At 44.5% G+C, this 57,671-nt stretch carries 56 protein-coding genes and 1 pseudogene (2 of these 57 running past the window's edge); 17 read left to right on the top strand and 40 right to left on the bottom strand.

The genetic code is table 11. From position 1 onward, the window contains the following. The 5 genes from C1T21_RS05600 to C1T21_RS05580 all read right to left on the bottom strand — a co-directional run. Positions 1-178, bottom strand: partial view of a histidine phosphatase family protein gene (locus C1T21_RS05600; RefSeq protein ID WP_258012373.1) — the start only. 221 nt of this gene lie to the left of the window's left edge; 178 of the gene's 399 nt are visible here — the first part of the coding sequence; the start codon lies at positions 176-178; its stop codon lies off the left edge, out of view. A gap of 7 nt (positions 179-185) precedes the next feature. Then, complete coding sequence (locus C1T21_RS28415) at positions 186-398, bottom strand: histidine phosphatase family protein (RefSeq protein WP_103047546.1); 213 nt, start codon at positions 396-398, stop codon at positions 186-188. Further along, positions 395-1,639: a gluzincin family metallopeptidase gene (locus tag C1T21_RS05590; RefSeq protein WP_025721058.1), complete on the bottom strand. Its 1,245-nt coding sequence runs from the start codon at positions 1,637-1,639 to the stop codon at positions 395-397. The genes C1T21_RS28415 and C1T21_RS05590 overlap by 4 nt, the downstream gene beginning before the upstream one ends. A 219-nt stretch (positions 1,640-1,858) precedes the next feature. After that, a complete protein-coding gene (locus tag C1T21_RS05585; protein ID WP_103047545.1) occupies positions 1,859-2,554 on the bottom strand; it encodes a pseudouridine synthase in 696 nt (231 codons plus the stop codon). Positions 2,555-2,669: 115 nt separating this feature from the next. Continuing rightward, positions 2,670-2,867 carry a DUF3934 family protein gene (locus tag C1T21_RS05580; protein WP_103047544.1) on the bottom strand — a complete coding sequence of 66 codons (198 nt, stop codon included), beginning with the start codon at positions 2,865-2,867 and terminating at the stop codon, positions 2,670-2,672. 210 nt (positions 2,868-3,077) lie between these two features. On the opposite strand from C1T21_RS05580, the gene C1T21_RS05575 reads away from it, so the two are divergent. Beyond that, positions 3,078-3,512 carry a VOC family protein gene (locus C1T21_RS05575; RefSeq protein ID WP_103047543.1) on the top strand — a complete coding sequence of 145 codons (435 nt, stop codon included), beginning with the start codon at positions 3,078-3,080 and terminating at the stop codon, positions 3,510-3,512. Between the two features lie 64 nt (positions 3,513-3,576). Here C1T21_RS05575 and C1T21_RS05570 read toward each other — a convergent pair whose 3' ends face one another. The 4 genes from C1T21_RS05570 to C1T21_RS05555 form a co-directional block, all read right to left on the bottom strand. Continuing rightward, positions 3,577-4,584, bottom strand: coding sequence for a FecCD family ABC transporter permease (locus C1T21_RS05570; protein ID WP_103047542.1), 1,008 nt, complete (start codon positions 4,582-4,584; stop codon positions 3,577-3,579). Beyond that, on the bottom strand, positions 4,581-5,606 hold the full coding sequence (locus C1T21_RS05565; RefSeq protein WP_103047541.1) for a FecCD family ABC transporter permease: 1,026 nt from the start codon (positions 5,604-5,606) through the stop codon (positions 4,581-4,583). The genes C1T21_RS05570 and C1T21_RS05565 overlap by 4 nt, the downstream gene beginning before the upstream one ends. A 33-nt stretch (positions 5,607-5,639) precedes the next feature. Next, positions 5,640-6,623: an ABC transporter substrate-binding protein gene (locus tag C1T21_RS05560; protein WP_103047540.1), complete on the bottom strand. Its 984-nt coding sequence runs from the start codon at positions 6,621-6,623 to the stop codon at positions 5,640-5,642. Positions 6,624-6,755: 132 nt separating this feature from the next. Next, positions 6,756-7,205 carry an Imm63 family immunity protein gene (locus C1T21_RS05555; RefSeq protein WP_103047539.1) on the bottom strand — a complete coding sequence of 150 codons (450 nt, stop codon included), beginning with the start codon at positions 7,203-7,205 and terminating at the stop codon, positions 6,756-6,758. Positions 7,206-7,384: 179 nt separating this feature from the next. Here C1T21_RS05555 and C1T21_RS05550 point away from each other — a divergent pair, with 179 nt between their 5' ends. Then, the gene (locus tag C1T21_RS05550; RefSeq protein ID WP_258012369.1) at positions 7,385-7,882 is read left to right on the top strand and encodes a hypothetical protein; all 498 of its coding nucleotides are present in this window, start codon (positions 7,385-7,387) and stop codon (positions 7,880-7,882) included. Here the strand turns inward: C1T21_RS05550 and C1T21_RS05545 are convergent. From C1T21_RS05545 to C1T21_RS05495, 11 genes are all read right to left on the bottom strand, one after another. Then, complete coding sequence (locus C1T21_RS05545; protein WP_103047538.1) at positions 7,867-8,787, bottom strand: aminoglycoside phosphotransferase family protein; 921 nt, start codon at positions 8,785-8,787, stop codon at positions 7,867-7,869. The genes C1T21_RS05550 and C1T21_RS05545 overlap by 16 nt on opposite strands. Before the next feature lie 190 nt (positions 8,788-8,977). Continuing rightward, positions 8,978-10,999, bottom strand: a complete 2,022-nt coding sequence (locus C1T21_RS05540; RefSeq protein ID WP_103047537.1) for an NAD(P)/FAD-dependent oxidoreductase — start codon at positions 10,997-10,999, stop codon at positions 8,978-8,980. Positions 11,000-11,280: 281 nt separating this feature from the next. Next, positions 11,281-11,811, bottom strand: coding sequence for a hypothetical protein (locus tag C1T21_RS05535; protein ID WP_103047536.1), 531 nt, complete (start codon positions 11,809-11,811; stop codon positions 11,281-11,283). Between the two features lie 141 nt (positions 11,812-11,952). Next, positions 11,953-12,828, bottom strand: coding sequence for an N-carbamoylputrescine amidase (gene aguB, locus C1T21_RS05530; protein WP_025721082.1), 876 nt, complete (start codon positions 12,826-12,828; stop codon positions 11,953-11,955). A gap of 29 nt (positions 12,829-12,857) precedes the next feature. Then, positions 12,858-13,889 (bottom strand): agmatine deiminase family protein, encoded by a 1,032-nt coding sequence (locus tag C1T21_RS05525; protein WP_103047535.1) that lies wholly within the window; start codon positions 13,887-13,889, stop codon positions 12,858-12,860. A 118-nt stretch (positions 13,890-14,007) separates the two neighbouring features. Next, positions 14,008-14,559, bottom strand: a complete 552-nt coding sequence (yfcE, locus tag C1T21_RS05520; protein WP_103047534.1) for a phosphodiesterase — start codon at positions 14,557-14,559, stop codon at positions 14,008-14,010. A 154-nt stretch (positions 14,560-14,713) separates the two neighbouring features. After that, positions 14,714-15,301 (bottom strand): sugar O-acetyltransferase, encoded by a 588-nt coding sequence (locus C1T21_RS05515; protein WP_103047533.1) that lies wholly within the window; start codon positions 15,299-15,301, stop codon positions 14,714-14,716. A 99-nt stretch (positions 15,302-15,400) separates the two neighbouring features. Continuing rightward, positions 15,401-15,781, bottom strand: a complete 381-nt coding sequence (locus tag C1T21_RS05510) for a VOC family protein (RefSeq protein ID WP_103047532.1) — start codon at positions 15,779-15,781, stop codon at positions 15,401-15,403. Between the two features lie 306 nt (positions 15,782-16,087). Beyond that, complete coding sequence (locus C1T21_RS05505) at positions 16,088-17,503, bottom strand: glycoside hydrolase family 1 protein (protein WP_103047575.1); 1,416 nt, start codon at positions 17,501-17,503, stop codon at positions 16,088-16,090. A gap of 209 nt (positions 17,504-17,712) precedes the next feature. Next, the gene (locus tag C1T21_RS05500) at positions 17,713-18,321 is read right to left on the bottom strand and encodes a DUF1349 domain-containing protein (protein ID WP_103047531.1); all 609 of its coding nucleotides are present in this window, start codon (positions 18,319-18,321) and stop codon (positions 17,713-17,715) included. Positions 18,322-18,356: 35 nt separating this feature from the next. Continuing rightward, entirely contained in the window at positions 18,357-19,265 is a 909-nt protein-coding gene (locus tag C1T21_RS05495; RefSeq protein WP_103047530.1) for an ROK family protein, read from the bottom strand. Positions 19,266-19,578: 313 nt separating this feature from the next. On the opposite strand from C1T21_RS05495, the gene C1T21_RS05490 reads away from it, so the two are divergent. The 3 genes from C1T21_RS05490 (at position 19,579) to C1T21_RS05480 (ending at position 21,697) form a co-directional block, all read left to right on the top strand. Then, positions 19,579-19,923 (top strand): ribosomal protein L7/L12, encoded by a 345-nt coding sequence (locus tag C1T21_RS05490; protein WP_103047529.1) that lies wholly within the window; start codon positions 19,579-19,581, stop codon positions 19,921-19,923. 16 nt (positions 19,924-19,939) lie between these two features. Continuing rightward, positions 19,940-20,419, top strand: coding sequence for a Cys-tRNA(Pro) deacylase (gene ybaK, locus C1T21_RS05485; protein ID WP_103047528.1), 480 nt, complete (start codon positions 19,940-19,942; stop codon positions 20,417-20,419). 87 nt (positions 20,420-20,506) lie between these two features. Then, complete coding sequence (locus C1T21_RS05480; RefSeq protein ID WP_180984558.1) at positions 20,507-21,697, top strand: oxalate decarboxylase family bicupin; 1,191 nt, start codon at positions 20,507-20,509, stop codon at positions 21,695-21,697. Positions 21,698-21,886: 189 nt separating this feature from the next. Here C1T21_RS05480 and C1T21_RS05475 read toward each other — a convergent pair whose 3' ends face one another. Further along, on the bottom strand, positions 21,887-22,606 hold the full coding sequence (locus C1T21_RS05475; protein ID WP_013310214.1) for a YebC/PmpR family DNA-binding transcriptional regulator: 720 nt from the start codon (positions 22,604-22,606) through the stop codon (positions 21,887-21,889). Positions 22,607-22,842: 236 nt separating this feature from the next. On the opposite strand from C1T21_RS05475, the gene C1T21_RS05470 reads away from it, so the two are divergent. Beyond that, positions 22,843-23,589, top strand: coding sequence for a spermidine synthase (locus tag C1T21_RS05470; protein WP_103047526.1), 747 nt, complete (start codon positions 22,843-22,845; stop codon positions 23,587-23,589). On the opposite strand, the gene C1T21_RS05465 is transcribed toward C1T21_RS05470, so the two are convergent. From C1T21_RS05465 to C1T21_RS05450, 4 genes and pseudogenes are all read right to left on the bottom strand, one after another. Further along, positions 23,586-25,325 (bottom strand): proline--tRNA ligase, encoded by a 1,740-nt coding sequence (locus C1T21_RS05465; RefSeq protein WP_103047525.1) that lies wholly within the window; start codon positions 25,323-25,325, stop codon positions 23,586-23,588. The two genes, C1T21_RS05470 and C1T21_RS05465, sit on opposite strands and share 4 nt — an antisense overlap. A 326-nt stretch (positions 25,326-25,651) precedes the next feature. After that, positions 25,652-25,801, bottom strand: a pseudogene (locus C1T21_RS28290) (P-loop NTPase family protein); the annotation flags it as partial. Positions 25,802-25,977: 176 nt separating this feature from the next. Then, positions 25,978-27,021 carry a carbohydrate kinase family protein gene (locus tag C1T21_RS05455; protein WP_103047524.1) on the bottom strand — a complete coding sequence of 348 codons (1,044 nt, stop codon included), beginning with the start codon at positions 27,019-27,021 and terminating at the stop codon, positions 25,978-25,980. Between the two features lie 258 nt (positions 27,022-27,279). Then, positions 27,280-28,569 carry a glycoside hydrolase family 27 protein gene (locus tag C1T21_RS05450; protein WP_103047574.1) on the bottom strand — a complete coding sequence of 430 codons (1,290 nt, stop codon included), beginning with the start codon at positions 28,567-28,569 and terminating at the stop codon, positions 27,280-27,282. A 210-nt stretch (positions 28,570-28,779) separates the two neighbouring features. Between C1T21_RS05450 and trhO the strand changes: the two genes are divergently transcribed. After that, positions 28,780-29,673, top strand: a complete 894-nt coding sequence (gene trhO / locus C1T21_RS05445; RefSeq protein WP_103047523.1) for an oxygen-dependent tRNA uridine(34) hydroxylase TrhO — start codon at positions 28,780-28,782, stop codon at positions 29,671-29,673. A gap of 208 nt (positions 29,674-29,881) precedes the next feature. Next, positions 29,882-30,808 carry an AEC family transporter gene (locus C1T21_RS05440; RefSeq protein WP_103047522.1) on the top strand — a complete coding sequence of 309 codons (927 nt, stop codon included), beginning with the start codon at positions 29,882-29,884 and terminating at the stop codon, positions 30,806-30,808. Positions 30,809-30,825: 17 nt separating this feature from the next. On the opposite strand, the gene C1T21_RS05435 is transcribed toward C1T21_RS05440, so the two are convergent. Continuing rightward, positions 30,826-31,605, bottom strand: a complete 780-nt coding sequence (locus tag C1T21_RS05435) for an ABC transporter ATP-binding protein (RefSeq protein WP_103047521.1) — start codon at positions 31,603-31,605, stop codon at positions 30,826-30,828. A gap of 194 nt (positions 31,606-31,799) precedes the next feature. Beyond that, positions 31,800-32,348, bottom strand: a complete 549-nt coding sequence (locus tag C1T21_RS05430; protein WP_025721115.1) for a CGNR zinc finger domain-containing protein — start codon at positions 32,346-32,348, stop codon at positions 31,800-31,802. Between the two features lie 138 nt (positions 32,349-32,486). On the opposite strand from C1T21_RS05430, the gene C1T21_RS05425 reads away from it, so the two are divergent. After that, complete coding sequence (locus C1T21_RS05425; protein ID WP_103047520.1) at positions 32,487-32,969, top strand: DinB family protein; 483 nt, start codon at positions 32,487-32,489, stop codon at positions 32,967-32,969. 86 nt (positions 32,970-33,055) lie between these two features. On the opposite strand, the gene C1T21_RS05420 is transcribed toward C1T21_RS05425, so the two are convergent. After that, the gene (locus C1T21_RS05420) at positions 33,056-33,925 is read right to left on the bottom strand and encodes a YheC/YheD family protein (protein ID WP_103047519.1); all 870 of its coding nucleotides are present in this window, start codon (positions 33,923-33,925) and stop codon (positions 33,056-33,058) included. A gap of 208 nt (positions 33,926-34,133) precedes the next feature. On the opposite strand from C1T21_RS05420, the gene C1T21_RS05415 reads away from it, so the two are divergent. After that, on the top strand, positions 34,134-34,970 hold the full coding sequence (locus C1T21_RS05415; protein WP_103047518.1) for a DUF6492 family protein: 837 nt from the start codon (positions 34,134-34,136) through the stop codon (positions 34,968-34,970). Between the two features lie 61 nt (positions 34,971-35,031). Further along, on the top strand, positions 35,032-36,375 hold the full coding sequence (locus C1T21_RS05410; RefSeq protein WP_103047517.1) for a sugar phosphate nucleotidyltransferase: 1,344 nt from the start codon (positions 35,032-35,034) through the stop codon (positions 36,373-36,375). A 104-nt stretch (positions 36,376-36,479) separates the two neighbouring features. On the opposite strand, the gene C1T21_RS05405 is transcribed toward C1T21_RS05410, so the two are convergent. After that, positions 36,480-37,223 carry a succinylglutamate desuccinylase/aspartoacylase family protein gene (locus C1T21_RS05405; protein ID WP_103047516.1) on the bottom strand — a complete coding sequence of 248 codons (744 nt, stop codon included), beginning with the start codon at positions 37,221-37,223 and terminating at the stop codon, positions 36,480-36,482. 5 nt (positions 37,224-37,228) lie between these two features. Then, positions 37,229-38,263, bottom strand: coding sequence for a glycosyltransferase family 4 protein (locus tag C1T21_RS05400; RefSeq protein WP_103047515.1), 1,035 nt, complete (start codon positions 38,261-38,263; stop codon positions 37,229-37,231). A gap of 353 nt (positions 38,264-38,616) precedes the next feature. On the opposite strand from C1T21_RS05400, the gene C1T21_RS05395 reads away from it, so the two are divergent. After that, the gene (locus C1T21_RS05395; protein WP_103047514.1) at positions 38,617-39,090 is read left to right on the top strand and encodes a C40 family peptidase; all 474 of its coding nucleotides are present in this window, start codon (positions 38,617-38,619) and stop codon (positions 39,088-39,090) included. A gap of 82 nt (positions 39,091-39,172) precedes the next feature. Here C1T21_RS05395 and C1T21_RS05390 read toward each other — a convergent pair whose 3' ends face one another. Together C1T21_RS05390 and C1T21_RS05385 are read right to left on the bottom strand one after the other, a co-directional pair. After that, positions 39,173-40,549: a sensor histidine kinase gene (locus C1T21_RS05390; protein ID WP_103047513.1), complete on the bottom strand. Its 1,377-nt coding sequence runs from the start codon at positions 40,547-40,549 to the stop codon at positions 39,173-39,175. After that, complete coding sequence (locus C1T21_RS05385; RefSeq protein WP_103047512.1) at positions 40,549-41,259, bottom strand: response regulator transcription factor; 711 nt, start codon at positions 41,257-41,259, stop codon at positions 40,549-40,551. Before C1T21_RS05385 ends, C1T21_RS05390 begins: the two co-directional genes overlap by 1 nt. A gap of 147 nt (positions 41,260-41,406) precedes the next feature. Here C1T21_RS05385 and C1T21_RS05380 point away from each other — a divergent pair, with 147 nt between their 5' ends. Next, entirely contained in the window at positions 41,407-42,057 is a 651-nt protein-coding gene (locus tag C1T21_RS05380) for an undecaprenyl-diphosphatase (protein ID WP_103047511.1), read from the top strand. A gap of 41 nt (positions 42,058-42,098) precedes the next feature. On the opposite strand, the gene C1T21_RS05375 is transcribed toward C1T21_RS05380, so the two are convergent. The 3 genes from C1T21_RS05375 to C1T21_RS05360 form a co-directional block, all read right to left on the bottom strand. Further along, on the bottom strand, positions 42,099-42,773 hold the full coding sequence (locus C1T21_RS05375) for a phosphatase PAP2 family protein (RefSeq protein WP_103047510.1): 675 nt from the start codon (positions 42,771-42,773) through the stop codon (positions 42,099-42,101). A gap of 485 nt (positions 42,774-43,258) precedes the next feature. Next, positions 43,259-44,092, bottom strand: coding sequence for a membrane protein insertase YidC (yidC, locus tag C1T21_RS05365; protein ID WP_103047509.1), 834 nt, complete (start codon positions 44,090-44,092; stop codon positions 43,259-43,261). Continuing rightward, positions 44,058-44,387: a hypothetical protein gene (locus C1T21_RS05360; RefSeq protein WP_223830783.1), complete on the bottom strand. Its 330-nt coding sequence runs from the start codon at positions 44,385-44,387 to the stop codon at positions 44,058-44,060. The genes yidC and C1T21_RS05360 overlap by 35 nt, the downstream gene beginning before the upstream one ends. 221 nt (positions 44,388-44,608) lie before the next feature. Between C1T21_RS05360 and C1T21_RS05355 the strand changes: the two genes are divergently transcribed. Next, positions 44,609-45,964: an outer membrane protein assembly factor BamB family protein gene (locus C1T21_RS05355; RefSeq protein WP_103047508.1), complete on the top strand. Its 1,356-nt coding sequence runs from the start codon at positions 44,609-44,611 to the stop codon at positions 45,962-45,964. 43 nt (positions 45,965-46,007) lie between these two features. Here the strand turns inward: C1T21_RS05355 and nadA are convergent, their stop codons facing one another. Further along, entirely contained in the window at positions 46,008-47,114 is a 1,107-nt protein-coding gene (gene nadA / locus C1T21_RS05350; RefSeq protein ID WP_103047507.1) for a quinolinate synthase NadA, read from the bottom strand. 165 nt (positions 47,115-47,279) lie between these two features. Between nadA and C1T21_RS05345 the strand changes: the two genes are divergently transcribed. Together C1T21_RS05345 and C1T21_RS05340 are read left to right on the top strand one after the other, a co-directional pair. After that, positions 47,280-48,434, top strand: coding sequence for an IscS subfamily cysteine desulfurase (locus C1T21_RS05345; RefSeq protein WP_103047506.1), 1,155 nt, complete (start codon positions 47,280-47,282; stop codon positions 48,432-48,434). Continuing rightward, positions 48,431-48,970, top strand: coding sequence for a transcription repressor NadR (locus C1T21_RS05340; RefSeq protein WP_039274627.1), 540 nt, complete (start codon positions 48,431-48,433; stop codon positions 48,968-48,970). The genes C1T21_RS05345 and C1T21_RS05340 overlap by 4 nt, the downstream gene beginning before the upstream one ends. Before the next feature lie 131 nt (positions 48,971-49,101). Here C1T21_RS05340 and greA read toward each other — a convergent pair whose 3' ends face one another. Further along, positions 49,102-49,581, bottom strand: coding sequence for a transcription elongation factor GreA (gene greA, locus C1T21_RS05335; RefSeq protein WP_013310174.1), 480 nt, complete (start codon positions 49,579-49,581; stop codon positions 49,102-49,104). Positions 49,582-49,947: 366 nt separating this feature from the next. On the opposite strand from greA, the gene C1T21_RS05330 reads away from it, so the two are divergent. Continuing rightward, positions 49,948-50,295 carry a hypothetical protein gene (locus C1T21_RS05330; RefSeq protein ID WP_025721144.1) on the top strand — a complete coding sequence of 116 codons (348 nt, stop codon included), beginning with the start codon at positions 49,948-49,950 and terminating at the stop codon, positions 50,293-50,295. 241 nt (positions 50,296-50,536) lie between these two features. On the opposite strand, the gene C1T21_RS05325 is transcribed toward C1T21_RS05330, so the two are convergent. From C1T21_RS05325 to C1T21_RS05315, 3 genes are all read right to left on the bottom strand, one after another. Further along, positions 50,537-53,572, bottom strand: coding sequence for an endonuclease (locus tag C1T21_RS05325; protein ID WP_103047505.1), 3,036 nt, complete (start codon positions 53,570-53,572; stop codon positions 50,537-50,539). Positions 53,573-53,671: 99 nt separating this feature from the next. Next, positions 53,672-55,573 (bottom strand): serine hydrolase domain-containing protein, encoded by a 1,902-nt coding sequence (locus C1T21_RS05320; protein WP_103047504.1) that lies wholly within the window; start codon positions 55,571-55,573, stop codon positions 53,672-53,674. Between the two features lie 265 nt (positions 55,574-55,838). Beyond that, a protein-coding gene (locus C1T21_RS05315; RefSeq protein ID WP_103047503.1) for a non-ribosomal peptide synthetase crosses the window boundary here: on the bottom strand, positions 55,839-57,671 show its 3' portion. Its footprint extends 9,378 nt past the window's final position; the window shows 1,833 of its 11,211 coding nt (coding positions 9,379-11,211); its start codon lies off the right edge, out of view; the stop codon is at positions 55,839-55,841.

The raw sequence follows: 57,671 nt of genomic DNA, 5'->3' as shown, positions 1-57,671 counted from the left end.
ATGTGACAAAAGTTATGACCCGTTTCTGCAAATCCTGAAAGTTTTCTCCTTGGGCAGGGTGAAACAACTCAGGGTGGTTTGTAAACTGTTCAAACAAAATAGGGTCAGCTTGAGCAACGTCATCTCTGGTGCGCCCGTCCCACCCCGCAATATCCAGTTCGTACAAGTGATCATCCAGTGTAATGTCAACGATTGCCTTTTATAATTGAAGCTGTTCGAGCCGCTCTTTGGCTGGGGCTGGAATAGATCTTTGTAAACGGTATATCCTCTAACCTGTTTTCCAAGGCAGAAGCTTGTTTTAATCCCACATCTGTCAGCGGTGAATCCAATCGTGATTCCATGCGGTTCGCCAAAATACCTTCAGTTTCCCCGTGCCGTGCTATATAAATTTGGGTCATACAGTAACCAACTCGTCCACCACATGAATTTGAAATTGCAGCGGCTCCAGCATAGTTTCAGTTGTTATGCCCCGCCAATCAAAGCAACCACGTATAGTACCTTCATATTTGCCGTTGTAAAGTTGTCGGTCGGCCTCCAGAATGTTTCCTAAAACTTTTCCATAGTGTAATTGATCCTTGGACGTTTTACTCCAAGCCGTTGCCATTAACCTGCCAAATTTATCGCGAGCATCGAGCAAGGCATCTTTAAACTCCTCTTCTTTCCCTAGATATTTGTCAGCGAATTGCTGCTGTACTTCAGGTATTTGTTCGGAACCAACATTGAATGAAAGATCACCAAGCTCCTGGGAAATTAGGTCGCGTTCAATTAAATTACGCTGGAAAATTTCAACCAGAATATCAAATGCTCCACCTGTAAAAGGTTCTGATAACGCGTGTTCTTCTCTGCTAATACCACGCATTTTTTTATCATTAAATGCTAAACGAATTTCTCGCCCATTTCTCAACTCCCCTACGCGAGCTAACTCGTTTCTAGAGAACAAATTACCTTTGGTACTGTTCAAAAGATGATCAACAACAGAATTAAAATGTAAGCAGGAAACGATGGATACTAGATCGCCAAATGCTTCATGGTGCCCGTCGTATTCATCGGTACGATTAGAACGAGAGGGAATTCCAATAATTGAGTTCTTTATGGTATGGCCAAGTTCATGAGCAAGGACATCAAAATTTTCACAATACGGATTCTCTGGTCCTCCAGTTGGAGATCCGAATTCAAGGAAACCAGCAGGACTTGACCAAGCATTCTGAAATTCTACCAAAGGGATGAGCAGCAGCTTGGGAATATCGGAAGTCCAAGGCCAAGGAATTTTCCGTCCAAAGTAATCTTCCCATATTTCTAGTACCCGACGAACTGTTGCATACATTGTTGCAGCGGAAAAGGCCCGCTCACCGGGGCGCAGATGATCGAAGTGACCTTGAGAATTAGGTTGAACAGCCGGATTATGCGGTCCCACATACCGATAACGAAATGGAGGAGACTCTTCAGATCCAAACTCCTTTTTGTTCAGAGCGTCAACCACATATAATCGATCGTCTTCAGGGCCTGCTTCGATTGTTCCAGCCGGTATGTTAATGTAAACAACTTCAGGTTCTTCGAATCCAGATACAGTTTTGTCTTGAGCGTAAATCAAAAATTTTGTTCCATTTTCTCTGGCCTGTGCATCTAACATTTGTGACATAACTTCATTCTCCTCTATTTTTGTTTAACTACCTTATAGAGTCTGTTCATAAGTGGGTAAATAATTCTGTGTATATTTATGTAATTTTTGCAAAGTTATTATTGTTAATAGCTTGCAAAATGATAGTTTACAGTTACTTATTTCGCAGTTAACCTGGACATGCGTGCTAGAAAAAAACACACAGCGCGATTGATCCGCCATGTGCTCCTTTTGTTATACTCAGTATTTCAATTCGGAAATAAGTAGCTCCAGTTCCTCCCTCTCCAGATGTCTCCATTGCCCACGTTCCAGATGATCCAAGGTAATATTCATAATTCGAACACGTTCCAACTTTAGCACCCTGTACCCCAAGGCCTTGCACATTCTGCGAATTTGCAAGTTCAGACCCTGCGTCAAAATAATGCGGAACTCGTATTCGCTCGTACGATCAACTTTGCACGGTTTGGTAATGACGTTCAATATTTCAACGCCACGAGACATGGCCTGCGTAAACTCGTTTGTAACAGGTTTGTCTACAGTCACTATATATTCCTTCTCATGGCCATTCTCGGAACGCATCATTTGATTGACAATGCTTCCATCGTTGGTTAATAGAATGAGTCCCTCTGACGCTTTATCCAGCCTGCCAATGGCAAAAATACGTGAAGGATAATTGACATAACTAATAATATTGCCAGCCACTTGCTCAGCTGCCGTACAAACAATGCCTATAGGCTTATTTAGAGCCAAATATACAGGTTCAATGGAATTAAGCGGAATAGCTTCTCCATCAATCAGCACGATATCCTGTGGCTCTACTTCCGCGCCCGCTTCACAAACATTTCCATTAATCGTAATTCGTCCTGCTGCAATCAACCTATTGGTTTCCCGACGTGAGTAAAATCCTGTCTCACTTATGTACTTGTTAATTCTCACGATTCACCTGCTTCTGATTATAATATGCGAGTATAAGTAAAATAATTAAAAAAACACCTGATTGTTCTTGCTTAATCAGATGTTCGCCGTTTACGACAACTTATACTTTCCCGGCTTATTTGCTGCTGTTGCCGCCGCTTTTATTCCTTGTTGGTTTGGCAGCGCCGCCTTTTGTGCCACCTGCCGCTTTGCTTCCCGGAGCGCTTGTAGAAGCGCTTTTTGTCCTTACTGGCTTCGCAGTTTTGTTCCAGCGTGTCCAGCCCTTACTACCTGTACCTCTGCCGGTCCCGCCGCCCTTGCTTTTTCCACCCATATGATCACTCCATTACTAGTCGTTCAGATTTAACTAAGCTATCATACCATTACTTTGATCATAATGCCCATTTGTTTTAAAAATTGAACATGTTAAGCCGCAAATACTTTCGCAAAACGGATCTTGCTGTATTTTTGTTTGTATGCAGGTAAATAATGAAATAAGGTCGTATAGTATGGAAAAATAATGATTCTTGAAGGAGTGAAACACATGTCTGTTGATGTTTATCTTAACTATAATGGAAACTGTCGTGAAGCAGCGGAGTTTTACGCAGATACTTTTGGGACTGAGAAACCACAAATCATGACGTTTGGTGAAGCACCGCCCAATCCCGATTATCCTCTACCAGAAGAAGCCAAAAATTTGGTCATGCATACGCGGCTTCAAATTGATGGTAGTAATGTCATGTTTTCAGACGTTTTTCCTGGTATGCCTTTCGTAGCCGGAAACAACATCAGCCTCGCCATCGTCAATAAGGACGAAGAGAAAATTCGATCGTACTTTCATAAGTTAAAAGAAGGAGGAACCGTAAGCATGGAACTTCAAGAAACATTCTGGAGTAAATGTTACGGTAGCCTTAAAGATAAATTCGGAATTGAGTGGCAATTGAGCTATGACATTGAAGAATCGCCCAAAGAACAATAAAAAAACGTTAACCCAGCCATATTTTGCATGGATATGGGTTAGCGTCTCTTCATTTATCGTGCATTTAACTGGCTTTTGACAGCAAGTAAAGGAAATAAGGGGTGACCAGTATGGTGATAATAATTCCGGTTGGAATATCTGCCCCAAAACTGATCGTCCGAGTAATTGTGTCAGCAATCAAAATGACGAGTGCACCAACTAATGCCGTCGTAGGTAGCAATAGCTTATGATTGGGCCCTACTAGCTTGCGCGCTAGATGTGGGCTGACCATGCCTACAAAAAAGAAATTTCCGCCAAGTGCCACGCTACCAGAAGCAAGCGCAACGGCAGCAATCGTCAAGCCGATAAACTCCCTTTTAATTGCTACGCCGAGCCCCGCTGCTGTCTGATTTCCCAAATTCAACGTATTGAGTGTGTTCGACCTGTAAAAAACGTAAACGCAGATGATAAGTACCCACGGGAGCAGCACCATAATATAGCTCCAGTCGTCCCCCCACAGGTCTCCAGCCTGCCATCTCAAAGCAAAGTCATACTGTTGCTTATCTAGCCGGAGTGTCAACATCAGAGATAATGCGCTGTAGCCACTGCCCATAGCGACACCGGTTAAAATTAAGCCTGTAGGCGAGATGTCTCTTCCCCGCCTGAAAGCAAACATAAAAATCAAAAATGCTGCCGTAAGGCCGCCTGCAAAAGCCAGCCCAGGAAGAAGAATAGGCGATAGCAATCCTTCACTAGCGAACAACGTAATATACATAAGTACAAATAACCCTGAGCCTGAGCTGAGGCCGAGTGTTCCCGGACTGGCCATGTCGTTTTTGAGCAAGCTCTGCATAATACAGCCTGATATCCCCATGCCAATACCTACCAATATAGAAAGCACAATACGTGGCAGTCGAAAGTCAAACACGATCAGGTTCTGTTTGCTCGTTCCTTCGCCAATGATGACCTTGAAAACTTCGAGTGGAGAAAGGTTCATTTTCCCAACATTCATACTGAGTACAGCCACTAGCAGCGTCAGCACTACTAACAGTAAAATAATGCTAATCCCCCTAGTATTACGGGACAGTTTCAACTAAACTCCCTCCTCTGCTTGCGCACAAGGTAGAGAAAATAGGGTACGCCCACCAAGGCAAAAATAATGCCAAGGGGTGTTTCGTGAGGACGATTGATCAGTCGTCCGAGTAAATCTGCCGCCAACAGAAAGACTGCTCCATACAAAGCTGAGGCCGGGATAATATACCGATAATCCGTTCCGACCAGATGGCGCATAATGTGTGGCACGATCAAACCCACGAAGCCAACAGGACCGACGACAATAACCGATAAACCTGTTAGAATTAATACAATTAAGGTTGAAAACAGCTTAATCCGGTTCGCACGAATACCCAAGCCTGATGCCACATCCTCCCCGAAGCTCAAAATCGTAATTGAGGGAGAAAGCACGATGGCACAGATCAAACCCACTACAAAAAGTGGAGCAATGAAAGCTAATTCACCCCACTTGGCGCTGGCTGTACCACCAGCAGACCAATAATCAAGGGCTTGGCCAATCTCATACTTAATAGCGATAAACGTACTAAACGCACCAAAAAGCATAGAGATGGACATTCCTGCCAGCACCAGTCGCTGAGGCATCATGCCTCGCTTGCCTATAGATGCGATGTAATACGTAATGCCTGTAGTAATTGCTGCACCTAGGCAAGAATACAGCATGGTTTCCCCGTAGGTGCGACCAGGCAAAAAGGCCATACATAACGCAATAGCAAATGTCGAGCCTGAACTTATACCAATGAGTCCCGAATCCGCTAGTGGATTACGAGTGGTTCCCTGCATAATCGCCCCACACACAGCCAAGCTGCACCCCACAATGATATCTGCCACAGTGCGCGGAAAACGCAAGGTGTGAATAATTTGATGTTCCGTAATATTGGGATCAAACTGAAATATAGCCCCCCATGCCAGCTTCAAGCTCATTTCCGCAGCACCAAAGGTAATAGATGCTGCGGTAACCACCAAGAGCAGGAACACGCCCACGATCATGTAGCTTACAAAATGGAATATTCCTTTTTTATTTGATTCTTTATGAGTTGACATCGATTACACCCTTAGTTGGTCAATTATGCATCGTTACTTCGTCTGTTCTAGCAATTTGCTAGTAATATAATCTAGCTGTCCCGTCATACTAGCAACGTCCGAATAATAGAACAGTCCTGCATATTTCGCTGGAATTTCGATGATATGTCCGTTTTTAACGGCTGGAATACTGCTCCAGATTTTTGTCTTCGCATATTCGGATTCCTTTCCTTCCTGCTTAAACCAAAGGACATAATCTCCAAAGTATTCAGCAGCCACCTCGTAGGATAAAGAACCCCGACTCTCTCCGGAATTTTTAACCAATGTATTGAGCTTTTCGGGTTTGTGAAGTCCCAGATAATTGTAAAGCAACGTTCCTCCACGTGAGCCTGTTTCATAATATATTCCGTAAGAACCACTGCCCCAGTCTTCGAAAATGCTAAACGTTTTGTCCTTGAATACGTCGGAATTCATTTTTTCTTTGGCCTGACTCAGCTTGCTTTCAAACAGTGAAATCACTTTATCTGCTTCTGCTTCATGTCCTGTGGCCTGACCAAGGAATTTCAAACGTTCTATAGAAGTCATTTTATCCTCAGGTATCACAAGAACAGGCGCAATTTTAGACAGCTTATCATAATCCTTTGTATCATATGTAATGATGAGATCAGGGTCATACTTCATAATTTCCTCAGTTTCCCACTTTTCAATATTGGGGATGTCGTTAAACTTATCGTAAAAAGGCATCGTTTCTTGCTTCCAGCCCATTACTGCCGCTGGTTTAATCCCTAGTGTAAATATATCGCCAACATACCAGTTCACGACTACCCGTTGAGGATTAGTGGGCACCTTCACGTCTCCTTTTACCGTAGAGACTGTACGCGTATCAGAATCACTACTTACCTCTTCCTTCGTGGAGGACGCGGGTTTAGCAGATGAATCAGAGGAACTGCCAGCATTCCCACAACCTGAAATAACGAAAATCATTACGAATAGCACACATAAAATCATGTGGAATTTCTTGTTCATCATACGATGCATGTTGTAAATCTCCTTTGAAATATAGTAAGTGCAAAATATACTTAAAATTAGTGATACTGATAATCATTATCACTAATATAAAATTGTAAATTTTACCTCACTGATTGTCAACTGTTTCTTTAATTTTTTGTTTTACTTTAATGGGTTCTCCAGTGCTCCTCTTCTATTCGCTTCATGCCATTCCTGATAGATTCCTCCAATTTCATAAAATGCTTTGTTCATTGCAGTTGTCAGCTCCTTCATGATCTCATTAGTATATTTTAAATGAGTATTTATGTTGTCCACTTTATATTTGCGAAGTAGATTCAGATGAGTAATGATGTGAATTGTATCTTCGATGATCCAATAAATCACATCCTCTACATCTTTCGTAAGCTTGTTCAGCATCTGTATGCCTCTTTCATACATCTGGAGCGTATAACCCCGCTTGCCCACTTGCACATACGGGCTCAGATCATCATAAAAATCCGTACGGAAAGGTCGTTTTACATATTGCTCATACTGTTCTTCATATATCGAAGTTTGTTCAAGCAGTTTAATAGTCATATCTATGATTTCCTGTTCGCTGTATATTTTTTTCATCAGATTTTCCCTTCCCTTTCTCTACTAAATAAATTCAAGTCATAGTTATATTAGATCACAAGTGATGCAATAAGAAGGAAAACTCTTTTTTTACCAACCATTAACAATTTTGTTTGTTGCAAACGATAATTAGAATAGAGGGATTTCCCTCAATATATCCAACTGAAGGAGACAGGCGAATGAATAGAGTATGGACGAAAGCATCGGCTATTCTATTGGTAGTGATATCCCTGATGTTCAATGGAACGTACGCGCTCGCAGCTTCAGCAACATCAACGTATATTGTTACGTTTCAACAAGCAACCTTGGTATCCAACGATCACGTAGGCAACGAATGGGCCATTGCTGCCCAGGTGGCAGGCCAATCCATTAGTGAAGGCAACAGCGTAAAGATAAAGGTCAAATCAGGGGGTAACATTAAGCTGTATGCGTATGCCGAGGAACAAGACAAAATTCCTGATGAAGGCGAAGCCACCAAGAATGTAAAGGTCTCCTCTGTTTCTGCCAAAGGTTCTACTGTCAAGTTAAGAGTGACTGTTACTAAAACCGTGGACGTTACTCAGGTCATCAAGCCGTTTGGGAATTTACGTATAAGATTAAGAAACAATAATAGAATGCTAAAAAAAAGACCGTCACTCCCCAGGAGCGGCGGTCTTCGCTTTTACAAGTCGCGGTAACTGGGCACATACCATTTCGGTATATAGGTTTGAAAGTAATTATACGCTTCCAAAACCACTTCAGCTCGTTGAACCATATCGTCTACCTCTTCTTTGCCAAATGGAATGGCCCAGTGGATCGATGAAAGCTGATTGCTTGCAATATACAGAGCCATTAATCTAAAAAATAAATCAGGTACATTGTTATTAAAATAACCGTGGATACGGCCCGAAGCGAATAAAGGACTTAATGCTGCACACCAGGTAATTCTATTGAATTCCTCCCAAGGATCACCATAATCCATTCTATTAAAATCGATGATACCCAGTTCACCGGATGGGGTAACCACCATATTGCCAACATGATAATCCCCATGCTGAAAAGTCTGGGGACGATTTTCTAATAGCTGACGATTTTGCTCAATAAAGCTTATGGCTTGATCTGCTCCCTTTAGGGGAATACCGCATGACTTATAGTTTGTAATATATCTGTTGATTTTGGCATTATAATGTTCAGCCCATGGGACTCGATCTTGCTCCGCATGAATTCCATGCATTTTTTTCAATGTATCTCCTGCTTGAACTCCGAGTCGATACTGTTGTGCTGCGGTTAACGTGGGGATAATCTCTTCAGCATCTTTCCCGTCGATCCAGGTGAATAGGGAATATACAGATTGACCATTATTACAAAGCCCAAATTCAAGCGGCCGGGACATGAACAGATTCTCCACGTGATTCAGCTTTTTTACAGCTTCAAACTCGCGTTTCCTTTTATCATAATGAGTCATATCCGTCATTCTTAACAGCAAGTCCTTACCGCCAGTGGTTTGTATATAATATTTTTTGTCACTGGACCAGCCTCTATGAATTTCTTCCACGTGGCTCCACCTGCTGGCACCCGGTATTTCACTAAAGAGTTGATTCACGCTCATCCCCCCACGTTAAAATAACCTTACTTACTATATATGCTTTCCATAGTTTACCTTTGTAATGACAGAGGAATCAATCTTCTTCCAGGAAAAACTCAAATAAAAAAGGCTGAAAAGACAATCTGTCTCATCAACCTCAATATTCACTGAGTTGCCATCGTGAACACCCATCACTTGTATTGTAAAATCAGTAAGAATAAGAAAATTCATGTTTAAATTCGTCTACCCGTTGAATGGTTTTCAGAATATTGCGACCTTCACGTGTGCCATCAATAATACGACGAGCTTGTTTACTATCCCCGATATTAATAACTTCTACTTGATGTTCTTTACCATATTCGAGCAAGCTGTCCATCAGCGGACTGTATGAACGCATACCCAAGCATACGAATCCAAGATCAAAAGGAATCTCAAACTCCTGTTCTCCATGCTTTACTTTGAAGCGGTCGCTACACACTTCTGTCAAAGCTGTTTCCGTATGGACGTTCACTTCCCGCTCCTCTACCATTTTCATCATGGAAATGCGAGTAATCATATCCAGGTCTTTACCCAGTAGCGGCATCATCTCAATGATGGAAACCTCTTGTGCTCCACGCTCTGCGTAATATTCGACGACATCCAGTCCCACAGCTCCGCCACCAACTACAGCAATACGTTTACCTTCGAAATCCTGGAATTTCTCCATGTTGTGCAAAAGATCAAAGATGGAGAACACTTTTGTGCCCGGTTTGCCCAGTTGCTCATGCAAACCTGCAATGGGCGGAAGAAGTGGTGTGGCTCCCGTCGCATTGACAATAATATCAGGATTCAGGGCACTAATCATCGCCAGATCGGCTCGGGTCCCTGTTACAATGTTCAGATTGGTTAACTGTTTGGTGCGCTGAATCAGATAATCAGGGAAATCATTGATGCGTGTTTTGTCTGGCAAGCGGGCAATATCACGAGCCAAGCCGCCCAACTCTGGTTTCTCCTCGAAGAGGGTTACTTTGCAGCCTACTTCAGCTGCCGTACATGCTGCTTCCATCCCAGCGGTACCCCCACCGATCACAACAACTTGAACGTTGTTTTTTACACGTTGTTTCCGGTATTCAGCTTCCTTGAAGAGATCCGGATTTACCGTACAGCAAATCGGTTTACTTTTGGAGATACGATGATCCGCACAACCAATGTTGCAAGAGATACATTTTCTAAGCAAATGTTCGTAGCCGTTTTGCACTTTAAGCACCCAGTTCGGTTCTGCAATCAAGCCTCTACCCATAGCCAGAAGATCAGCGTCACCTCTCTCCAAAATGTCCTGCGCAACCTGTGGGTTCCGAATATTACCTGAGGTCATCGTGACCTTCCCGAATTTTTCTTTTACTGCTTTGGCCATATATGAGCGCCAACCATCCGGCAAGTTCATCCCGTCAATCTGGAACTGGATAGAATCATTCAGAGCAGCAGAAACGTTCAGAATATCTACCTCATCATTAAGATACTCCAATAACTCGAGTGTATCTTCCAGTGTGTTCCCACCTTCTGTGAACTCTTCCGCGCTAAAACGTAAGCAAATAGGGAAAAATGGGCCCACCACTGAACGAATTTCATCAATGACTAATCTGGCAAAACGGGTACGGTTTTCTGCGCTGCCGCCAAATTCATCCGTACGTTTATTATACATCGGCGAAAGAAACTGACTCAGCAAGTAGGAGTGTCCCGCATGAATTTCAACACAGTCAAATCCTGCTCGTTGCGCTCTTCCCGCTGCTTCTCCATATTTGCGCACAATGGCGTAAATTTCTTCTTTTTGCAAAGGTCTTGGAGTCGCTCCGCCCTTTTTAGAAGGAATATTCGAAGAAGATACAGGCTGAACTCCGTTCAGTCGTCCCGCATAAGCCGAAGCACCCGCATGGTTAATTTGTACAGAAACACAAGCTCCATAAGAGTGCAGGGCTTCTGTTAATCTAAACAGTCCGGGAATAAACTGATCGTTATCCATACGCAACTGGGTTGTTCCGTTTGTACCCATCGGGAAATCCAGACAAACATTTTCTACTGTTATCAAGCCGGTACCACCTTTGGCCCGTTGCACGTAATAGTCAATATGATCCTGAACAAAGCTTCCGTCCATGGCAGCAAAGTTAGTTCCCATCGGGGGCATAACAATCCGATTTTTCAAGGTCATGCGTCGTATGGTTAGAGGTTCAAAGATAGCAGGATAGTGGTTCATTGTTCTTCCTCCTTGCGAGTTTACAAATTTCATGCTCAAGTTTCCATTAAAGCATTCACATATGTGATTTTTTTCACTTTCGGGAATATCGAGATGTTATTGAGTACGATCATTCCTTATGACTTGATTTTATATCATCTAATCCATAAATTCTAATGCTATTTTATGTAGAGAATCATAGTTTCAGTCTATAGATTAACTGGATTTAGACATAAAAAGGAACAATCCTGTGAGGAATGTTCCTTTTGTGTGAAAAAATCATGCTTATATTCCGGACCCACCTACCGATCCGTTCTTTTAAAACCGTTGGGTACACGCTCCATAATCCCTTCCCTAACATATCTGTCCAGCAGCCCACACATTGTGGCATATCCATTTTTTCTGAATAAAGGTACGTAGGCTGTGGCTTTAGGAGAGGTGTTCAGATATTTAAGAAAAAATCCTTCGTCGATCACCTGGGTATCGTAAATACAAGCCTCAATAGATGTATGCCGTTCTGGGTGATGCTCCCCAATATTCATAAACAGACAATGATCACCATGCAAATCAGCTGACCATATTCCATCAATAATCAAGTCTGTTTCTTCCTGTTTCAGCCATTCAAACTGAGTTGGGAACGGATCATACTCAGAAGGTCTGATTTGGTGGGTTTCGGTAGCCATTTGTTCACATAAACGCTGAGCAGATAATGTGTATTCATCCCACAATCCCAGAATAGCCATATCTCTTTCACGCGAGTATTCCCACTCTTGATCTTCTTCTGTCGAAGTTGTGAACTGTGCGAGCGATTGGTCTATACCCTTACGCCTCATTGCTATTTTCCTTCCTCCTATCCATCACTAGAAGTATTCCATTCAGAAACCAAAAATCCCCTGCCCGAAAAGCCGGGTGAGTCCAATGAAAGGAAACACCTCAGCTTGACGTCAAGGGAGACTTGTCTATTCGTATACAGATTAGACTTTTAAATCACCATCATAGGTGGCAATCATATTGTACAGTTCAGGACGACGGTCACGGAAAATGCCCCATTCAATCCGTCCTACTTCCAGCTCATCCAGGTCAAATTCAGCAGTAAGCACTTCCTCATCGGTACGACCCGCTTCTGCGATCTTGTTACCTTGATGCCCGGCAATAAAGGATGAACCGTAGAATGTAATACTGGAGTCCTCGTCTGTTTCAGTTCCGATCCGATTGGAAGCAATGACTGGAATCAGATTGGAAGCAGCATGACCCAGCATGCAGGTCTGCCAGTGATCTTTGGAATCAATGGCAGAATCCTGCGGTTCCGAGCCAATAGCTGTCGGATAGAACAAAAGTTCTGCACCCATGAGCGCCATACAGCGGGCCGCCTCAGGATACCATTGATCCCAGCACACGCCTACCCCAATTTTGGCATAACGTGTATTCCATACTTTAAAACCGGTATCGCCCGGATTAAAATAAAATTTTTCCTCATACCCAGGACCGTCCGGAATATGGCTTTTGCGGTATTTACCCAACACTTCACCGTCTGCGTCAATGACAGCAAGACTGTTGTAACGCGCGTAGTTTTTCTTTTCATAAAAACTGATGGGCAGCACAACCTGTAATTCTTTAGCGATCTTCTTAAAATGGTTAACCGCCTTGTTGTGCTCCAGCTCAGTTGCATACGAATAATAATCAGACTTTTCCTTCTGACAGAAATATGGAGTCTCGAACAACTCCTGCAGCAAAATAATTTGTGCGCCCTGCGCAGCCGCTTCACGTACTAGCTTCTCTGCTTTGCTTATATTTTCTTCGATATTGGTAGAGCAGCTCATTTGAGTCGCTGCCACTTTTACTTTTCTCACTTTAGTCCTCCTTTTAGATGTTGTATCGTTCAACGCTTTAAAGCAGGCATCTGCTGGGTCGTACAGTGTACGTTACCGCCTTCACGGATGACCGCCATACCGTCTACAGTCCGAATGATGCGATCTGGAAATACATTTGCCAGCACTTGCTCAGCTGCAAGATCGCTCTTAGCGGCAGTACCGCCAAACACCGGCAAAATAATGCCGCCATTCACAAAGTAGAAGTTAATATAGCTCAGTGTCAATCGGCTATCTTCATAATCCACGCGCGGAGGCTGACCGATCCGAATCACTTCCAGCTTACGGCCTTGGGCATCCGTTGCTTGCTCCAGAATGCGCAGATTTTCCTGCGTGATTTCGTAATTTTCATCCTCAGGATCATCACATACTTGCATAATGACCTTGCCAGGAGCTGCAAAACAAGCAATATTGTCCACATGACCATCTGTTTCGTCGCCACTAAGACCACGTTTTAGCCATATTATTTTCTCGACACCTGTATACTCACATACATACCGTTCAATTTCTTCTCTGCTTAATTCCGGATTTCGGTTGGGATTGAGCAAACACTCTTCGGTTGTAATCAGTGTGCCTTCGCCGTCTACGTGCAGTGAGCCGCCCTCCATCACAAGCGGTGCATCAAACCGTGGAACTCCAAGTTGGTCCAAAATGTGCGGCGCAACCTGGTCATCTAGATCCCATGGAGCGTATTTGCCGCCCCAGGCGTTAAACTTCCAGTTTACACCTGCCAATTGACCATGCTCGTCTGTGAGAAAAGTAGGGCCGTTGTCACGCAGCCACGCATCGCTGTGCTCAATCGGCAGCAGTTCTACCCGTTCCCCAAGTTCAAGCGCCTTAACGCTCTCCAGATCATCCGGATTTACGACCACAGTAACTGGTTCAAATTCCGCCATGGCGCGTACAATTCCGGCATACCCCTTGCATACATCAGCATGCATATTCGGGTAAACCATTGAAGATTTTACAGGCCAAGAAATATACGTGCGTTCATGTGGCGCCCATTCAGGCGGCATCTTATAATGTGAATCCTTAATTTGCATGTATTGAAGCTCTCTTTCTTTTTCATAATGTAGACTCCGCTCCTATCATACAATAATATGATCTTTGTCTCAATCGAAGCGGAAAAGTTTTAATAATTTACAGTTACATTGGAATAAATTACTTCGAAAACGTGATTGCTTTCACCGTATTCCCATCAAAATCCTTCACAGTGAATTGTGCTCCCTCCAGCACACCGTAAGAGGATGGATAGTTTTCTTTTGGCAGCGAGATCGAACCGGGGTTCAGTATAAAGATCCCATTTTCCACATCTGCTACCGGAATATGAGTATGTCCCTGGATGAACACATCTCCCGCTTCCAGTGGTGGTAAATTTCCGATACTAAAGCCATGTCCGTGCGTGACATAGATTCTCCGTCCTTCATGGTGCAACAAAGCATAATCACCCATCATAGGAAACTCCAGTAGCATCTGGTCCACCTCTGCATCGCAATTTCCGCGCACAGAAACCGCAATATGGGACTTGTACTTATTCAGCAGAGCTGCCACTTCTGCCGGATTATACCCTTCTGGTAACGGATTACGTGGTCCGTGGTACATATAATCTCCGAGCAGAACAAGACGATCGGCTTTCTCCTCCCTGTACTTTTCCAGTGCCAATTGCAACCAGTGTAATGAGCCGTGAATATCTGATATAAACATCAATTTCATGATTGTTCTTTCCTTTCTGAATAGGCTAAAAAATATTCCACTTAAGTACATTATTGCATTATTCCCTGAACAAATCTGTGCAAAATTGTTCTTTTGTTTGGTAACACTCTTTTAAGACAATAAACTACAGCTCCGAGTGAGCTGTAGTTTATTATTAGTTCCTTTTGTACTTGGTCTTATCATCTTCGGTGATTTTACGGATTACCTTACATGGGTTTCCAGCAGCGATCACACCAGAAGGGATATCTTTGGTAACAACACTTCCTGCACCGATAATGGAGTTATCGCCTATAGTAACACCAGGCAGAACGCTGACATTACCACCGATCCACACATTATTGCCAACTGTAATAGGAAAAGCAATCTCCAATCCCTCATTACGTTGTTCTACATCAAGAGGATGACCCGCAGTATAAAATCCGCAGTTAGGAGCAATAAACACATGATCACCGAAAACGATTTTTGCCCCATCAAGCATGATCGTATTATGGTTACTATAGAAATTTTCACCTATTTCAATGTTATAGCCATAGTCACACACGAAAGGTTGCTCAATCGAGAATCTATCAGTTGTCTTCCCAAGTAAAGTTTTGATGAGTGTTTCTCGTTCTTCGATATTTCTAGGATGAAGCTGATTATATTCGTGGCAGAGACTTTTGGCGTATAAACGTTCTTCAATCAACTCTTCATCATAATTAGCATTGTATAGAAGTCCTAGTTGTGATTTTTCTTTTTCTGTCATAGCCATCCTCGCTTTGCTTATTTAGATACAGAACTCAGATTTCTTTTAAAGCTTCATTGTAGGATTCCACATGCTCACTCTTCAGAACTGGAAAGCTACTCACATTGAAATTTCCACCAAATTACCTTCTGGATCTTTAATTACGCTTTCATAATAGCCGTCACCTGTCAATCTTGGCTGGCCCACTACTTCATATCCTGCATGCATGAGCTGCTCTGTCTTTTCATTCACCAGTTCTTTACTTCCAACGGAAAATGCCACATGAGCCCAGCCCGTAATATTTATCTGTGGTGAATGATCTACTCCCGTTTTACGCATAACCTCTAACCTTGCTCCATCCTCAAAGGTGATAAAATAGGACTCAAATCCTTTTGTAGCGTTATAATATTTATCGTTAGATTTTCCATCAAAATATTGCTCGTAAAAGCTTTTCATCTTTTCTAAGTCTCTCACCCAGATCGCTACATGTTCAATCTTCATTATTTTCCTCCTTCTGCAGCCCTCATCATTAAAAAATCATTAATTTATACTGGACTCAATTTTTTATTTTAGTTATTATTAATGTTTTAATAAGTATTAATATATCTCAGTACTTCATTTTTGTCCAATCTATTTATCATCAATTATCAATAAATAACGCTTACGAATCATTCATGAAAGCTCTTTCGTCTTCAGCTTGTAATTCGGTTGCTAATACCCCTAAAAAATTAGCGACCGCTTCGTAAAAGAGAAGAAGCGGTCGCTATCTATAAGCCTTTAATACTTAATCACTGGTTTATTTATAAATTAACGTTTCAAACTTTCACCGTTCGTAGCAATAACTTCTTTGTACCAATGGAACGATTTCTTCGGAAATCTTTCAAGTGTACCGCTGCCATCATCATGACGGTCTACGTAAATGTAGCCATAACGTTTTTTAAGCTGAGCGGTCGATGCGCTGACAAGGTCAATACATCCCCAAGACGTATAGCCCAAAACCTCTACTCCGTCCTCAATAGCTTCTCCAACTTGAACCAAATGATCATTCAGGTAGTTGATTCGGTAGTCATCCTCAACCGTTTTTTCGCCTTTTTCATTCGTGATCAGTTCATCAACGGCGCCCAGGCCATTTTCAACGATGAACAATGGTTTTTGGAAGCGATCATAGAACGTATTCAGGACATAACGCAGACCTTGCGGATCAATTTGCCAGCCCCACTCACTTGCCTCGAGATGCGGATTGATGACACCACCAAGGATGTTACCCTCACCTTTGACTTTTTTAGCTTCGTCAGCTGTCTCACAAGTACTCATATAATAGCTGAACGAGATAAAATCAACGGTATGCTTCAAATCTTCGGCATCACCTGGTTCAAAGTGAATAGAAATTCCGTTTTCTTTAAAGAAACGTTTCATGTAACCTGGGTATTGACCTCTTGCGTGAATATCGGCAAATGCCATGTTTCTGTGATCAAATTCCATCGCAGCAATCACATCGTCTGGATTAGGTGTCAGCGGATAAGTAGGCATACTCAGCACCATACAGCCAATTTTGAAATCAGGGTTGATCTGATGACCGATTTTTACCGCTCTTGCACTCGCTACAAGCTCATGGTGAATAGCTTGATAAAGATCTTGCTCACTAAGTTGATCTTTTGGTGTGCTAATTCCTCCACTCATGAATGGTGCTTCAAGAATGGAGTTGATTTCATTGAAAGTCAACCAGTATTTAACTTTATCTTTGTAGCGATTAAATACAGTTGTAGCATAGCGCTCATAAAAATCAACAAGCTTACGGTTTACCCAACCATCGTATTCTCTGGACAAATGTAAAGGTGTTTCATAGTGAGATAATGTAACGAGTGGCTCAATTCCATATTTGTGAAGTTCATCAAACAAATCATCATAAAATTGCAAGCCTTTTTCGTTAGGCTCCAGTTCGTCACCTTTAGGGAAAATACGTGACCATGCGATAGAAGTACGGAATACTTTGAAGCCCATTTCCGCGAAAAGTTTGATATCTTCTTTATAATGATGATAAAAATCAATACCGATCAATTTCATGTTATCTTCTGTTGGTACATCCGTAACGGGCCCCCAACCACCACGAGGAGTTACATCCTGAATGGACCAGCCTTTTCCATCTTCTTGATAAGCGCCTTCGAGCTGATTAGCAGCAACTGCTCCGCCCCACAGGAAATCTTTTGGAAACTGTGTACTCATATTTTCTCCGCCTTTGCTGATGTTTTTCATTAACTAGATAGAAATACGTTACCTCTATGCTAATGTGTTATAAGTACTTCTAAATGAATCTTAAGGTTTGTAACGCGTTTCATGTCAAGTATTATTTTAAAAACTTCTAGAGCTTATAACTGTATTATCTCCAATAAGTAATCCCATATTTATAGCTCTTCTATTATTGAGTAAGATGACTATTCTTTAATTGGCGGATCTACATGAATATCTCTATCTGGTTCAGTGCTTACCCAACGTGTAAAGATAACCTGAAAACCGGCTCGAGTCGGCGCGCAGGCAAAAGGACCCGCCTGTTGTCCGGTTTCATAAGGAAAACGTGCTACACGTACGGTGCGCCAGCTTTGATTTTCGGTTCGGGCTCTAATGATAACTGCATCCTGTAGCTGTGAAGCACGAATCGTGACATTTTTCCCTACCCACTCAGGTACAGGAGCTAATGACCAATCGGAATAGCCATCTGTGACTACGACAGCTAATTGAGGAATTCCGTCATTTAATTCAATCCCAGCTTTAATCCACTTTTGCTGTCCTTGATACAACATAATACCGGCTTGGTCGTAAAGCTCCGTAAATGAGCCTAATTGAAACGTGACTTCGATGGCAGAGCCTTCTTCCCAGTCTGTAAGCAGAGAATGTCCGCTACTGCGTTCAAATCCATACAAAGTTTTTTCCCAGTAGTCGCTTCCTTCTCTGGTTTCAACTTTAAGAAACTGGTCTTCTTCTATGGATGATACAGGGTGATTAGTCCATGTCCCTGTAGTCCATGCAATCGATTTTTGAGTCATTAATCTCATCCTCTCATGCTTTATTGAACGATGTCCTATTTCCTTTTCTCCACCAATTGCAAATTGTACGTCAGACTTTCAAGGGTCACCGAAATCAACCCATACATGTATTCATCATGCGTGTCGTTTTTCACAAAAATCTCGGGCATATGTTCTTTGGGTACATCTTTTAGACAGCCGTTATAAATATCGTCCAACAGAGTCGGCTTGGATAACTCTCCAGTCAAAGCGATAGATACAGGGTCTATAATCGCAATAATGGAAGTTATCGTTTGGATCGCCAGAGGAACAAATCCCTCTGTGCTATTTAACTGTTTAAGCTGTTCCTCTCTTGTTAAATCAAAGGGTAAGAAGGACACCTCCCCCGCAAACTTGGTATTTCCTTTTAACAAATGTCCGTCGACAATAAAACCCGCTCCCGGGAAATTGTCCTTGGGAAACGTAACAATAGCAAAGGTTTTATCCTCATCATAATTCTGCATGTTATAAAATCCGTAGACTGTCAAATGCATATCATTTTCAATGGTTACTTCTAATCCGTATTTATCTTGAAGTCGTGGACCTACAGGGACTCCTATGAGCAGGTCGAGATCACAAACATCGATAATCCCTTGATGAACAACCCCAGGGATGCCAATCCCAATGGCTTTGACGTTTCCATAGTTATTAATCAGCTCTCCAATTTGGGTTTCTATGACCTCATAATCAATATGGGGAACTATGGAAGTATTCTCGATGATGATATCACCAAGCAAATTGGCTACAGCATAAGTAAGAGAATGTATACCGCCTTCCGTTTTCACATTTAAACAGATAATATAAGAATAATCAGCGTTATATTTGTACCGTCTAGCTGGACGTCCGCCGTTCGACTCTTCCAATTCCGTCTCTAATACTTCCCCGGTTTGAAGAAGCTCATTTAGAATATTTCCGCAGGTTGCCACACTAAGACCTGTGATACTGGCTATGGATGACTTGGTTGCATATTCCTTGGATTTCAGTGTGTTTTTAACTAACTCTACATTAATTTGTTTAACCCGAATGGTATTATTGGAGACTGGTTGTATTTGAATACACTCCTTTTCCAGTATTTATTAAAAGGTTTATAATAAGTTGTAATATAACGCTCTGCCTGCAAAAAGTCAATTTGTACGCGTCTTCCTCTTCTATTTGATCATCATGCTATACTATATATAAGAAACAAATTTTTAGTGCGACATCTTTGCGATAAAACTAAGTGAAATTGGGGGGATTCTGTTGTCAGCTATTGAGTATATAGCAATAATCGCGTTGCTCCTCTCCGTCATACTTTTAATTAAGGTCTATAGCCTTCAATCTCGGCTTAATGATTTGAAATCTGATGTGGAGCGTCTAGAGAATCGTTCAGGAATTTTAGGAATACAGGGATCATCGCTGTCAGGAACATTCACTGCCACTCCTATACATAGCCTAGACACAGGAGATTCAAAAGAAATCAATGAAAAGTTGCTCCTACTAATTAGGGAAGGAAAAAAGATTCAAGCCATAAAAGAGTTGAGAACTGCTAAGGATCTTTCCCTTAAGGATGCAAAGGATTATGTCGATCAATTGGAAAAACTCTAAGAAAGGAAGAAATAAGATGAGTGCCAGCAAAACAAACGCCATGCGCATATTGGACGGGCAACACATACAATACAATATTTTGAGTTATGATCATCAAGACGGAAAAATAGACGGGATGAATGTGGCTGAGAAAATCGAGAGAGCCCCGGAAATGGTTTTCAAAACTTTGATTGCACACAGCAAACAAAATCTGTTTGTTTTTGTAATCCCTGTACATAAAGAGCTTGATCTCAAAAAAGCAGCCAAATCCGCGGGAGAGAAAAAAATTGAAATGCTTCCAGTTAAGGATTTGCAAAAGTATACGGGATATATTCGCGGTGGCTGCTCCCCCATAGGAATGAAAAAGCTCTACCCCACTTTTATCGACCAGCCTGCATTGGAACTGGAAGCCATCGTTGTGAGCGGTGGGAAAATTGGGACCCAACTGGAGTTGAGTCCACACGATTTAGCTCAAATCATTCAGGCACAGTTTGCAGATCTGACGCATACAGCATAAAACTCACCACATGATCATAAAATCTTTATGCATATTTCTCTAATTCCTTGCTTCATCAAGCTTCAACCTAGAGAGGAAGATCTAATGATGCATAATGATTGCCCGAAAAATGCAAGAATCCCCCAACCCATCAGAAGTGATGGTGCTGGGGGCATCGACAAGGGTCCACGTGATGTGATGAGGGATCTACAGAATCCCGATATGCTGGTTCCCCCCGTAACGGATAATGGTCTCATTCCAAATATGAGATTTTCTTTTTCTGACGCCCATATGCAGCTTAATCATGGTGGGTGGTCAAGAGAAGTAACGGTAAGAGAATTACCTATTGCCACAACCCTTGCCGGGGTGAATATGAGTTTGACACCAGGAGGTGTACGTGAGCTTCACTGGCATCAGCAGGCGGAATGGTCATATATGCTGTTGGGAAGTGCTCGCATTACGGCAGTTGACCAAAATGGACGTAATTTTATTGATGATGTGGGTCCCGGGGATCTCTGGTATTTCCCTCCTGGCATTCCGCACTCTATACAGGGGCTTGAGGATGGGTGCGAATTTTTGCTGGTTTTTGATGATGGCAGTTTCTCCGATCTGAACACCCTATCCATCTCGGATTGGTTCGCACATACTCCCAAAGACGTACTTTCTGCAAATTTTGGTGTACCAGAAGCTGATTTTGCAGCAATTCCTCAAGACCAAGTATACATCTATCAGGATTCAGTTCCCGGTTCAATTCAAAGCCAAGCGGTTCCCTCTCCTTACGGGACGTTGCCCCAATCCTTCAAGCATGAATTACTAGCCCAGCCCCCAATCAAAACACCGGGCGGAAGCGTACGAATCGTTGACTCCTCCAATTTTCCGATTTCCAAAACCATCGCAGCTGCCCTTGTTGAGATTGAGCCCGGCGCCATGCGAGAAATGCACTGGCATCCTAATAATGACGAATGGCAATACTATCTTGCCGGGCAAGGACGGATGACTGTCTTTGGCGGTAATGGTGCAGCCCGTACGTTTGATTTTAGAGCCGGGGATGTTGGATATGTGCCTTTTGCTTATGGTCATTACGTTCAAAATACAGGCTCCAGCACACTTTGGTTTCTTGAAATGTTTAAGAGTGACCGTTTTGCGGATGTTTCACTGAATCAATGGATGGCTCTTACGCCCACAGAACTGATTCAGAGTAATTTACATGTAGGTGTTGATGTAATCTCTAATTTACGAAAGGTAAAATGGCCCGTCGTCAAATATCCTGGTTATTCTTATGACCCTAAAAAGAAGTAACCAGGAACGGTATCTCGCTCGCCACTAGATCAATGAATCCTCTTCTTGAATATGACGGGTTGATTGGCCTATTACTTTCTCAATAATCTCAGCCACTTCGCCATAAGTTAGCGATTGAGGTTCGGTGATTACTATATAAAAAAACACCGTATCGGAATACGGTGTTTTTTTTAAGCTAATCAACAAAGACTATTCCTCAGAGTCTACATTGTGGTAAACCTGCTGAACATCCTCCAAATCTTCTAATGCATCAATCAATTTATCGAATTGAACTTGTGCATCTTCTGGAAGAGAAATATCATTTTGAGCAAGCATGGTGAGCTCCGCAACGGTAAACTCAGTCACTCCTGCTTGTTTGAAAGCTTCCTGCACAGCATGGAATTGATCAGGCTCTGCATATACGATGACGGCTTCATCTTCTTCAATGATGTCTCGCACCTCTACATCTGCCTCCATCAGCAGCTCCAGCACTTCATCTGCGGTTTTACCCACCAGACCAATAACTGCTGTTGAATCAAACATGTAGGCTACAGATCCGCTCACGCCCAGGCTACCGCCATTTTTAGTAAAAGCAGAACGCACATCCGATGCTGTACGATTAACGTTATTGGTCAGTGCATCTACAATGACCATGGAACCGTTCGGTCCGAAACCTTCATAACGAAGCTCTACGTAGTTTTCATCGCCAGCACCTTTTGCTTTTTCAATAGCACGGTCAATGATTGCTTTGGGTACATTGTACGTTTTTGCACGTTCTAAAACGACTCTTAATACCCGATTGGATTCAGGATCAGGTTCGCCCTGTTTGGCTGCAACATAAATTTCCACGCCAAATTTAGCATATATACGACTCGTATTAGCATCCTTGGATGCCTTCTTTTCTTTAATGTTATTCCACTTACGTCCCATAATATCCCGCTCTCTTCCTGTATGAATATACACAACGAACTTCATTATATCCTTGTATATTATATCTCCTAAAGGACATACGAACAAGTTCAAACAACTCCGTTATGGAAAAATAAACAATTCTACCTAATTAGGGATGCTTGAAAATATGAACTTTCAATTCTCCTAATCTATGGACAATCCCCCTATCCATGTCTAAGATGAGGAGGAAGTCTGACTTGAAGGAGATCATTTAATTGGATGTCTTGTACAAAAAGTTGAGCCATAATCATGAAATCACAGTATACGAAACCACCGAGCTGTACGGTGAAAAGGGATTATTTCGGGTGATGCAGTTTTCAAATACAGCCATCCAAGGCGCGGTGGACTTGAATCATCCACAACGCATTTTGTTCGAATATCCGAGAGCAATTATCCATCTCATGGAGCTGAACGATCCGTCATTTGAAGATGTATTTGTTATTGGGCACGGTATAGGTACAATAGCGGGCCATTTTACAGATAAACGCTTTAAGATTGCCGAGCTGGATGCACAAGTCGTAGAGTTCAGCCGAACATTCTTTGGATACGATCAGGATAATGTAACTGTTGGCGATGGACGACGCATTCTGGAGAAGGAAGCGCCTGATGCTTATGACTATATTATTCTGGACGCCTTCACAGAGCAGGGTACACCCTTGCATTTAGTATCCTGGGAATTTTTCAAGATGGCCAAAGAAAAGCTGGATTCCGAAGGCTCCCTGATCATGAATTTAATGGGCAAAAGTGAACACGACCACCTGATCAATGCCATTCACACAACGTTGCGTGAAGAATTTGCCTATGTCACAACTTTCTCGCTCCCCTCGGAAGGCGCTGCCGACATTCAAAATATCATTATGGTAGGTCGGGACAAGCCAATCCGGTTTCAGGCACGTCAGATGGCGGACTTTCATGAGATTACACTTGGAGAAGGTCATATTCTACGGGATACAGATGCTTAGTGTAGTTCCAATATTCGTCTCTCTACATCTTCGATATGAATCGTCTCTTTGTTGCAGCTTTTTCGTTCCACTAACTCTACTTTCCCGTGTTCGGCATCTTTACCAACGACGATGCGCACGGGAATACCTACTAAATCGGAGTCTTTGAATTTAACCCCGGGCCGTTCCTCCCGATCATCCAGCAGCACCTCCACACCACGATCCTGCAGCTGGTTGTATAATTTCTCGGCTATTTGCATCTTAAGCTTGTCTTTCACAGAAATCGGAATAATATGAACTTGAAATGGGGCCAGCGCATAAGGCCATATCATTCCGTTCTGATCGTGATTTTGCTCTACAATGGCAGAAAGGATCCGGGATACGCCAATGCCATAACAGCCCATAATCATCGCTTGCTCAGTTCCGGAAGCATCCAGAAAAGTCGCACCCAGCTTCTCACTATATTTGGTGCCTAGTTTAAATACGTGTCCGATCTCAATCCCGCGATAAAGTTTCAATTCCCCTTCGTCACATCGAGGACATCTATCCCCTTCTATGACATTCCGCAAGTCAGCTACATGCCGAAGATCTATATCGCGCCTTGGATTCACATGTCGATAATGATAATCCAGCTCGTTCGCGCCCGCGATACCGCTGGACATTTGGACAACGGCGTAATCTACCCACACAGGGATCGTTAATCCGCATGGGCCTATGAACCCCGAGGGGGTTCCAGTCGCCTTTGACACGGTGTCTGTACTTGCTATTTCGAATTTTTCACTACCTAAAATATGTTTAACCTTCACTTCGTTGACCTCATGATCTCCCCTGACAACTACAGCAACAGGTTGATCGTCAGCCATATAAGTAAGTGTTTTGATGATTTCTTTGGGCTCTATGTGAAGCGATTCAACCAGTTGATCTATTGTACGCAGGCCTGGAGTATGGAATTTTTCCATTTTAGCTGTATCGAAAGAAGGATGGCTGGTATGTTCATTTTCATCTGAGACTGGAGCTATTTCTATTTTCCCCGTCGACCGCGCCACGGCTTTTTCAAGATTAGCTGCATAATCACAACATTTACATGCTACAATTGTGTCCTCTCCAATATCAGCTAGAGCCATAAATTCATGGGTTTCTCCTTCGCCACCAATGGCACCCGCATCTGCTTCTACTGCACAAAAATTCAGACCACAGCGGGTGAAAATGCGATGATATGCCTGGAACATAGTCCAATAGGTATGATCTAGTCCTTCCCAATGTGCATCAAACGAATAGGCATCCTTCATCAAGAATTCTCTACTGCGAAGCAGGCCAAATCGAGGACGTCGTTCATCCCGAAATTTGGTTTGAATTTGATACAGGGTTACAGGCAATTTGCGATAAGAATTCACTTCATTTCGTATTAAAGACGTAATGACCTCTTCATGTGTAGGCCCCAATGCAAACTCTCGATCATGCCGATCTTGCAGACGCATCAGCTCAGGACCGTAAACGTCGTATCTCCCTGATTCTTGCCATAGCTCCATTGGCTGCAATACAGGCATCAGCAGCTCCCCAGCCCCGGCGCGATCCATTTCATATCGTATGATTTGCTCTACTTTTCTGAGCACCCGTCTGCCCAATGGCATGTAGGTGTACATTCCAGCCGCTAGTTGGCGGATAAATCCTCCCCGCAGCATAAGCTGATGACTGATCACTTCGGCCTCTGCGGGTGCTTCACGCAAGGTTGTCAGTAATAATTGGCTTTGGCGCATGTGTAGCTACCTCCTTGTATGGACGATAAAATGTACGCAAAAAGACACATCCGTCAGGGACGAATGTGTCGTGGTACCACCCTTAATTTGACCGTAGCCATACACGGAACGGAACGGTCCTTCATCAGATAACGGCGTCTAGCCGATAACGGTTTATCTTACAAACCGCTACAGCTCGCAAGGCAGGGAAACGTTCATTCGCGGCGAGAAACCTTTCAGCCCATGAGTTTCTTCTCTGTACAGCGGGTATTGAACCTTTGATCCTTGGTCTACACTATTCCTATATATTACAATTTTAACCACTTTACACGAAATGTAATTTCTAGTCAAGGAGATAATCGTCTATCTGAGATCAGCCAGGGACATGAACGATATTTAGATTTCAAGATAATCAAACTCCGTTGGTTACCATATTGCATAATGAGCGGCCAGACTTTAGGACGGATACGCCTGCGAAAACCCAGAACAAAGCGGACACTACCAAATAACCTCCCTTTAAAAGCAAATAAAGGTGCACTGTGGCAGAAAAACAATTACGTATTTCACGCTGTCCATCAGACAACATGCTCCTTTTACCAATTAATTGGTTGAGGCCATTACGTACGTGAAGCTCCCAGTACGCGCTGTTGTAGGGTAGAGTTCTCTTAATTACTTATGTATCTTCCTTTTTAAAATACACGCCCTTGAAAAACACAAAATTTTGCGAATGTGTGCCATACAGCTCCTGAAACCTAGAATGGAGTTTATTCATAGAAAGGGTCTCTGAAACCGTCCGATCCGTTTGCAGGGTCAAGTCGACACAGCTAATTCCAAATTGGCACACTTGCTCCATAGGATAACCTTGGGTGATTCCATAAATCATCCCGGCAATAAAAGCATCATCTGCGCCTGTGACATCAATGACCTCTTGAACGGGATGCATAGGAATTTGTCCATGGGTTCCATCCTGAGAGGCGTACAAAACTCGATCAGCACCGCAGATAAAAATGACATTTTGAACCCCAAGTTTGTGAAAAATTCGGGTGGCATCCAACATATGCTGATCATCTGTAAATTCTAGCCCCAAATAGGCTTCAGCCTCCACCGGTTTACATACCAGCCATTCCACTCCATGCAAATTTCGGGGAAGCTTTCTCATCTTGGAGGCTGATACCGAAGAAACGACAAGCGGAACCCGATGTTCATGGCAGACACGTATGGTGGCTGCAATTACGTTCATAGAGAAATTAGTGTCCAGCAGAACGAGTCGGGACGAAGCGATTAAAGGAGCATTTTCAAAAATTACTGAAGGACGAATCTGATCATAAATCTCCATTTCCGCTGTTGCTACAATCAGTTCACCACGCTCATTCAGCAAGGCAGTATAAACCCCAGTTGACGGCTCACCTTTGACTTGCAGAGGAACCACGTGCATGTAACGGCTGGACTGTTCAATAATAAATTCACCTTCCGCATCGTCCCCAACCGCAGTTAGCAGGCTGACCCGTTGGCTCAACCTCCCTAAATTTTCGGCTACATTTCGTGCTACCCCACCGCAAGATTGCAGCCTTGTACTGCTCGGATTGGAGGTATGAAGCTGAAATGTACCTTTAATCATGATTTTACGATCCAGATTGGCCCCCCCGATACATAGTATTGGTTTGCTAGAGGGCCAAGGCTCGTCCTGTTCATTTTTATGGATTTTTTTTAATTTCATCATTTGACTCCTTTCTCGAGTCTATTCGCTAGATTGATTTAAATTTGTACAGAAATAGGCACCCTATAAAATTAACACGTTCCAAATGTCAAATTCCCAAGAATAATGTCGAGTTCGTTAAAATATCCAAAAGTTAACCATGCAAAAAAATCACCCTATCGTAAAGTTTACCTTCCACTTTTACGATAGGGTGATTGGGTTGGAATTGCAGCATAGTTCTTCCTTACATTATGTTATTCAGGATTTTTGCAAAATCCTCTATTTCAACATAAATAGAGCTGCTCCGTGAGGAGGTAAATCTGCGGACAGTTCTTGTGTTAAAACACCTAAATCTACATGGTTCCATAAGTCTCTGGCATTTGCCTGTCCTTCAATACCAAGGTCTTTTAAGGATACACGCACCTTTGAAGCTTCATCTCCAGCATTAAACAAAGCTGCATATACATGACCTTCCCCGTTATGTGAAGTCCAAACGATATGTTCATCCTTTCTGTACACCTGCCGCGCATTCAAACCGTTGCGATGAGCATCTAACACTTCTTCATTCGTTAGCAAGGAAAGGGTCCATGCATCATTATCCCGCAGTTCTCCCCCGAACATCAATGGAGACCGGAAAATGCTCCACAAGGTCATCATCGTTAGCTGCTCATCCTTCGTAAAGCGTGTCCATCGGTCATGGCTGCCGGAATCCACTGAATCTACCGAACGAATACCCAGATGACCTAGTGGCAGCATGTCGCAATCCGGCCAGTGACCCGGACCTACATGTTCCGCCCACTTCTCGCAGCGCTCAAACATACCATACAGTAAAGGCCATACATCCCAGAAGTCATCAGTCATACGCCACATATTCGCGTTTGCAATTAAATCAGATGCATGCTCCAGTGGTGCAGGACCAGGTGATAGACTCAGCACCATCGGACGTCCGCATTGGGCGATAGCCCGCCTAATCAATTCAATTTCCGCCAAATGAATACCATAAAGACGTGATGCAGCAATGTCATCTACTTTGACAAAATCCACACCCCATTCCGCATATAGGTCAAACAACGAATTATAGTACTCCTGTGCGCCTTCCTTGGATGCATCTACCCCATACATATCTGTGTTCCAGGGACAAATAGAGTTGGGATGCGCAATTTGTCTCGCCGTGGCTGTGGTTCCCAAAATCGGGGTATCCTGGTGCACCGCCTGACGGGAGATGCCTCTCATAATATGTATACCAAATTTCAATCCCAGACCGTGTACATATTCCGCAAGAGCTTGGAAGCCTCGTCCATCTGCTGCCGAAGGAAAACGATTCACCGCTGGAATAAGACGTGAAAATGAATCCATTTCCAATGGGACAAACGGGCGATACTGTGAAGATACTGCTCCTGACTCATACCACTGAATATCCACCACGACATATTCCCAACCATATTCCTTCAGGTGCTCAGCCATATATTGAGCATTTCCCCGTACTTCCTCTTCCCGTACTGCTGCACCGTAGCAATCCCAGCTATTCCACCCCATAGGTGGTGTATGCGCTGTCAAATGATGTTTCATTTCATTCATCCTTTCCTCTAGTAGAACTCATTCTACTACCAAAAATCCCCTCATCACTACGTTACTATTATAATGTAAACCCTTACTTTTGTCGCTCGTCATCTTTTCCATTTCCACTTTTTATACATTTAAGTTGACTAACTTAAAGAATGTGGTACATTTAAAATTGCTTGTTAAAAAACTTTGACTTGAATCAGAGGGTGATTTTACATGTGTGAACATACTTATCGAATTTTGTTGTTTTACAAATATGTCAACATTGAAGATCCTGCCACCTTTACGGCAGAGCATCTGGCTTACTGCAAAGAGCTGGGCGTCAAGGGAAGAATCTTGATTGCTGCGGAAGGAATCAACGGAACATTGTCTGGTACAGTAGAGCAAACGGAGCAGTATATGCGTGATTTGCGCGCCAATCCGAAATTCCACGATATCGTTATTAAAATAGATGAGTCTGACGGTCATGCGTTCAAGAAAATATTTGTACGCCATCGCCAGGAGCTTGTTACGCTGCGTCATGAAGATGAGCTGGACCCTAATGAAATTAGCGGTAAGCGTCTGTCACCAAAGGAGTTTTATGAACAGCTTCAAGAAGAAGATGTAGTTGTTCTGGACGGACGTAATGACTATGAATATGACATCGGTCATTTCCGCGGGGCTATTCGCCCCGAAGTCGAATCGTTCCGTGAATTTCCACAATGGATTCGCGACAATATGACTCAGTTCAAAGACAAGAAAATCCTGACGTACTGCACCGGAGGTATCCGTTGCGAAAAGTTGTCCGGTCTTCTGATCAAAGAAGGGTTTAACGATGTAGGCCAGTTGGATGGCGGCATTGTGACTTACAGCAAGGACCCGGAAGTACAAGGACGTTTGTTTGACGGTAAATGCTACGTATTTGACGAACGAATCTCGATTCCGATCAATCATACGGATGAAGACGTCATTGTCGGCAAGTGCTTCCATTGTGAAACGCCGAGCGACCATTATATCAACTGCCCGGTGTGCAATCTCCAGCATATCGCATGTCCGGATTGCGAAGAACAGCATCAGCACTATTGCTCTGATGATTGCCGAACCAAAGCGAAAACCGTAGCTACTGCATAAATCAGCAGTACATTGGTTCATTATAATAAAAGGGATGCCCTATTAGCCGTTTATCATGGCTGTGGGCATCCCTTTTATTGTTTTCACAATAAGTGTCGAAGGCTTCATAGTATATACCTATGACCTTGATTGTATTTTCATCTTGGACGGGCTCGAAAGTAGCGCCTTATAATGGAAAATGTCATTACAGAAAGGATGGGTGGAATTCATGATTCAAATCGTACTTTCAACTCTATTATCCGTTATCGTTCCGCTGTCCATTCCAGTGATCGCCGGATTTTTACTCGGAAAATTCATGAAGCTGGAAACGAAACCGCTCTCGACTTTGTATTTATATTTTTTAAGCCCCGCAATGATTCTGGACACGCTACTCAAAGCACAGCTTTCTTGGCATGATGTAGCGCAGACTGCCGCTTTTTCAATACTGAACCTGCTGCTGTTGTGGGGAATTGCACAATTAGCGGGGAAAATCTTTAGACTGAGCACTCAGGAAACGGCTGGACTTACCTTAATCTCCACGCTGACCAATAGTGCAAATTATGGCCTGCCCCTTATTTTACTTGCCTTTGGGCAGCTCGGTCTGGATAAAGCCTCCGTGTATGTCGTCATCCAGATGATTATGGTCAATACCATTGGCGTTTACTTTGCAGCCCGCTCTGAATTTTCTGTTCAAAGTGCTGTTAAGTCGGTGTTTTCACTTCCTGCGATCTATGCAGCTCTACTCGCCATGGGACTGCGGCTACTGGACTGGCATCTTCCCTCAGGGATTCAGTCAGGCGTCTCGATGATTGCTGCCGCTTATTCTCCGGTCGTGCTGGCGATCCTTGGTACCCAGATGGCTTATGTAAAAATATTCAAACTGGAGTCGTCTATTAAAAAAGCCAGCTACACCGGACTAACAATTCGGCTACTGATCTCCCCGCTTGCGGCTTGTCTTGCTATGCTGATACTCGGAATTTCAGGCCTTTTGTTCTCCGTTCTCTTCATTTTGGCCTCGATGCCGGTTGCTGTGAATGCTGTCATTTTAGCAGAAAAATTTAATGCATCGCCAAAACTGGTTTCCACCTGCATCCTGTGGAGCACGCTTGCCTCATTCCTGATATTGCCTATTCTGATTATGTTGGTAGCAGGTTAGCGAGAAAAAAAGACTCTCTACACCATAGAGAGCCATGCACGATCCTGTCTCCATTCTACTTGTACAGGCGTTTCAAAAAAAGCACTAAGCGTGTCACTACTCAGAATATCAGTCGTTTTACCTTTGGCAAATACCGTGCCCCGGCGGATTAGAATCGTATGCGTGTACATCGGTAGAATTTCTTCGATATGATGTGTAACATACAGTAAATTCGGTGAAGCCTGCGACTCCGATAACTGGCGAATGCTATCCAGCAATGCTTCCCGGGAGAAAAAGTCCAAACCATTACACGCCTCGTCCAAAATCAGTAGCTTGGGCGAGGCCATTAATGCGCGGGCGATAAGCACTTTTTGCTTTTCTCCCTGTGAGCATCCCTGATACAACCGATCCACGAGATGAGCACACCCCAGTTGCGTCATAAGTTGGACGGCCTGTTCATACTCTGTATCCGTCGTCTGATCATAAAGTCCAATGGAGGCAAATTTTCCGCTAATGACAACATCCTGCGTACGCTGACTCCCATTAATTCTTTCCTGTAAAGAGGAACTGACCCAACCAATAGATTTGCGTAGCTCCCTCAGATCCACATCCCCAAAGGTATGACCCAATACACCGACACTACCTGTGGTTGGCCATATATAACCGTTAATCATATTGAGCATCGTTGTTTTACCTGACCCATTCAAGCCGAGTACAGCCCAGTGCTCTCCCTCAGCTACCTGCCAATTGATTTGGTCCAGTATGGTCCGGTTATCTCTCTTCCAGCTTACATTGTTAAGTTCAATGATAGAATTCATGGCTGTACATCCTTTCTATTCGTCGTATCATCAGATGTTTATACGCATAGTAAGATCATCGTTAGTACGTCTAGCTTCTCTTTCATGTAAGCATAGCACAGGGTCACAGGTTGTTCAATTTTAAATAACCCACTCCATTGTTCATATGGGAGTGGGCTCAACATATACTGCTCATGTAAATTCTCTTGCTACATCTACTTTTTCTTACGCTCGCGAAAACGACGTACCTTCATCAAATTACCGCACATTTTATCGTCACAAAACCGCTTTGACCGATTTCGGGTATCATCATAAAATACCCATCGGCAATCGGTATTATCGCAAATACGAATTCTAGAGCCGCCGCTATTAACAAGTGCCTGGGCAAAATCGGCTACAACCTCTGCCAGCACTTTTTTCCAACCATTTGCCACGGGTTCCAGCACAATGCTGAAATGCTCATCCTGTTGCTTTAATAAGCGAGTGACCGGCCCCCCTTCCATCATCTTTCGGTTAATCATATCCACCAGATCAGTTGTCATTTGTCCGCCGGAAGTCAGGTGCTCAGCGAAGCTACGTAATTCCCGCCGGAGAATTTGCATTTCTTCGATATCTTCCGCACTGGCTGGGACCGAAGCGGTAAATTGCCACCGCATAAGAAATTCATTTTGCCATTCGGGCTTCAACAAACGATCTTCTGAACGTCCGCTCCCCCTCCAATCGTGCCATTCGCTGTTTACAAAATCAGTCCAAAGTGTATTCAAAGGAGTTCCCCCTACCGCCTGTAACCACTAAAATCATTTTAACTGGTTGCAAATCTTGTTTTGACATGCTACATTGTTAATTGTAACGATTTATCCTATGTTTAGCTAGTTACATTCCTACAAAAGGAGTTGGGTTAGGTGAGCCGAGATCGAGTAAATATGCTGGTATTGCAAAGAGAAAATTCATGGGATAAGGAAGAATGGATTGTTCCTCTTTCCGCAGCACTTCACGGTGTGAATACACAGGAAGCCACTTGGACACCACCAGGTGGAGGAAACACGATTTGGCAAACGGTTCGTCACATTAATTATTACAATGAGCGTATTTTGAGACGTTTAACTGACCGACCTATAAGTTCAACTGGAATAAGCAACGATGAGACATTCGGTCCGCCAGGGGATGCTGAAGACCATGAAGGATGGCAGGAGACGCTGAAAGAAGCGGAAGCTCTTGTAAACCAACTGCTTGTCGCCATTACTGCTCTGAATGATGCTGATCTGGATAAGCCTCTCGGCTCCGACACTCTCGGTGCTGAATTATCGCGGTGGACGCTGCACGATGCATATCATAGCGGACAAATCGTACTTATACGCAAACAATTGGGTACTTGGCGAGTTTAAAAATGTAATCCTAAATAAAAAGGATGAATTATGAAAGATTCATCCTTTTTTCTGTATTAGCTGCTGGCAATGAAGCAATCTACTGGTCAAGATATTTTTTGTTTTTTAGAATCTTTAATTACATTCTTATCTTTATTTTCACCTTTATTCTTGTCTTTATTTTTATCTTTATTTGTATCTTTGCTTGGGACGGTGACCTTCCTTTTTTCATTAGCCAGTCGCCAATAGCTTAACACTTTACGGTACATGGACTTATCTGTTAATTGGTTAAAAATATATGGGTCCGGCTTCGTATTCACCTCAATAATCCACGGGATAAAGCGATGATCCAGTCCAATGTCCACACCAATTTGCCGGAATTTCGGATATGTTTTTTGCAGTTGTTTGGCGATAGTAAGACCCAGTTCATTTAGTTTCTTAACCAGCTCCGCCTGCTTGCTTTGCGATAAATGGGATTTTAGTAACTGCTCCAAGGCCATCGGCTTACCACCACTATGATAGTTGGTCACAATTTTACGGGGATGACCAAGACGTCCAATAATTCCGGTAGACTCCCATAGCCCTTTTTCATTACGCTGCACCATGACCCGAATATCAAAATAACGCATTTGATGGCGTAGTAAATGGATTCCCTTTTGAATAAGATAACTTTTCTTCCCCGTATGTTTCGATAGGCTGATATATAGTGCATCCAAATGTTTGAATTCTTGGCGCGTTTCCTCATATTGATAGGCGAAACGCTGGCCGGCCTCCTGCTCTACTCTCATTACACCTTTACCAAAGGTACCTCGCTCGGGTTTTACATAGACCATACCGTACTTCTCCAGCATTGATTTCAAATTTGCTTTATTATATTTGCGAGTTTCAGGTACATACGGCTTGATGCTGCCATGCTGTAGCAACAATTGGGTTTTATGCCATTTGCTGCGCAACGCCTGCGCTTGTGAAGAATTCACTTGCCCCTCTCCTCTCTACTCTCAGGTAGAACGCTCCTGTTAAAAAAGATTAATCTATCGTATGCGCTAACTCCCCATTCGAAGCTTCATCAGCCCTGTCCTGCATAGAAATGGACGTTTGACCTTGCCCGGTCGAAAGCGCCTGTCCAAGCATACGATATTGAGAGACGCTGGGAGCGTATATTTGCACATATAGGGAGTGAATAACATGTCAGCGCAATCGGATGGGCCACGGAAGGGTTCCCTTACAATCGATGTTCTGATTCCAGCAATTGATAAAGATCTTGCCACACTACCGCTGGTGATTGACAGTCTGCGCCGTCACGTGCAGCACCGAATTGGAACTATTTATATCGTCTCACCGCAAAGCACCGGGATTCGCCGTCTGTGCGCAAACAAGAAATGTACATTTATTGACGAAAAAACGGTGCTGCCCATCACCAAAAAACATATTCATTACGGGACAACGCGCTGGGACCGCTCAGGCTGGCTGTATCAACAATTACTCAAAATGAATGGCGATAAAATCAGTAAAGCCTCTTTTTTTCTCGTCATTGACGCGGACACGATTTTGATTCGTCCACATACGTTCCGTAAAGACGGAAAAACGATTTTTTACTACCGCAGCTGGAGCCAGCCTGAGTATTTTCGCACCTACCACAAGCTGATGGGCGTTAAAGCACCCTCACCAAAATCCTTTGTCACTCACTATATGCTTTTTGAAAAAGCGCGGCTCACCCAGCTCAAGCAAGTTATCGAGGCCCGACATGGAAAACCTTGGTACAACGCGATTATCCAAAGTATAAACCGGACAAAACAGTTTGGGTTTTCCGAATATGAAACGTATGCCAACTATTTATACAGCAATAAGCCTTCTCAGATGATTTTGCGCAAGTCATTGAATAAAGCGCTTCATAGTCGGGCTTCTTCCCTGTCGCAAAAACAATTGGATGTCTTGGCCAAGAGCTATCGTTCCTTATCTTTTCATCAACGCAAGGTGTACCAGCTTGCTCCAAAAACAAAGATTGAATCATCGCTAAAATAGTTCTTAAAATCCTGCAAAATGATGCAATCCAAATGGATCTGCATTGAAGGAGGAAACGTCCGTGCGCATCGTATTGTTATGCGGTGGTGCCGGAAAACGGCTATGGCCACTATCCAACGAAATCCGGTCGAAGCTGTTTCTCCGGTTGTTGTCCGCTCCTGACGGGCGAAAGGAATCTATGCTCGGCCGGGTGTACCGTCAGCTTACCTTAGCCGGGCTGGATTCCTCTGCCCTGCTTCTGGCTCATCGGAGTCAGGTAAATCTAGCCTTTCGCCATACAGAAGGTCGTCTGCCCGTTTTAGGCGAACCTGCCAAACGGGGAACCTTCACCGCTGCTGCGCTGGCGGCTGCTTATTTTCACACTAGAGGCATGGGGCTGGATGAAGTTCTCTGCATTGCTCCAGCGGACATGTTTGCAGGGGAGGATTTCTTCCATAGCATAGCAGCGCTCTCCGGCTTATTGCTTGAGAGCGGAGCCGATTTGGCTATGCTTGGGACAAGGCCCACTCATCCCTCCGACCAATACGGCTATGTCGTTCCGGGTCTGCAAATGATACGGGAAGGGAAACCTTCTTATGCGCAAGTTGCCCGCTTCACAGAAAAGCCGGATCATTCCGGGGCACAGCAGCTTATTCATCAGGGTGCGCTGTGGAACTGTGGTATTTACGCTTTTACATTACGGTATATGCTCTCCTGTATGGAGCGAAGTTATTTGCCGCTGAACGATAAAGCATTATGCGCAATGTATGATGGCCTCCCGGTTCGCAGTTTCGACGAGGAGATTGCAGAGCGTGCCGAACATGCCATCGTCCTGCCATACGATGGCGAATGGCACGACATCGGCAACTGGCAGGCTCTAACAGAGCAGCTAAATAGCCAAGTGATCGGGCGTGGACAGATCAGTGGCCAAACTCATGGCACGTACATCGTCAATGAGTTGCCCTATCCACTTCATGTCATTGGTGTAGAAGATATTATTGCAGCTGCGAGCCCCGACGGCATTCTCATAGCTTCCAAGAGCCATGCTCACGCGATCAAGGACCAGCTAGGCAAACTTCAACTACATCCCAAGCATGGCGAAACCTCTTGGGGCAGTTACCGGGTGTTGGACGAATTTGATCATCGGAGTCTGAACGATATACTGGCCATACGGCTGACGGTACTGCCAGATCACCGCTTGAATGGCCGTATTCACGGCAGTGGACTTAAAGTATGGACGATCGTGTCCGGCCGTGGAGAGGTCATGCTGAACGGAGAACGTTTTGCTGCGGCAAGCGGTTCTGTATTTAGCATTCCGGTCGATACGTATCACACGATCCGTGCCGATCTGGATACACCACTGGAGCTGATTGAGGTACGTCTGGGGAACAGCTTAGTGAACGCCTTCTATAAATCCGAGACCTGACAACACATAGATATAATATCAGCACGCCACGGATTCTGAACGAAGGTCGCACATAAAAAATCGCTTCTGAGCAAGGTGAAAAAATCCTTGCTCCAGAAGCGATTTTATTTTGTGATGCAATATTTTCTTGAGGTAACAGTTCTAACCTTGGCAGATAAATAAACCTCGTTGCCTTTGACTATTCCGGCTTCTTTTAAAAAATGCTGGACGATCTCTAACTGATAGTGTATGCGTACTTTCTTGGGAAGGCTCCAACCCGTTTCCACGGTAACCGCGCGTGCACCTAAAATACGGGCTGCAGCAGTGCGGGAGGAACCTGGAAGCTCATGCAACCGAATGTTGAAATGTCGGTCGCTCATCTGGATGGAGCGATTCATTCGCTTAATAATCCGACGAACCGTAGGTACCACCGGATTGGCCTTATTGGAGATTAGCGTTTGACCAAGCACCTTGGCATCTTTTTGTGACAATCCATTGGCCTCATGCAAGTCGAGATACCATCCAGGTTGATGCTTTTGTGTTAATTTAAATAAAGCAGCGGAAAGTGGTTGTGTTGCCAGCTGCTTTTTTTTGCGCGGAAAGGTTCGATTAAGATCAGGTATTCCTCTAATCCGTTTGCGGTAAGCCTCTTGATTTACAATCGGTACAATTATAAGCTTACCATGGCTAAATCGCAGTTTTTGCTGATTCAAAAGCTTTACCAGTTTCTCAGCAGCTCGTATGCTTGCTATTTCTTTACCATGTATCCCCGCTACCACCATCACACACGGACCTTTTTGTCCCCCTGTAGCTATATAATAAGGAGTTGCCCAAGAGCCCTTTCCGAGCATATATCGTTTGACCTGCATCCTCTTCACCTCCGTATAGGCTGCCGGTGTCCTCTCTTCTGTTCTCGCCGACGGATGATTTCACGGTATAGTCTTAAGTAGTTACTGGTCATCTGTTTGTTGGTAAATCTTTGAGTCACATACAAACGCAGCTTCGCTGGTGACGGGTAGTTCTTTTGCTGTGCTTTTCGTGCCATTTGGCTAACCGATTTGCAAATCAACTGCGGAAAACCCGATAGTACCTCGGGGACGGAGCCATTTTTTAATGCCAGCACCGGTGTTCCACAAGCCATGGCCTCAACCATAACGAGTCCGAATGGCTCTTCCCACAGTGTCGGAAACAACAGACACTCTGCATGTTTCAGCAACTTCTGTTTCTGATCGCCTCCTACTGCCCCCACATAGCGTATATTCGGATTGCGCTGAATTCGTTTCTGAATCTCTTTACGGAAAAATTCTGGGGCTTTGATAGGACCTGCAATAAGCAGTCTTTTTCCTGTTCGTTCTGCAACCTGAATGGCCTGCAATACACCTTTATCCCGTATGATTCTGCCCATGAATAGCAAATAGCCGCGCTTCTCACTACTGAACTCGTATTCATGTGTGTTGATACCGTTATAGATATAAAAACCTTTGTCCCTGCCCATCAGCTGACGTGCTCGTTTACTGACATATACCGGGTTTTTACCGTGTCTCTTCACTGGAAGATGAACGGTGCATACTGATGGACAAGGCAGCTTCCTACGCCCCACAGCAGAACGAAAGGTATGATCATGAATGATATGTGTGTCGGAAGGCATATGCCGGAGTACATATTGGGGGATCTGACTATGTTTCAAACCCTTGGGATAGGGAAATAACCGTGCGCTGCTCCTGCTCCCAAGGGCGGCAAAAAGAGATACATGATGCCCTCGTCTCACCAATTCCTCAGTTAATTCATACACGACCTTTTCCGTTCCGCCCTTGTTGGAGGGTACCGGCTGTGCATCGGGATAGTTGGAAATGACCTGAACAATGGTTAGACGCGGTTTTTTGAGTGCTTTATTCTGCTTTGAAGCCATACGAATTCCCCTTCCTGACCGGAAATACGGTGTGATCCTTACGATGTCAACGGGAATCAGAGCATACTCCCGTACAGGTTATAAATTGTAGTATATAGGTATGTATATTTTGCGTGATTGCTTGTGCCAATCGTCTGCAAGTCGCTTTTTGTCATACGAGCCTATCTATAAGTGGAGTCTATACAATTTGTCAAGCCAAAATTAAGGAGAAAATTCTCATCGTTTTCTAATAAATGAGGACAAAGCGTTGGGGTAACAGGTTTGTAGCCATGAGTGGTAAATTCCGGACATTTTATTTGTGTTATTGTCATTTCAGGACATCAACACAATACGAATAACGGAGGAATTTATATATGAAACGTACTTCTAAAAAATTGTGGATGGGTATTTGCTTTACTATGACTTTGGCATTGAGCGCAGGGAGCTTCGTCGTTGGACCAGCCACCACTCATGCCGCTTCGGCAAGTAAAGCTGATCGGATTATTTCTAAAGGCTCCCAGTTTATGGGCGTGCGTTATGAGCATGGAGCCCCAGCGGGCAATTCAAGCTCTTTTGACTGCTCTTCATTCACTCAATATGTATTTGCACAAAATGGCATCAAGCTTCCGCGTTCTTCCAGACAGCAATCAACTGTTGGCACTTTCGTACCGCGTAGTCAGCTGAAAAAAGGCGATTTGGTCTTTTTCTATGCGCCAATTCATCATGTAGCCATTTACATGGGGAACGGCAAAATTCTGCATACGTATGGTAAAGGCGGCGTAACGGTTACAGATCTAAATTCGGGATGGTGGAGTCGCAATTACACAACAGCACGTCGTGTCCTTTAGCATAAATTTTAGATGATTTCCATCCACCGAATGCTTAACTTACAAGTAACAATAAAAAGGGCTGTTCCGCGAGTAGATATTTCTACTGGAGGGACAGCCTTTCCTGTTGTCTTTGGGGCAGCGTGACGATGACTACCGTTCCTTCTCCTTCTACGCTCTCCATGCGTATCGTACCCTGATGGGCATCTGTAATTGCCTTGGCAATTGGCAACCCCAGCCCGGTTCCTCCGGTTTTACGATGTCTGGAGCTATCTACCCGATAAAATCGTTCAAAGACCCGCTTGATCTCGCCCTCAGGTATTCCGATCCCATAATCCTTAACCTGGATATAGACATCCTTTTCATCTGTAGATAACCCTATTTCGATCTCATCCGAGCTGTATTTTAATGCATTATCCAGCAGGATCACTAGCAACTGCTTCATTTTCGTCAGGTTGGCATCCAGCCAGATTTCTTTCTCTTCTGTTAAAATAGAAATTTGACGATCATGTACAGGCTTGAGATGCGCTACTACCTGTTGACAACAACCGATCATTTCGATCCGCTCATGCGGCTCAGGGTCTTTCTGCTGTGAGGAGGCAAGAGTCAGCAACTGCTGTGTCATCGTACGCATTCGCTGAGTTTCTTCATAGATCGACTCAATGGATTCCTTACGAATCTCCTCATCACGCGTACCCCACCGCCGCAGCATGTTGGCATAGCCCTCAATAATCATAAGTGTCGTATTCAGCTCATGTGAGGCATCTGAAACAAACTGCTGCTGACTCTGGAAGCTTTCTTCTAATCTCTCCATCATTCGGTTAAAAGTAGCGGTCATTTGGGACAATTCATCTTGATTGTGATTGCCAGCAGGGATTTTTTTGAATTTCAAGCTTCTTTCAATTTCCTGCATCGTTTGAATACTACTTGAAATCGGCAGCAATATCGCATTCGCCAAAATCGTGCTCCCTACCAAACTTAGCAACATAGCCCCTATAGTTGATGTGATGAGAATCGTATTTAAAATATCGAGATTGGTTTCGAGTGCATCCCATTTTTCTACAATCTCCAGGGTCCCCTTCTGATTACCCTCTGGAGAAAGCACAGGGAGATGGATTACCAGAATTTTATGACCCTGTACATCTGTCAGTTGAGAACTTTGTGAAGTGTTAAAACGTATATCGCCCAGCTTAAAGCGGGACTGGCGACTTACTTCATACAGAAGTCGGGATTGCTCATCAAACACTCTTAGAGTGGTGTCTCCAGAAAGCTCATCTTTCAGTTTGGGGCCCCATGCATTCTTTAGAATCATCGTGGGTCCTGTTTCGGCAATGATTTCAGTCCATTTATTTTGCAGCACTTCTCTTTCATTTCGCGTAGCGATTTTGACGAACAATAGGTGAACTGTAACATCCACAAACAGGAGTATCGACATCACTAAAATAGAACTGAGCAGTGTTATTTTGGTCCGAAGCTTCACTAGTCTTCCTCCCGAATGCAGTACCCAACGCCGCGCACGGTTTTTATCAATTTCTTTTTGTATCCATGATCAATTTTTTTGCGAACATACCGGATATACACATCTACGACATTCGTATCACCGACAAAATCAAATCCCCACACGTCCTGAATCATTTGATCCCGCTGCAATACCTGATTTTTGTGCTCCATCAGATAAAGAAGCAGATCATATTCTTTTGGCGTCAGTTCGATTCGATTGCCCTCCCGCACCACTAACCGTGTCTTGCGTTCCAACACCAAGCTGTCCACTTGGAGCCTAGACGGCGGCCTATCCTCTTCCTGTAAAGCGGTAGCTGTTGGCTCCATTTGATGCCTCATACTGGCCCGCATCCGCGCTAATAACTCCTCGATCTCAAAAGGCTTCGTAATGTAATCATTGGCACCTTCATCCAGACCTGAAACCTTATCAGGAGTCGTGTTACGTGCAGTGACCATAATCACTGGTGTATGATTGTCCACTTTTCGAATCTGCTTTAGCACCTCGACCCCGTTCATCTCTGGCAGCATTACATCCAGAATGATGATATCCCATGTACCAGCTAGAGCTTTTTCCAATCCTTCTCTGCCCGTCTGTGCGATTTCAACTGCATATCCTTCATGGGATAACTCCAACTGAAGCAATCTGGATATCTTCTCTTCATCATCAATAACCAGCACCGACTTTTCCATCGCAAAACCACCTATTTTCTATAGAAAAAACAAATGAGTAATGGAAATGACATTCATTTTTTATTTGATTTTAAGCCTTTATCCGTGTAGTCGCTCTATAATATAACTTTATTATTCAATTTTTTGATGTTAAGGAGTAATTTATTCATGTTAATTAATGTAGACTATGCTTTATTTCACTGGATCAATGAACTGGCTAATTCCCTCGCCTTTTTGAATGGAACCATGCGTTTCTTGGCGCAATATGCACCGTATTTATTCGGAGTGGCTTTGCTGATTTACTGGTTCACTTTTAAAATGCCGCATCGGATGATGGTTTTAGAAGCCGTCATAACGGTTTGTATCGGCTTTGTGATTAGTTGGGGTCTTGGACATTTGTTTTACAGAGATCGGCCTTTTGTCGGACATTCAGTCATTCAGCTTATTCATCATGATCCCAATGCTTCATTCCCGAGTAACCATGCCCTTGGATCGTTTGCTCTGGCTGCCATTTTATGGCTTCATCATCAAAAATTTCGTGTCCTCTGGGTTATCTTGGCTGTACTCATCGCAGTATCCCGCGTGTGGACCGGAGTGCATTATCCCACGGATATTTTGGCAGGTGCACTTATTGGTGCAGGTTGTGCCGTCGGCGTTCATCAATTCATTCGAAGCCGGAAGCTTCCTGGCATCTTCATGCAGGCGGCTATTATATTTTATGAAAAATGGGAGCAGAAGCTGGGGCTCAAGCCTGGTGAACAGGCCAGAACTAAGATGACTGAACACACTTCCTCTGTCCAAATGAAAAGCAGACGCTAAAGCGTCTGCTTTTTTATAAGCTTTATTATTTATGCTACCCGTTATGCTGTCGATTTGGAGCGAAGTGGCAGCATTCGTCGTTCTTCGTACCGCTGATAAAACCAAATACAAGCCGCCATCCAGCAGCCACTCATAAAATAGCCACCCACAACGTCGCTCGGATAATGTACGCCCAAATAAATGCGGCTCGTCCCGATTGCTACAATCAGTAGGCTGCTGAGTACAATAAGAAGGATACGCCCCAGTCTAGAAGGAACATGCTTCCACACTAAAAATGTCAGCGCCGCGTACATGCTGAAAGCTGTCATGGAATGTCCGCTTGGAAAGCTGTATCCATTCTCTTCAATAATACGGTTAATCTCCGGTCTCGCACGCTGAAAAAGCAACTTCAGTATCGTATTCAGCATTACCGATCCCAATACACCAGCCGCCAAAAAAAGCAGTTCTCTGCGGTGTCCCAATACTCTATAGAGCACGAACATGACAATTAAAATGATGATCACAACTGGAATCCCGCTGCCTATCATGGTAAAAAATTTCATTAGACGGGTCATGGCGGGCGACTCCAGTTGTCCAATAGCCGAAATAATTTCCTGGTCAAAATACCGAACTTGATGGTCACTCACCCATAATGCGATTAAGCCAAAACCGAGTGCACATACTATACATGTGAGCAGAGCCAAGGAAATGGGCAGCTTTGTTGATGTTTGCTTCATTTTCTATAGTTCCTCCATAATATTCATTGCGTGATAAAACAAAGTTCAGCATTAGCTTACATATAGGTCTTACTTTGCCCACTTTTCTCTTATCATTTCATTAAAAGAATTAGGTGCATCCCCCACATGTTGAAACCCGTTTTTTAGAAAAATGTCGGGACCAGGCGCCCATGAGGCATCCCTGTTGGTATATAGCCCGGTGCTTTTTGCATGCTTCTCATGCAATAGCATCCGTCCTCCTTATTTGATTATCATACCATTCTATGGACGTGGTTGAAGTTCTCATATATAACCTCTCCCAACTTTAAGAATCATTTTATAAAACAAGGATTTCATATTGACTACAAAATCACAAGCGGAATGTAGCGAAAAAAGCAACAAAAAAGGACGCCATTCAAGCCCTATAACGGCTCGAATGACATCCTAACATTACACGTAACGTACTGCAAACGTACTTCCCAAGTTAAACAAACATCATCTTCTATTTAGGTTGGTGTGACTTCTCCAAGTTTAACCTTACTCTCTGCTTCCTCTATTGGATAGCGTCTGCGGAACCACAGCGACTGAAGCAGCAAAAAGGTGCCGCTTACTGTCCAATATAATGGCATGGCAGCAGGGGCATTGAAGGAAAAGACCGCCATCATAATCGGTGAAAGATAGCCCATGATCGCAAATTGCTTGCGCTGGTCAGGCGTCATCTGAAGCTGAGAAAGCTTGGCCTGTGCCAAGTATACAACTGCGACGACGATTGCCAAAATCCAGTCCGGCTGTCCGAGCCGGAACCATAGGAAGGAGTGAGACGCCAACTCCGGGGTTAAGCGGATTGCAGTGTACATACCGCTCAAGATCGGGAGCTGAATGAGAATAGGCAGACAACCGATATTAAGCGGATTGAATTGATGCTCTTTATAAAGCGACATCATTTCCTGCTGCATACTCTGCTGGCTGGTGGTATCTTTCTTGTTTTCATACTTCTTCTTAATTCGGTCCAAGTCGGGCTGCATGGCGCTCATCTTACGCTTCATCCCCTGCTGGGCACGCGTTTGACGCATCATAAGAGGCAGTAAGGCCAGCCGGACAATGAATGTCAAAGTCATAATCGCCAGCCCAAAGCTTCCACCAAACCATTGCGCCAATTGCTGAATAAGCCAAGAAAGCGGGAACACCACGTAATGATTAAAAAATCCCGGTGTCTGTGCATTTATCTCCGCAGCATTCGCACCACAACCAGACAGCAGCATGACCACCGCCAACGCTACCATTAATCCAAATATCCGTTCTTTTTTACCCCAAAAGGTGAATCCCTTGAATCGTTTCATATGTTCCTCCTCGTTGATTGGCTGTGCCATCGTTCAACGAGGGAGAACAATCGGATGCATCTTCATCCGGCGCTTCCTTACGCCGGATATGTCGGGCCAGCCGGACAGGCATGTCCTGTCCACGGGCAGACATCGGCATCTGTGGAGAAGCATGAGACCTTACGGGCCCGCCTTCGACCCAGCATTCGGGTACATTGCCGTGCAAATGAGCGAGATACGTATAAGTCACTGTGCACAGTAAGCCGATTGTAAATAAATAAGGGAGTAGGTCCTGAAGCTCAAACAAGGGATTCACCTCCTTCGGTTTGTTGCCACAATTATAGCACGAAAACCGGACAAGCGACTAATCTTTAATTAGAGATACAGGTTGGACACAAGTAACTGAATTTAAGGATTTATGCTCAAAACAACCAAAATGCAAACACAACATGAAACTTTTGGGTTTATTTACAGTCTAATCAAAGGTGACTTTCTGAAATCCTTACCCCCTATTAACCATTAAAGGAGCCAACGCGTATGAGAAAAACGATACATAGCACATTGTTTACAGGATTGGCGTTAGCCAGCATTGGGCTGCCATTAATCAGCGATGGATTCACTGAAAAGGCAAGTGCAGAACAATCTGCAGTCTCCATGAGTAACAGCACTTATAGCACCGCAATCCAAGCACCTGTAATCAAACCTTCCTGGTCTTTTCCCGTTATCCCAATCGATAGAAACCGATATCCAGATCAGGCGGTAGCAATAGTGGAAAACGGTAAGGTGTTCGCGGTTGACTCGAACCATAGACTGGTTGCCCTTGAGGCCAGTTCGGGTCGGAAATTGTGGCAATATGGTGATCAGCTTACCCCTGTTTTAACGTACAACAAAGGTATCATCTACGGAATGACACGAAGCGGTTCTATCTATGCCGTTACAGAAGCTGGCAAGAAAGTGTGGTCCACTCCGCTGGGATTTACTGAAGCATATGGTATTCAGCACATTGGTCCAACTATATATATTATGCAATCGGTGCAAACGGCTGCCATTGATGCTGTCAGTGGCAAGGTGAAGTGGAAAATCAGTGAGGATAAGAACTCATACAGTGGTTTGGGCGAAATAATGGAAACTGACGGTGTGCTTATCCGCAACTATAATGTACAGGGCAGCCTGACCTTTGAACAGATTAATGCCTATGACGCTAAAACCGGCAAAAAGCTTTGGGACAGCTTTAGAACTTCCTTTCCACTGGCGGTTAAAGACGGGATCGTATACTCTGTTGCCAACACGTTTATGATTGATGATGACCCGGTAAACCATAAAGTTACAATCGCACAGTACGACCTCAAGACAGGTAAATCCAAAGGAGATCGTCAGTATCGCTGGACCGAGCCTGAAAATAAAGACGGTGTCTACCGATCTGGAGGTGTATATGGTTCTGCTTTTTTGTACGGCAAAGATCTTTATGTCTTTCAGGGAGAGACACTAGCTTCCTATGATTTTTGGAACTACAAGCCAGACAGCAAACCTGCTCGCAAGTGGGCGCAAAATGGCTATGATCAACTTGTTCCTTTATTGTCTATTCATGAAGGTCGCATGTTCTACCAAGATTTTAGTACATCCAGACTGACTGCTATGAAGCTGTCCTCAGGTCAATTCATTCATTACGACGGCGATAATCCGACCGTTCAAGCTGACGTATTCGGTAAAGGAGTCTATGTCGGGCAATCAGATGGCGTATTTCATGGCTATGATTTGATGAGCTTAAAGCCCGTGTTTGCTGTCAACACAGGCTCACGCTCCTTCGGTCCAACGCTCAAATCCGGTGGAATGATATTTATTCAAAGCGGAAACCGTCTGCTTGGCGTCAAGCTCCCTGCTTCTTTAAAATAAGGCCAAAGATTTCAAGCAGCATTCTCGCTGGAACAGCAAAAGGTTAACGGATAGCAAGCATACGATTCAATGCTAGTACAGCATCCTGTCTGATCTGAGCATCCACACGAATCACACCCACAGGCTCACCCCGATCAAACTGCTCCATTGCCCACAGCAAATGGGGAAGATCGATCCGGTTCATGGTCAGACAGGGACACATATCGGGATTGAGCGATTCAATCTGCTGTTCAGGGTACTGCTGCTTGATTCGTTGCACGAGATTCATTTCTGTGCCAACAGCCCATTGGGTTCCCGGCTCTGCCGCGCGAATGGTATCGATGATGAATTTTGTGGAGCCCGCGCAATCTGCGAGCTGTACGACCTCATAAGAGCATTCGGGGTGAACGATGACCCGGACGTTCTTATCACGCTCCCGGACATTGCGAATATGATCTACTGTAAACTTTTCATGAACAGAGCAATGCCCTTTCCATAAAATAATTTTTACAGTTGCCGGGTCTTGTTCAGTCTCAAGCTGATCTGTCATTGGATTCCACACGGCCATTTCATTTAGCGGAATTCCAAGATCGTAAGCTGTATTGCGACCTAAATGCTGATCCGGCAAAAACAAAATACGTTCCTTTTGCTTCAGCGCCCACTCCAGCACTTGCTTAGCATTCGAAGAAGTCACGGTAGCCCCGCCATGCCGTCCTACAAAGGCTTTGATCTCTGCTGTGGAATTTACATACGTTAACGGAATGATCGTATCTCCTACCAACTCCTGTAAATGCTTCCATGCTCGTTCTGTCTGCTCCACATTCGCCATATCTGCCATCGAGCAGCCTGCACGCATATCCGGCAGGACAACAGTCTGTCGATCAGTAGTCAGCATATCCGCTGTCTCCGCCATAAAATGTACCCCACAAAATACAATAAACTCTGCTTCCTGATTTTGTGCAGCCATTTGAGCAAGCTGTAGAGAATCTCCTGTTATATCAGCAAACTGAATAACCTCGTCCTTCTGATAGTGGTGGCCCGGTATGAGCAGCTTGGGTCCCCATTTTTGTTTCAGCTCGACTACTCGCTGCTCCATGTCAGCAACTGTCAGTGTCTTATAATGCTCTGGCATAAGCCCTCGGTTTCCTTGTAAAACGTCAAGCATAGACATTAGAATCCCTCCATATCGATGCGGCTGATCGTTCCCGCTCTCACGAACAGATAACCGCTTTGTGTACATACATGTTTACAAGTGTCTTGACACTTATATTTACACATGCCTACAATAATCTCAAGAGTTTTTGAATGGAATTATTTTAAGCAGGGAGGATTTGGTGTGATTTATCTGGACTATGCCGCTTCCACACCTATGTGTGGCGAAGCTTTAAATATGTATAACGTATTAAATAAGGAAATGTTCGGAAATGCCAGCAGCCTCCATGATGCGGGCGGTCAAGCAGCCTACACGCTAGATTACAGCAGGCAACGAATAGCAAATATGATTGGCGGGCAAAAGGAAGGCATCTATTTTACAACCGGGGGAACAGAATCCAATATGTTGGTTGTGCAATCGATCCTGAACGGGTTACCGCAGCATAAAAAGCATTGGATCATGAGCGCTTTGGAACATCACTCGATGTACAACCTTGCTACTTTGCTGGAACGTCAGGGCTATGAACTGACCATTGTGCAACCGGATCGGGAAGGACGAATGACTCGCGAAGCTCTTTTACCTCACCTGAGAGAAGACACCGGACTTGTCTCCGTACAACACGCTAATTCGGAAACGGGACTGGTTCAGGACCTTGCTGCCTTATCTCCCCTGCTACGCGAACGGGGTATTTTGCTGCACAGTGATGCGGTACAGACATTTGGAAATATTCTCGTAGATGTAGAAGCCATGGGAGTAGATGCACTCTCTGTATCGAGCCATAAAGTGTATGGCCCCAAAGGTGTCGGTGCTGCATATCTCAAACCGGGAACCCCATGGCGTCCCGTGTACCCTGATACACTACATGAAAACGGATTTCGTCCTGGAACGGTTAATGTTCCCGGGATTGCAGCCTTTGTCGCGGCGGCAGAAATGATGACCGAACAGATGGAGTCGCATCAGGAGCGATATACTACCCTGAGAAGACACTTTATTACGAAAATTCAGGAAAGATCCATTCCGTTACGTTGGGCCGTACAGGAAAGCGAGAATAAAGCAGTGCTTCATCATATAGTAGGATGTTTTTTTCACGGTTACGAGGGACAATATGTTATGCTGGAATGTAATCGCAGAGGTGTCTGTATATCAACTGGAAGCGCATGTGCTGCCGGACACCACGATCCTTCGCCTGCCTTACAGGCGCTTGGAGCATCCGGCCGTGAAGCGTTACAATTTATCCGTGTTTCTTTCGGAAGAACGACCACCATCGAGGAATTGAATGTATTGGTAGATATTTTGACAGACCTGACGCATCGAAAAGAAAGGAGCTTATCCCGTTGACTGAATCTTTAAAACGGTCAGGTACGGATCGCCGCGAACAGCTACTGTTGTGGCTCAAGAGCGAATCACCACTGACCGGGAGCGAACTGGCGCGCAGATCCTCCGTCTCCCGACAAGTAATTGTACAGGATATTTCCCTGTTAAAAGCAAGCCAAGAGCCTATCCTTGCAACGAGTCAAGGGTACATTTATATGGAGCCTGCGAGTCAGGCAACTCCCTTAGCCTCACGTATTATTGTGTGTAAACATCGACCTGAACAGACAGAAGAGGAACTAAAGCTGATTGTGGACTATGGTGTAAGTGTGCAGGATGTTATTGTTGAGCATCCGGTATACGGGGATCTGACTGCTCCGATCCGGGTTGGAACTCGCAAGGAAGTGGACGATTTTATCCGTAAAATCAGCTCCACCCAGGCCACTTATTTGTCCCAGCTGACGGGAGGCATCCACCTGCATACCTTGAATGCCTCGGATGAAGATAAAATTAATGATGCCTGCGCTGCATTGGAGCAAGCAGGCTTCCTGATGACGGACTAACTTAGTACGCTATAGCGGAGTAAAGAAAATCCTGTCCAGTATGTGGAGTGCAACTGCGCTCCACATGGACGGTATGTAAGCAGCGAGAAATAAAAATCCCGGCCCCCTCATATAAGGGAATCGGGAATGAACTATGTGAGCTTAATTTCAAGTAGCTCATATTTAATTACAGCCATGGGTGCATCCACATGAATGATACTGCCCACTTCTTTTCCCAAAAGTGCCTTACCTAAAGGACTTTCATAGGAAATTTTGTTATCAAGAACATCCGCCTCAGCAGGACTTACAATTTTGTATTCCATCTTCTCCGAAAATTCGATGTCATTCAGAATGACAGTCGATCCGATACTAACGGTTCTAAGGTCTAAATTACTCTCATCCACGACCCGGGCTTTGGTCAGCATCTTCTCCAATATGAGAATGCGGGTTTCCATAAACGCTTGGTCGTCCTTGGCTGAGTGATACTCACTATTTTCTTTCAAATCGCCGTAACTGATAGCCAACTTAAGGCGTTCGGCTAGCTCCTTGCGTTTTACGGTCTTCAGTTCCTTAAGCTCATCCTCCAGCTTGGCCAGTCCCTCTTTAGTTAACAATACTTCTTCATTCGACATATTTTATCTACAACTCCTATTTCAGCATTTTGCTTAATTCCAATTCAACGCTCAAAAATACAATAAACGAACTAAACCGTTTCAGTCTAAACATTGCTGATTGAAAACGCTCCTGGGATTTATGCAAATGCTCATTTGGCTTGCTTTATTGTAGTTTACTCTAAATCGGACCAACATGCGAAATAAATTACTGGATAACAGTAGCCAACTGCCTTCAGCCAGGGTGATTCTTATAGTAACCAATGCTCTCTTATTCGCATATCGTATGATCATAACGTATATTGATGAGCACATGGAGTGCCGCTGTCCTTGTCTCGAATTTTGTGAAAATCAGGCAGGAGCAGTATATGGCGGGAGGAAGATTCAATGGCTTCCTTAGGAAAGAATGGTAATGGGAACGGGAATCGTAAATCCAAATCCCCCCTCAACGGTCAAAAGAAAAATGGATTAAACAGTAATTCGGCTATCTTTTCTGCGCTTCAAGGAAAAAATGTGGAGGTCCTCGTGGCAGCCCTCCTACTAACAGGAAAACTAAACGTCGATTCCGTGACTTTATACAGACAAGCAACATTGTTTTTAGGACTCACAGGAAAATACAAAACACTAGCATCCACTCCATCCAATGTCGATAATATGGTGAAATTTTTAAATGATAACGGGAATATGACACTGGACCAGGTGATACAAGCCTTTTCACAGAAAATAAATAATTAACAAGTGGCGAAAGGAGACTTATGCGGTGAGTGAGTTTGATGGAGAATATTTTGCAGAGGTTGTCATTATTGTGATTCTAGTTGCCATGTTCTTCTATGGCTCCTCAGATATAGAGGGACTTTCCGCTTCGCCAACCCAATCATAAATGATAATTCCCGCTTCGAAAAAAAATAAAAAAGCATCTATAGACTCTCACGAGGTCAATAGATGCTCTTACTTTTTAACGGCCCATCGTTTCTACTTAATGGCCCTTTACTTCTACACTTATCGTTTGACTAGAAACTTCTCCTGAAGCATTGACTAACTCGGCCCGATACTCATATGTACCCGGCTTTTGATTTTGGATGTTAGTGACTGCGCTTTGGGCCTGCGGGCTTTTGCTTGGAAGATCCTGGGCGTCGATCAGTTCTCCATTTTCATATAAGTTGTATTTTGTCGCATTCGTGCCCCACCACATGTTCATTGTAAGGGTGTAGGTGCCGTCACCGTCCCAATTGTCATGAGACAGCACTGGAATGCCAGGGGAAGCATCGGTCACTTCGACAGTTAACGGGTCGCTGGTCGTTTTACCAGAAGCGTTGATCAGTTCTGCAGTATACGTGTAGGTACCATTGGTCTTGCGTGTAACAGGAATGACTGCATGCTGTGCTCCAGGGGATGCGGCTTGCAACGATTGGGTGCCAATCAGCTTGTCGTTTTCATACAACTTGAGCTCATCACCATTCATACCCCACCACAGATTCATGGTGATGTTGTAGTTGCCATCCTTCAGCCCGGTGTCCTGCCCGTTATCATGCGACAGCACAGGTTTTCCCGGCACATCACCTACAGCAGTCTTTTCGACTCTAACGGTTACAGGATTGGATACCACTGTTTGACCGTCCAAGGTGACGCTGGCTGTAATCTCCGCGCTCCCCTCTTTGAGGGCCTTAAGTTCTCCATACGTATCCAGCGAAACGGATTCATGACTGCTGATATACTGAACAGAAGCGCGGCTTAAATCAGCTTCGCTGCCATCTGTCAGCGTACCCTTGAGATGTGTCGCTGCCGTATCCCCAATGTTGAGGGTCGTTTGGTCCAGTGAAAGCTCTACTTCCTGCAAAGCTGCGCCTGCCTGAGCTGAAAAATCATCCAGTCCACGCGGTTTTAACTGATAATTCCCCTTGAAAATCGCCGAAATTCCCTTCAGCTTCACTTGCTGTCCTTCTTGATATGGAAAAGATGTCCGAGTTAAGCCTGTACGTGCATCGACGCGCACATGGTGACTTACTTCACCAGATACTGCATCAAATTCAAACGAACCTACGGGAGTCGCGTCTATCACATTACGAATCATTGCCGTAGGAAGCTCAACCAACTGTCCTTGGTTCGCATCACTGAGTTCGGTGACTTGTACAGCTTCCGGAAGTTGTCCTTCTCCCGTTTTTTCAATTGCCACTGGATCGGTTAACTCTAGCTCACTATTATACAGTGCCAAGCTTCCTGTAAGCTTTACTCGATCCCCTTGGTGAAAGCCGCTTTGGTTCTGATATACATAAATACCGCCACTTTCATCCTGCATGTAAAAGGCTTGACCACCGAATGCACCTGGTTCTGTCGTCACAACACCCTCTAAGGTCACGACTTTGCCAGCCGGGAAACTCCGTGCTTCTGCGACACTGGTACGAGCTGGAACCGTATTGCCTTCCTCAGGCAACGGCTGGGCCGGGACATCAGCCAGCACGACGGATTGGGTCAGCAGATTGCTGCCGTTTTGCCTCAGTCTAAGATTAGCGGAACCACTGGTTCCCGGCTTGATCCGCACCGTCAAATCCTTATAGGCATGACCTTTGCCGTTGGACTCCAGGCTAAATGTTCCGCTATAGCCGTAAGAGGTTGGCCAGCTTCCATCCGGATTTTGAATTTGGGCTACTTGATTGCCGCCCGCTACATAAATACCTGTGCTGAATCCGCTAATCGTGCTGTTAGGAGCCAGTTGGTCGGCAGTAACCCGAATTTGAAATGGCTGTGCATTGGGCAGCTGCTCTTGACGAACGATGCTGTACACTGGTTGCGCACTGGCTGTAGATCCGCCATAGGACCCTGCTTTGAAAGTTCGCTGATCCCACCATTTGTAGCCAGCTGCGGGAGCGGACCAAGGCTCGGCTTGTGGTTCCGTGGAAGTCTGTGGCTCTTCAAAAGGCAGTAATGCTGTCGGCTGGTCCAGCTGTAAGCTTTTCACTTCCGTCAGGCTGGTATACTCCTCCTTCTCGGACAACCAGTCTACGATATTGACCAGTAACACGGCGTCATCCTGTTCCTTAAAGCCGTCATACGTTGTCTTCTTGGTTCCTGTCTCTTCGCGCAAATATTTTGGCGTTGCATCTTCGACAGGAGACGAGTCCCCAATGAAAGCAGCTTTGCCTAATCCTACTTTCGATACAGCTGCATAAGGTCCTTCCGGAATGCCGCCTCCGTTATAAACGCCCTGATCTACCGCGTTGCCCCAAGCCTGATTGGTTTTAGGAAGATATACGATTCCCTTGGCTTTCGCTGGGTCGATAATTGCAAGTGTTGATCCTGCATGCATTGCCACATTGCTCACTCCAGCTGTAATGCCGAACGCCTGCGCTGGCTCGACAATCTGATTGGCCGTGATATCGCCTAATGCATTGTAGCGAAAGCGCACACCAAACTGGCTGCCCAGCCAATCTGAGCTGACTACGCCCTGCATTGCTGCCGAGCTTTTTTCTTCCGCACTCATTCCCTTCGCAGGGTCTTCCCATGCACCACGACGATAGCCATTAATGCTCTCCGATCCGTCCCAGCGATTCTTGTTGCGGTCCGCGTTATAATGATCTCCAATGAAAAAAATACTATTGCCTGCTTTTACATACTGCTCCATTGCAGTCTGTTCGCTCTGTTTAAAAGGAATATTCGGCTCTGCAGTAACAAATACATCATAATTCTTTAGATCATTGTAAGTAATAGGCGTAGATTGGCGAAGCTCGTGTACATCATAGCCATTACTCGCGAGGGCTTGGCCGAAGTCTGAAAATCCACCATCAATCACCCAATCTGCTGCGCCAGCTGTCTGTCCATGTGTATTATCAAACAGCACTTTTTTACCAGCGTTCTCATTGACCACTTTCGCTGCAATGAAGGGGGCTGGGTCCGCCGGACCTTCTGCCCGTGCCGGTTGCATGCTGCCCGCAACACCAGCGTACAACGATAAAGTGAAAACCATAGCAGTTGCGTATTTGAAGCTACGGGATGTAAAACGACGAAAGATTCCCATTCTTTTCCTCCTGTTTGTTGGTTTAAAGCCCCTCTGGGGGGCATCAGATACAAATTTTAGCATTCATTTATGTTCGAATATGCATTGTTTTGTAAATCTTTAGGAATAATGAATAGGAAGGAAATTCCAATAAAAAAGATACACCGTATGCAGCAATGTGAGTACCGCAAATAGGATTTTCCCGGCAGCCCGGGTTCTTCTTTCCCCTGTAATCAGCTTTGCGCCATTCACGATTAATACCCACACGGCAATGAGTGCTGAAATGAGCGGCAGCGTGCAAATTCCCCAGATATACCACGCGGAATAGCCGTACACGATCTGATTGTTACCATAGATGACCTGCACTCCGAGAAAAATCGTATTTAGTGACGCAATGAATGCAAGGTTGGACGAAATGTGATTATTCGTTTTACGGATAGTTCTGATCACATATCTTACGATCCAAATCAGCAAGGTTGTGATGAAAAATAAGGAGGCGGCAGCGTAGCTGACAAGCAGGGTCCAGGTAAGGTGCCAAAGTGTCGTCTGCTTTATGGTCTTACTATCCGGGGCAACCATCATCCACGTACCGTTTTCCTGATACAGCAAAATTTTAAGCTGGCCCCCCTTTTCCACAAACAATCCATCGCCTGCTGCTTGAAAAACTTTGTCTGTTGCTTCATTCTCATTTGGGTATTTTCCTTTAACAATTAACGTATGATCATCTTGAATTCGCACGGTGTATGTAATGTTTCCCAGTATCCGAATCCATTTTCCCCACCCATGAACAGGATTAGAATCCACCTGATATACGCCCTCAATCTCTGGCGAAAGCTTCACTTGGGTGGAAGAACGAGCTAGTGACTGCGAAACGGCCTGCGGCTCTGAGGGCAGCATTTGGGCTATCGCATGGATGACTTTTCCATGAAGCAGGGTGTCCGTGTCAGCTGAATTAATGATCACAAAAATACCGATCTTTTGCGACGGAATCAGTACCATTTCCGAAATAAAATCATCAATTTCCCCGGTAGCCCACAGCATAGGTACTTCCGTCTCCAAATGACCACGGAAAAATCCGTAGCCTACGCCATCCAGGCGTGCATCGACTGCAAATTGCTGCGCATGCATCACTTTTACCGTATGTGGCTGGAGCACCACTTTGCCCTCATACTTGCCCTGGTTTAAATGAGTGATCAGATAATGGGAAAACTCGTTGGGTGTGACGTTCAACGCTCCTGCTCCCGGCAGATTGATATATGACAAAGGCTGTTTCAAATACGCTCCATCCTTCCACTGATACGATTGGGCCAGTGCCGGATGATTTAACGGCAATTCCAGCGTCGCGCTGGGCATATTCATCGGCTTGAACAGATGTGTACGGAGGTAATCGTTCAGTCCCTGACCGCTTACTTGCTCCACGATATTACCGATCAGACCGTAGGCGACATTGCTGTAATCATACTGAATTCCAGGTTTGCGGATGGGAGGCTGATTTTGAAAATACGTGCTGAGGTACTGCTCTGTGGGCAAAACGTTTGCCCGAGTCGAGCTGTTAATGTCGTACAGCGCTTCATCCAATCCTGAGGTATGTGTCAAAAGCTGATGCAAATTGAAAGGCTGATTTTGGTATTGCGTAGTTTTATAGCTGTGGAGATAGCTGTTCACGTCTTCATTCAAATCAAGCTTGTTTTGCTCAACCAGCTGCATCGTGGCGCTTGCACTAAATGATTTGGTTAGAGAGCCGACACGAACAATGGTCTTCGCTGGATCGAATGCCACTTTCCGCTCCAGATCTGCATATCCATAGCCTTTACTAAAAAGGATTTGGTTTTCTTGAGTCACGACGACCGCAGCCCCCGGAATATGCAATTTTTCCAATTCTGTATTCATGATATCGTCCACTGTTTTTTCCAATGAATCAGGTGTTATGCTGTCTGTTGCCCATGCCGAAGCAATGAGCAGGTTCCAGAGAAACAACGCTGCTAAAAATGCGGATAGGTAGCAAGTGCCTTTATTCTTCATATTGAAGTACCATCCTTACGTATGAAGTTGATTTAATGATTTGAACCGTGCGGTGATTGCATAGCGAGCAGATATTTATACTCCGTATGGAAGCCATCAGCATGGCGCTATGGAATCATCGCACTTCCCATCGCGGGAGTGCACATGATAAAGCGAATCCTGATCGAATCGTGTAAGCAGAAGGCTTCTTACCTGTCGATCAGGATTCATGAGTTACAGATTAAAAATTAGTGATTCCGTTCGTTACATCATCGACCATAGACTTTCAAGATTTATGATGTGCCAAATCTTGTGTCATGTCTTTGTCCGTGTTCCGAGTTATCTTTTGTATTGTGGCACGGATACTTTTTACATTTTCCTCGATAAATCCGGGTTCCAGCAATTCATAATGATTACCAATCAAGCTATGCTCTTCATAGCTACCTTGTGTAGCGTCTTTCCATAAAAGTCGATTATCTCCTGTACCTCTCACCGTTTCCGATCCAACGGCGACAAAGCCGTGAATATTCGCCTGAACGCTCTCTGTATTCACAAGCTGGTTGCCATACACCGCGTAAGCGATCATTTTACGTTGGTACGTTTCATTCAACAGCTCACGGTAGGAGTCGGGAACCTGTTCCAGCATGTCATGAATTTCATGCTCTGTTTCTTCAACTGTGAAGGGCAGGGCTTCCGCCCTTTTGACCGAATCGAGCATAAAAATATCGGATACAGCATGACCTTGACGTTCCAGTGTGTCAGCAACCTTATGCGCCAGATTACCACCTATGGAATAACCAAGCAGCACATACGGACCTTGCGCTTGCGTGCTGACGATCAAATCAACGTAACGTGCCAGCATGGCCTGCTCATCCGCAGCATTATCCATGAACTCCAATCCATACACGACTGCGTCCTGATCCAGTTGTTTCGCCAGCTCCGCGAACGACAGCCCGTATCCAAGCATAGGAGGAAAGCAGAAGATGGAGATCGGACCGTGTTCATTCAACCGAATGATTGGACTTTCGGCCTTGTATTCCAGATCGGCTTTCAATAATGTGAGCGCCTGCTCTTCTATAGTCGGGAAGTCCATAACACTACGGATGGGGAGCTCAATATCTGTGGCAAGGTGAACTTTGCGTATAAGCTCCAGTACTTTCAAGGAATGCCCACCCAACGTGAAAAAGTCATCATGGATACCCACTTGTGGAATTTCAAGCACTTCCTGCCAAATGGATGCCAGCAACTGCTCCACATCGGTTCGCGGTGCGACATATTCTATACCCGTGTGCAGCCCTTTGTCCGGCACAGGTAAAGCTTTGCGGTCGATTTTGCCGTTTGTCGTCAGCGGAAACCGATCCAGCTGTACAAATGCGGATGGAATCATATAGCTCGGCAGACTGGCCGACATCGCAGCTCGAATCTCACGGATGGTCAGCTGTTCATCGGCAGTGAAGTAAGCACATAATTGCTGTTGACCTGCTCCATCCCGCAAAGCAATAACAACACTATCCCGCACGGACGGTACACTTGCCAGCCGCGCCTCCACCTCACCCAGTTCAATCCGGTAACCGCGAATTTTAACCTGTTGATCAATCCGTCCGGCATATTCCAGCATGCCGTCTTCACGCCAGCGAACAAGGTCTCCCGTACAGTACAGGCGATCTCCGTCCCTCCACGGGTTAGCAAGAAATCTCTCAGCCGTCAGCTCAGGACGATTCAGATAACCACGTGCAACTCCGTCTCCGCCGACAACCAGCTCACCCCAAGCTCCGACCGGTTGCAGGTTAAATGACGAATCTACAACATACGCCGTCGAATTGCAGATGGGCCGTCCGATCGGCACAGAATCCAGCTGTTCTTCCGTAATGTGATACGTCGTCGAAAAGGTTGTGTTTTCCGTTGGCCCATAGCCGTTAATGATGTTCATGTCCGGATTATCGCGCAGGACCCGGTTAATATGGGGTGCAGACAAAACATCACCACCAATCAACAAATACTTCACATCGCCGAAAAGTTTACTATCCTGCTGTGAAAGCTGATTAAATAACGGTGTGGTCAGCCACATCATGGTGACGTGATGATCCCGTATCGTCTCTTTAAGCTTGGCCGCGTCCAA

The sequence above is a fragment of the Paenibacillus sp. F4 genome (genome assembly GCF_002894905.1).
Classification (GTDB): domain Bacteria; phylum Bacillota; class Bacilli; order Paenibacillales; family Paenibacillaceae; genus Paenibacillus; species Paenibacillus polymyxa_B.
Note: the sequence above shows the minus strand (reverse complement) of the source record. Positions and strands in the feature narration are given on the sequence as shown.

Excerpts from the sequence above, each read along its gene's own strand:
- C1T21_RS05440 (WP_103047522.1), top strand. The coding sequence starts at position 29,882 with ATGATTCAAATCGTACTTTCAACTCTATTATCCGTTATCGTTCCGCTG.
- C1T21_RS05355 (WP_103047508.1), top strand. The coding sequence starts at position 44,609 with ATGAGAAAAACGATACATAGCACATTGTTTACAGGATTGGCGTTAGCC.
- C1T21_RS05400 (WP_103047515.1), bottom strand. The coding sequence starts at position 38,263 with ATGGCTTCAAAGCAGAATAAAGCACTCAAAAAACCGCGTCTAACCATT.
- C1T21_RS05375 (WP_103047510.1), bottom strand. The coding sequence starts at position 42,773 with ATGAAGCAAACATCAACAAAGCTGCCCATTTCCTTGGCTCTGCTCACA.
- C1T21_RS05560 (WP_103047540.1), bottom strand. The coding sequence starts at position 6,623 with ATGCATCGTATGATGAACAAGAAATTCCACATGATTTTATGTGTGCTA.
- C1T21_RS05525 (WP_103047535.1), bottom strand. The coding sequence starts at position 13,889 with ATGCAAATTAAGGATTCACATTATAAGATGCCGCCTGAATGGGCGCCA.
- C1T21_RS05505 (WP_103047575.1), bottom strand. The coding sequence starts at position 17,503 with ATGAGTACACAGTTTCCAAAAGATTTCCTGTGGGGCGGAGCAGTTGCT.
- C1T21_RS05405 (WP_103047516.1), bottom strand. The coding sequence starts at position 37,223 with ATGCAGGTCAAACGATATATGCTCGGAAAGGGCTCTTGGGCAACTCCT.
- trhO (WP_103047523.1), top strand. The coding sequence starts at position 28,780 with ATGTGTGAACATACTTATCGAATTTTGTTGTTTTACAAATATGTCAAC.
- C1T21_RS05575 (WP_103047543.1), top strand. The coding sequence starts at position 3,078 with ATGTCTGTTGATGTTTATCTTAACTATAATGGAAACTGTCGTGAAGCA.
- C1T21_RS05590 (WP_025721058.1), bottom strand. The coding sequence starts at position 1,639 with ATGTCACAAATGTTAGATGCACAGGCCAGAGAAAATGGAACAAAATTT.
- C1T21_RS05510 (WP_103047532.1), bottom strand. The coding sequence starts at position 15,781 with ATGAAGATTGAACATGTAGCGATCTGGGTGAGAGACTTAGAAAAGATG.
- C1T21_RS05475 (WP_013310214.1), bottom strand. The coding sequence starts at position 22,606 with ATGGGACGTAAGTGGAATAACATTAAAGAAAAGAAGGCATCCAAGGAT.
- C1T21_RS05565 (WP_103047541.1), bottom strand. The coding sequence starts at position 5,606 with ATGTCAACTCATAAAGAATCAAATAAAAAAGGAATATTCCATTTTGTA.
- C1T21_RS05535 (WP_103047536.1), bottom strand. The coding sequence starts at position 11,811 with ATGAGGCGTAAGGGTATAGACCAATCGCTCGCACAGTTCACAACTTCG.
- C1T21_RS05540 (WP_103047537.1), bottom strand. The coding sequence starts at position 10,999 with ATGAACCACTATCCTGCTATCTTTGAACCTCTAACCATACGACGCATG.
- greA (WP_013310174.1), bottom strand. The coding sequence starts at position 49,581 with ATGTCGAATGAAGAAGTATTGTTAACTAAAGAGGGACTGGCCAAGCTG.
- C1T21_RS05320 (WP_103047504.1), bottom strand. The coding sequence starts at position 55,573 with ATGAAGAATAAAGGCACTTGCTACCTATCCGCATTTTTAGCAGCGTTG.
- C1T21_RS05580 (WP_103047544.1), bottom strand. The coding sequence starts at position 2,867 with ATGGGTGGAAAAAGCAAGGGCGGCGGGACCGGCAGAGGTACAGGTAGT.
- C1T21_RS05380 (WP_103047511.1), top strand. The coding sequence starts at position 41,407 with ATGTTAATTAATGTAGACTATGCTTTATTTCACTGGATCAATGAACTG.
- C1T21_RS05450 (WP_103047574.1), bottom strand. The coding sequence starts at position 28,569 with ATGAAACATCATTTGACAGCGCATACACCACCTATGGGGTGGAATAGC.
- yfcE (WP_103047534.1), bottom strand. The coding sequence starts at position 14,559 with ATGAAATTGATGTTTATATCAGATATTCACGGCTCATTACACTGGTTG.
- C1T21_RS05550 (WP_258012369.1), top strand. The coding sequence starts at position 7,385 with ATGAATAGAGTATGGACGAAAGCATCGGCTATTCTATTGGTAGTGATA.
- C1T21_RS28415 (WP_103047546.1), bottom strand. The coding sequence starts at position 398 with ATGACCCAAATTTATATAGCACGGCACGGGGAAACTGAAGGTATTTTG.
- C1T21_RS05500 (WP_103047531.1), bottom strand. The coding sequence starts at position 18,321 with ATGACTCAAAAATCGATTGCATGGACTACAGGGACATGGACTAATCAC.
- yidC (WP_103047509.1), bottom strand. The coding sequence starts at position 44,092 with ATGAAACGATTCAAGGGATTCACCTTTTGGGGTAAAAAAGAACGGATA.
- C1T21_RS05515 (WP_103047533.1), bottom strand. The coding sequence starts at position 15,301 with ATGACAGAAAAAGAAAAATCACAACTAGGACTTCTATACAATGCTAAT.
- C1T21_RS05330 (WP_025721144.1), top strand. The coding sequence starts at position 49,948 with ATGGCTTCCTTAGGAAAGAATGGTAATGGGAACGGGAATCGTAAATCC.
- C1T21_RS05395 (WP_103047514.1), top strand. The coding sequence starts at position 38,617 with ATGAAACGTACTTCTAAAAAATTGTGGATGGGTATTTGCTTTACTATG.
- nadA (WP_103047507.1), bottom strand. The coding sequence starts at position 47,114 with ATGTCTATGCTTGACGTTTTACAAGGAAACCGAGGGCTTATGCCAGAG.
- C1T21_RS05455 (WP_103047524.1), bottom strand. The coding sequence starts at position 27,021 with ATGAAATTAAAAAAAATCCATAAAAATGAACAGGACGAGCCTTGGCCC.
- ybaK (WP_103047528.1), top strand. The coding sequence starts at position 19,940 with ATGAGTGCCAGCAAAACAAACGCCATGCGCATATTGGACGGGCAACAC.
- C1T21_RS05465 (WP_103047525.1), bottom strand. The coding sequence starts at position 25,325 with ATGCGCCAAAGCCAATTATTACTGACAACCTTGCGTGAAGCACCCGCA.
- C1T21_RS05480 (WP_180984558.1), top strand. The coding sequence starts at position 20,507 with ATGCATAATGATTGCCCGAAAAATGCAAGAATCCCCCAACCCATCAGA.
- C1T21_RS05555 (WP_103047539.1), bottom strand. The coding sequence starts at position 7,205 with ATGAAAAAAATATACAGCGAACAGGAAATCATAGATATGACTATTAAA.
- C1T21_RS05415 (WP_103047518.1), top strand. The coding sequence starts at position 34,134 with ATGTCAGCGCAATCGGATGGGCCACGGAAGGGTTCCCTTACAATCGAT.
- C1T21_RS05435 (WP_103047521.1), bottom strand. The coding sequence starts at position 31,605 with ATGAATTCTATCATTGAACTTAACAATGTAAGCTGGAAGAGAGATAAC.
- C1T21_RS05385 (WP_103047512.1), bottom strand. The coding sequence starts at position 41,259 with ATGGAAAAGTCGGTGCTGGTTATTGATGATGAAGAGAAGATATCCAGA.
- C1T21_RS05325 (WP_103047505.1), bottom strand. The coding sequence starts at position 53,572 with ATGGGAATCTTTCGTCGTTTTACATCCCGTAGCTTCAAATACGCAACT.